The 56,934-nt window shown below is 70.4% G+C and carries 53 protein-coding genes and 1 pseudogene; 26 read left to right on the top strand and 28 right to left on the bottom strand.

The genetic code is table 11. The features are described from left to right. The first annotated feature begins 4 nt into the window (after window positions 1-4). The 3 genes from AB0H88_RS32715 to AB0H88_RS32705 all read left to right on the top strand — a co-directional run bounded on the left by AB0H88_RS32715 (window position 5) and on the right by AB0H88_RS32705 (window position 2,741). Window positions 5-1,162 (top strand): Ig-like domain-containing protein, encoded by a 1,158-nt coding sequence (locus AB0H88_RS32715; protein ID WP_357651272.1) that lies wholly within the window; start codon window positions 5-7, stop codon window positions 1,160-1,162. Between the two features lie 71 nt (window positions 1,163-1,233). Next, window positions 1,234-1,665, top strand: a complete 432-nt coding sequence (locus AB0H88_RS32710) for an NfeD family protein (RefSeq protein ID WP_357651270.1) — start codon at window positions 1,234-1,236, stop codon at window positions 1,663-1,665. A gap of 2 nt (window positions 1,666-1,667) precedes the next feature. Further along, a complete protein-coding gene (locus tag AB0H88_RS32705; protein WP_357651268.1) occupies window positions 1,668-2,741 on the top strand; it encodes an SPFH domain-containing protein in 1,074 nt (357 codons plus the stop codon). Window positions 2,742-2,892: 151 nt separating this feature from the next. Here AB0H88_RS32705 and AB0H88_RS32700 read toward each other — a convergent pair whose 3' ends face one another. After that, window positions 2,893-3,537, bottom strand: a complete 645-nt coding sequence (locus AB0H88_RS32700; RefSeq protein ID WP_357651266.1) for a hypothetical protein — start codon at window positions 3,535-3,537, stop codon at window positions 2,893-2,895. Window positions 3,538-3,677: 140 nt separating this feature from the next. Between AB0H88_RS32700 and AB0H88_RS32695 the strand changes: the two are divergent. After that, a pseudogene (locus AB0H88_RS32695) lies at window positions 3,678-4,031 on the top strand (helix-turn-helix transcriptional regulator); the annotation flags it as partial. 182 nt (window positions 4,032-4,213) lie between these two features. Here the strand turns inward: AB0H88_RS32695 and AB0H88_RS32690 are convergent. The 3 genes from AB0H88_RS32690 to AB0H88_RS32680 are packed head-to-tail and all read right to left on the bottom strand — an operon-like array spanning window position 4,214 to window position 6,585. After that, complete coding sequence (locus AB0H88_RS32690) at window positions 4,214-4,777, bottom strand: hypothetical protein (protein WP_357651644.1); 564 nt, start codon at window positions 4,775-4,777, stop codon at window positions 4,214-4,216. Then, window positions 4,774-5,361 carry an RNA polymerase sigma factor gene (locus tag AB0H88_RS32685; protein ID WP_357651264.1) on the bottom strand — a complete coding sequence of 196 codons (588 nt, stop codon included), beginning with the start codon at window positions 5,359-5,361 and terminating at the stop codon, window positions 4,774-4,776. The genes AB0H88_RS32690 and AB0H88_RS32685 overlap by 4 nt, the downstream gene beginning before the upstream one ends. A 30-nt stretch (window positions 5,362-5,391) precedes the next feature. Continuing rightward, window positions 5,392-6,585, bottom strand: a complete 1,194-nt coding sequence (locus AB0H88_RS32680) for a Gfo/Idh/MocA family oxidoreductase (protein WP_357651262.1) — start codon at window positions 6,583-6,585, stop codon at window positions 5,392-5,394. Window positions 6,586-6,809: 224 nt separating this feature from the next. On the opposite strand from AB0H88_RS32680, the gene tdh reads away from it, so the two are divergent. From tdh to AB0H88_RS32660, 4 genes are read left to right on the top strand one after another with little or no spacing between them, the layout of a single operon-like run. Next, window positions 6,810-7,838: an L-threonine 3-dehydrogenase gene (gene tdh, locus AB0H88_RS32675; RefSeq protein ID WP_357651260.1), complete on the top strand. Its 1,029-nt coding sequence runs from the start codon at window positions 6,810-6,812 to the stop codon at window positions 7,836-7,838. After that, the gene (locus AB0H88_RS32670; RefSeq protein ID WP_357651258.1) at window positions 7,838-9,013 is read left to right on the top strand and encodes a glycine C-acetyltransferase; all 1,176 of its coding nucleotides are present in this window, start codon (window positions 7,838-7,840) and stop codon (window positions 9,011-9,013) included. The genes tdh and AB0H88_RS32670 overlap by 1 nt, the downstream gene beginning before the upstream one ends. A 35-nt stretch (window positions 9,014-9,048) precedes the next feature. Continuing rightward, window positions 9,049-9,963 carry a LysR family transcriptional regulator gene (locus AB0H88_RS32665; RefSeq protein ID WP_357651256.1) on the top strand — a complete coding sequence of 305 codons (915 nt, stop codon included), beginning with the start codon at window positions 9,049-9,051 and terminating at the stop codon, window positions 9,961-9,963. Window positions 9,964-10,017: 54 nt separating this feature from the next. Continuing rightward, entirely contained in the window at window positions 10,018-11,145 is a 1,128-nt protein-coding gene (locus tag AB0H88_RS32660; protein WP_357651254.1) for an MFS transporter, read from the top strand. Window positions 11,146-11,171: 26 nt separating this feature from the next. On the opposite strand, the gene AB0H88_RS32655 is transcribed toward AB0H88_RS32660, so the two are convergent. The 9 genes from AB0H88_RS32655 to AB0H88_RS32615 form a co-directional block, all read right to left on the bottom strand. Further along, complete coding sequence (locus AB0H88_RS32655; protein WP_357651252.1) at window positions 11,172-12,947, bottom strand: GTPase; 1,776 nt, start codon at window positions 12,945-12,947, stop codon at window positions 11,172-11,174. After that, the gene (locus tag AB0H88_RS32650; protein WP_357651250.1) at window positions 12,944-14,803 is read right to left on the bottom strand and encodes a GTPase domain-containing protein; all 1,860 of its coding nucleotides are present in this window, start codon (window positions 14,801-14,803) and stop codon (window positions 12,944-12,946) included. The genes AB0H88_RS32655 and AB0H88_RS32650 overlap by 4 nt, the downstream gene beginning before the upstream one ends. 9 nt (window positions 14,804-14,812) lie before the next feature. Further along, window positions 14,813-15,469, bottom strand: a complete 657-nt coding sequence (locus AB0H88_RS32645) for a response regulator transcription factor (RefSeq protein WP_357651638.1) — start codon at window positions 15,467-15,469, stop codon at window positions 14,813-14,815. A 65-nt stretch (window positions 15,470-15,534) separates the two neighbouring features. Further along, the gene (locus AB0H88_RS32640) at window positions 15,535-16,956 is read right to left on the bottom strand and encodes a HAMP domain-containing sensor histidine kinase (RefSeq protein WP_357651248.1); all 1,422 of its coding nucleotides are present in this window, start codon (window positions 16,954-16,956) and stop codon (window positions 15,535-15,537) included. Then, window positions 16,956-17,651, bottom strand: a complete 696-nt coding sequence (locus tag AB0H88_RS32635; RefSeq protein ID WP_357651246.1) for a response regulator transcription factor — start codon at window positions 17,649-17,651, stop codon at window positions 16,956-16,958. Before AB0H88_RS32635 ends, AB0H88_RS32640 begins: the two co-directional genes overlap by 1 nt. Before the next feature lie 14 nt (window positions 17,652-17,665). Beyond that, on the bottom strand, window positions 17,666-18,856 hold the full coding sequence (gene lhgO / locus AB0H88_RS32630) for an L-2-hydroxyglutarate oxidase (protein ID WP_357651244.1): 1,191 nt from the start codon (window positions 18,854-18,856) through the stop codon (window positions 17,666-17,668). Next, window positions 18,853-19,842: an NAD-dependent epimerase/dehydratase family protein gene (locus AB0H88_RS32625; protein WP_357651242.1), complete on the bottom strand. Its 990-nt coding sequence runs from the start codon at window positions 19,840-19,842 to the stop codon at window positions 18,853-18,855. The genes lhgO and AB0H88_RS32625 overlap by 4 nt, the downstream gene beginning before the upstream one ends. A 38-nt stretch (window positions 19,843-19,880) precedes the next feature. After that, window positions 19,881-20,318: a VOC family protein gene (locus tag AB0H88_RS32620; protein ID WP_357651636.1), complete on the bottom strand. Its 438-nt coding sequence runs from the start codon at window positions 20,316-20,318 to the stop codon at window positions 19,881-19,883. Between the two features lie 214 nt (window positions 20,319-20,532). Then, window positions 20,533-21,438, bottom strand: coding sequence for an NmrA family NAD(P)-binding protein (locus AB0H88_RS32615; protein ID WP_357651240.1), 906 nt, complete (start codon window positions 21,436-21,438; stop codon window positions 20,533-20,535). Window positions 21,439-21,521: 83 nt separating this feature from the next. Between AB0H88_RS32615 and AB0H88_RS32610 the strand changes: the two genes are divergently transcribed. Then, window positions 21,522-21,896: a hypothetical protein gene (locus AB0H88_RS32610; RefSeq protein ID WP_357651238.1), complete on the top strand. Its 375-nt coding sequence runs from the start codon at window positions 21,522-21,524 to the stop codon at window positions 21,894-21,896. Window positions 21,897-21,935: 39 nt separating this feature from the next. On the opposite strand, the gene AB0H88_RS32605 is transcribed toward AB0H88_RS32610, so the two are convergent. Further along, window positions 21,936-22,823 (bottom strand): LysR family transcriptional regulator, encoded by an 888-nt coding sequence (locus AB0H88_RS32605; protein ID WP_357651236.1) that lies wholly within the window; start codon window positions 22,821-22,823, stop codon window positions 21,936-21,938. 130 nt (window positions 22,824-22,953) lie between these two features. Between AB0H88_RS32605 and AB0H88_RS32600 the strand changes: the two genes are divergently transcribed. From AB0H88_RS32600 to AB0H88_RS32585, 4 genes are read left to right on the top strand one after another with little or no spacing between them, the layout of a single operon-like run. After that, window positions 22,954-23,883: a DMT family transporter gene (locus tag AB0H88_RS32600; RefSeq protein WP_357651234.1), complete on the top strand. Its 930-nt coding sequence runs from the start codon at window positions 22,954-22,956 to the stop codon at window positions 23,881-23,883. Then, on the top strand, window positions 23,880-25,394 hold the full coding sequence (locus AB0H88_RS32595; protein ID WP_357651232.1) for a leucyl aminopeptidase: 1,515 nt from the start codon (window positions 23,880-23,882) through the stop codon (window positions 25,392-25,394). The genes AB0H88_RS32600 and AB0H88_RS32595 overlap by 4 nt, the downstream gene beginning before the upstream one ends. Window positions 25,395-25,404: 10 nt before the next feature. Further along, on the top strand, window positions 25,405-25,791 hold the full coding sequence (locus AB0H88_RS32590) for a RidA family protein (protein ID WP_357651230.1): 387 nt from the start codon (window positions 25,405-25,407) through the stop codon (window positions 25,789-25,791). Between the two features lie 28 nt (window positions 25,792-25,819). Further along, the gene (locus tag AB0H88_RS32585) at window positions 25,820-26,752 is read left to right on the top strand and encodes a PhzF family phenazine biosynthesis isomerase (RefSeq protein WP_357651228.1); all 933 of its coding nucleotides are present in this window, start codon (window positions 25,820-25,822) and stop codon (window positions 26,750-26,752) included. A 96-nt stretch (window positions 26,753-26,848) separates the two neighbouring features. Here AB0H88_RS32585 and AB0H88_RS32580 read toward each other — a convergent pair whose 3' ends face one another. Then, the gene (locus AB0H88_RS32580) at window positions 26,849-27,859 is read right to left on the bottom strand and encodes a hypothetical protein (RefSeq protein WP_357651226.1); all 1,011 of its coding nucleotides are present in this window, start codon (window positions 27,857-27,859) and stop codon (window positions 26,849-26,851) included. A gap of 7 nt (window positions 27,860-27,866) precedes the next feature. Next, on the bottom strand, window positions 27,867-29,141 hold the full coding sequence (locus AB0H88_RS32575; RefSeq protein ID WP_357651224.1) for an MATE family efflux transporter: 1,275 nt from the start codon (window positions 29,139-29,141) through the stop codon (window positions 27,867-27,869). Window positions 29,142-29,265: 124 nt separating this feature from the next. On the opposite strand from AB0H88_RS32575, the gene AB0H88_RS32570 reads away from it, so the two are divergent. Beyond that, window positions 29,266-30,234 (top strand): aldo/keto reductase, encoded by a 969-nt coding sequence (locus tag AB0H88_RS32570; protein WP_357651222.1) that lies wholly within the window; start codon window positions 29,266-29,268, stop codon window positions 30,232-30,234. 95 nt (window positions 30,235-30,329) lie between these two features. Here AB0H88_RS32570 and thpR read toward each other — a convergent pair whose 3' ends face one another. The 4 genes from thpR to AB0H88_RS32550 all read right to left on the bottom strand — a co-directional run bounded on the left by thpR (window position 30,330) and on the right by AB0H88_RS32550 (window position 34,170). After that, complete coding sequence (gene thpR / locus AB0H88_RS32565) at window positions 30,330-30,887, bottom strand: RNA 2',3'-cyclic phosphodiesterase (RefSeq protein ID WP_357651220.1); 558 nt, start codon at window positions 30,885-30,887, stop codon at window positions 30,330-30,332. Between the two features lie 22 nt (window positions 30,888-30,909). Continuing rightward, entirely contained in the window at window positions 30,910-32,136 is a 1,227-nt protein-coding gene (locus tag AB0H88_RS32560) for an MFS transporter (protein WP_357651218.1), read from the bottom strand. Between the two features lie 23 nt (window positions 32,137-32,159). Continuing rightward, window positions 32,160-32,612, bottom strand: a complete 453-nt coding sequence (locus AB0H88_RS32555) for a MarR family transcriptional regulator (RefSeq protein ID WP_225300773.1) — start codon at window positions 32,610-32,612, stop codon at window positions 32,160-32,162. 115 nt (window positions 32,613-32,727) lie between these two features. Further along, entirely contained in the window at window positions 32,728-34,170 is a 1,443-nt protein-coding gene (locus tag AB0H88_RS32550; protein ID WP_357651216.1) for an NCS2 family permease, read from the bottom strand. Between the two features lie 82 nt (window positions 34,171-34,252). Here AB0H88_RS32550 and AB0H88_RS32545 point away from each other — a divergent pair, with 82 nt between their 5' ends. Beyond that, a complete protein-coding gene (locus AB0H88_RS32545; RefSeq protein WP_357651214.1) occupies window positions 34,253-34,468 on the top strand; it encodes a DUF2530 domain-containing protein in 216 nt (71 codons plus the stop codon). 91 nt (window positions 34,469-34,559) lie between these two features. Continuing rightward, entirely contained in the window at window positions 34,560-36,071 is a 1,512-nt protein-coding gene (locus AB0H88_RS32540) for an alpha/beta hydrolase (protein ID WP_357651212.1), read from the top strand. 133 nt (window positions 36,072-36,204) lie between these two features. Here AB0H88_RS32540 and AB0H88_RS32535 read toward each other — a convergent pair whose 3' ends face one another. After that, complete coding sequence (locus AB0H88_RS32535; RefSeq protein WP_357651210.1) at window positions 36,205-39,261, bottom strand: hypothetical protein; 3,057 nt, start codon at window positions 39,259-39,261, stop codon at window positions 36,205-36,207. Between the two features lie 101 nt (window positions 39,262-39,362). Beyond that, the gene (locus AB0H88_RS32530) at window positions 39,363-40,163 is read right to left on the bottom strand and encodes a DUF3027 domain-containing protein (protein WP_357651208.1); all 801 of its coding nucleotides are present in this window, start codon (window positions 40,161-40,163) and stop codon (window positions 39,363-39,365) included. Window positions 40,164-40,560: 397 nt separating this feature from the next. Here AB0H88_RS32530 and AB0H88_RS32525 point away from each other — a divergent pair, with 397 nt between their 5' ends. After that, complete coding sequence (locus AB0H88_RS32525; RefSeq protein WP_357651206.1) at window positions 40,561-42,135, top strand: MFS transporter; 1,575 nt, start codon at window positions 40,561-40,563, stop codon at window positions 42,133-42,135. On the opposite strand, the gene AB0H88_RS32520 is transcribed toward AB0H88_RS32525, so the two are convergent. Together AB0H88_RS32520 and AB0H88_RS32515 are read right to left on the bottom strand one after the other, a co-directional pair. Next, on the bottom strand, window positions 42,132-42,527 hold the full coding sequence (locus AB0H88_RS32520; RefSeq protein ID WP_225300766.1) for a cold-shock protein: 396 nt from the start codon (window positions 42,525-42,527) through the stop codon (window positions 42,132-42,134). The two genes, AB0H88_RS32525 and AB0H88_RS32520, sit on opposite strands and share 4 nt — an antisense overlap. A gap of 91 nt (window positions 42,528-42,618) precedes the next feature. After that, the gene (locus tag AB0H88_RS32515) at window positions 42,619-43,239 is read right to left on the bottom strand and encodes an HAD family hydrolase (protein ID WP_357651204.1); all 621 of its coding nucleotides are present in this window, start codon (window positions 43,237-43,239) and stop codon (window positions 42,619-42,621) included. A gap of 100 nt (window positions 43,240-43,339) precedes the next feature. Between AB0H88_RS32515 and AB0H88_RS32510 the strand changes: the two genes are divergently transcribed. After that, window positions 43,340-43,786 carry a hypothetical protein gene (locus tag AB0H88_RS32510; protein ID WP_357651202.1) on the top strand — a complete coding sequence of 149 codons (447 nt, stop codon included), beginning with the start codon at window positions 43,340-43,342 and terminating at the stop codon, window positions 43,784-43,786. Window positions 43,787-43,820: 34 nt separating this feature from the next. Next, entirely contained in the window at window positions 43,821-44,438 is a 618-nt protein-coding gene (locus tag AB0H88_RS32505) for a helix-turn-helix domain-containing protein (protein ID WP_357651200.1), read from the top strand. On the opposite strand, the gene AB0H88_RS32500 is transcribed toward AB0H88_RS32505, so the two are convergent. Further along, a complete protein-coding gene (locus tag AB0H88_RS32500) occupies window positions 44,431-45,345 on the bottom strand; it encodes a hypothetical protein (RefSeq protein WP_357651198.1) in 915 nt (304 codons plus the stop codon). The two genes, AB0H88_RS32505 and AB0H88_RS32500, sit on opposite strands and share 8 nt — an antisense overlap. 44 nt (window positions 45,346-45,389) lie before the next feature. Here AB0H88_RS32500 and AB0H88_RS32495 point away from each other — a divergent pair, with 44 nt between their 5' ends. After that, entirely contained in the window at window positions 45,390-47,786 is a 2,397-nt protein-coding gene (locus AB0H88_RS32495; RefSeq protein ID WP_357651196.1) for a helicase-associated domain-containing protein, read from the top strand. 31 nt (window positions 47,787-47,817) lie between these two features. Continuing rightward, on the top strand, window positions 47,818-49,296 hold the full coding sequence (locus AB0H88_RS32490) for an AMP-binding protein (protein ID WP_357651194.1): 1,479 nt from the start codon (window positions 47,818-47,820) through the stop codon (window positions 49,294-49,296). 3 nt (window positions 49,297-49,299) lie between these two features. Here the strand turns inward: AB0H88_RS32490 and AB0H88_RS32485 are convergent, their stop codons facing one another. Then, window positions 49,300-50,256 carry a hypothetical protein gene (locus AB0H88_RS32485; protein ID WP_357651192.1) on the bottom strand — a complete coding sequence of 319 codons (957 nt, stop codon included), beginning with the start codon at window positions 50,254-50,256 and terminating at the stop codon, window positions 49,300-49,302. A 1-nt stretch (window position 50,257) separates the two neighbouring features. Then, window positions 50,258-50,758 carry a SigE family RNA polymerase sigma factor gene (locus AB0H88_RS32480; protein ID WP_357651190.1) on the bottom strand — a complete coding sequence of 167 codons (501 nt, stop codon included), beginning with the start codon at window positions 50,756-50,758 and terminating at the stop codon, window positions 50,258-50,260. Window positions 50,759-50,884: 126 nt separating this feature from the next. On the opposite strand from AB0H88_RS32480, the gene AB0H88_RS32475 reads away from it, so the two are divergent. Both AB0H88_RS32475 and AB0H88_RS32470 read left to right on the top strand, forming a co-directional pair. Next, on the top strand, window positions 50,885-51,253 hold the full coding sequence (locus tag AB0H88_RS32475; protein ID WP_357651188.1) for a hypothetical protein: 369 nt from the start codon (window positions 50,885-50,887) through the stop codon (window positions 51,251-51,253). Window positions 51,254-51,315: 62 nt separating this feature from the next. Further along, complete coding sequence (locus AB0H88_RS32470) at window positions 51,316-52,968, top strand: DNA repair helicase XPB (protein WP_357651187.1); 1,653 nt, start codon at window positions 51,316-51,318, stop codon at window positions 52,966-52,968. A gap of 218 nt (window positions 52,969-53,186) precedes the next feature. On the opposite strand, the gene AB0H88_RS32465 is transcribed toward AB0H88_RS32470, so the two are convergent. Further along, window positions 53,187-53,480 carry a hypothetical protein gene (locus AB0H88_RS32465; RefSeq protein WP_357651185.1) on the bottom strand — a complete coding sequence of 98 codons (294 nt, stop codon included), beginning with the start codon at window positions 53,478-53,480 and terminating at the stop codon, window positions 53,187-53,189. Between the two features lie 154 nt (window positions 53,481-53,634). Here AB0H88_RS32465 and AB0H88_RS32460 point away from each other — a divergent pair, with 154 nt between their 5' ends. From AB0H88_RS32460 to AB0H88_RS32450, 3 genes are all read left to right on the top strand, one after another. Next, window positions 53,635-55,647, top strand: coding sequence for an AAA family ATPase (locus AB0H88_RS32460; protein WP_357651183.1), 2,013 nt, complete (start codon window positions 53,635-53,637; stop codon window positions 55,645-55,647). 129 nt (window positions 55,648-55,776) lie between these two features. Next, window positions 55,777-56,307 carry a YbhB/YbcL family Raf kinase inhibitor-like protein gene (locus AB0H88_RS32455; protein WP_357651181.1) on the top strand — a complete coding sequence of 177 codons (531 nt, stop codon included), beginning with the start codon at window positions 55,777-55,779 and terminating at the stop codon, window positions 56,305-56,307. Window positions 56,308-56,327: 20 nt separating this feature from the next. Further along, window positions 56,328-56,741 (top strand): GNAT family N-acetyltransferase, encoded by a 414-nt coding sequence (locus tag AB0H88_RS32450; protein WP_357651179.1) that lies wholly within the window; start codon window positions 56,328-56,330, stop codon window positions 56,739-56,741. Window positions 56,742-56,934: the final 193 nt, after the last annotated feature.

Below are 56,934 nucleotides of genomic sequence, written 5' to 3'. Positions count from 1 at the left end.
TGAGATGCGACGCGCCGCGGCCATCTTTCTCGTTGCCCTACTCCTGACCGCCGGCTGCTGCCCGGTGACCGCCGACCGCCCGGCGCCCACGCCACCCGTCGTTCAGGTCTCCCCCGCCTTCGACACCCGGCGCGCCCGGACGGACCAGGGCCTGGTCGTCCAGGCGCGGGGCGGCAGGCTCAACCAGGTGATCGCCTACGTGGCGGGCGCGCTGGTGCCGGGCAAGCTGGACGCGTCGCGTACGACCTGGCGCTCCTCCTGGACGCTGGCCCCCGGGGCCGAATACACGGTGACCGCCACCGCGGCGGGCGCGGCCGGCCCGGCGACGGTGGCCATGGGCCGCTTCCGCACCCGCGCCGCCAACCGTTCCTTCCAGATCGCCGCCATCACCCCGCTGCCCGGCGAGACCGTCGGGGTCGGCATGCCGATCATCATGGACTTCGACACCCCGGTGCGGGACAAGGCGGCCGTGGAGCGGGCGCTGGAGATCGAGCCGGCCGTCGAGGGCGCGTGGCGCTGGGTGAGCGACACCCGGGCGATCTACCGCACCCGCGCGTTCTGGACGCCGAAGCAGCAGGTCACGGTCACGGCCCACCTGACCGGCGTACGCATGGCGCCGGGCGTCTACGGCCTGACCGACCGCACGTTCGCCTTCAAGGTGGGCCGCGAGCAGACGACCTCGATCGACACCCGGACCCACCAGATGGTCGTCAGGCGCGGCGACCGCGTCGCGCAGCGCATGGCCATCAGCGCGGGCATGGCCACCACCCGCGAATACACCACGACCAGCGGCGTCCACCTGACCATGGACAAGGGCGACCCGGTCCGCATGATCTCGCCCGGCCGCAAGAAGGGCGAGCCCGGCTTCTACGACGTGATGATCGACCACGCCGTGCGCATCTCCAACAGCGGCGAATACGTCCACGCCAAGAACAACCTCTGGGCCCAGGGCCACGCGAACGTCAGCCACGGCTGCGTCAACGCCCGCCCCGACCAGGCGGCCTGGTTCTTCGACACCTCGCTGCGCGGCGACCCGGTGACGATCACCGGCACCTCCCGCGAGCTCGCGTGGGACAACGGCTGGGGGTTCTGGCAACTGCCGTGGGACAAGTGGCGCCAGGGCAGTGCCTTGTACGACCCCGCGGCCCTGCCACAGCAATGATTCCGGCATTACGGTAGAAGGGGGAACCAGGCGAGTACACAGGCCCGTTATTCCAATAGGAGGGCCGGAGCATGGATGAATGGATCATCTGGATAATCCTGGCAGTCGTCCTCGGCGTGGCGGAGATCTTCACCGTCACCGCGGCGCTCGGGCTGCTCGGCGCGGCCGCTCTCCTCAGCGCGGCGACCGCCGCCATCGGGCTGCCCGTCCCCCTGCAACTGCTGGTCTTCGCCCTGTCTTCCACGGCCGGTCTGATCGTGATCCGGCCGATCGCCATGCGCCACATCCGGCAGCCACAGCTGCAGCGCTTCGGCGTGGAAGCACTGGTCGGCAGGCAGGCATACGTATTGTCGGAGGTCACCGGCAGGGACGGCAGAGTACGCATCGGCGGCGAGGAGTGGTCCGCGCGCGCCTATGACGAGACCCTGGTGATCCCCACGGGGGCGACCGTCGATGTCATCGAGATCGAGGGCGCCACAGCCCTCGTCTATCCCCGGGAGTGACCATGGATCCGCTGTTGGTGGTCGGACTGCTCGTCATACTCTTCGCGGTGTTCACGGTGCTCAAGGCCGTGCGGATCGTGCCCCAGGCACGCGCCCGCAACGTCGAGCGCCTCGGCCGCTACAACCGTACGCTCAAGCCCGGACTCAACTTCGTCATCCCGTACATCGACCGCGTCTACCCGATGATCGACCTGCGCGAGCAGGTCGTGACCTTCCGCCCGCAACCGGTCATCACCGAGGACAACCTGGTCGTCGAGATCGACAACGTCATCTACTTCCAGGTCACCGATCCCCGGGCGGCGGCCTACGAGATCGCCAACTATCTCCAGGCGATAGAGCAGCTCACCGTCACCACCATGCGTAACGTCATCGGCGCCATGGACCTGGAGAAGACGCTCACCTCCCGCGACCACATCAACAGCCAGTTGCGCGGCGTGCTCGACGAGGCCACCGGCAAGTGGGGCATCCGCGTCAACCGCGTGGAGGTCAAGGCGATCGACCCGCCGAAGACCATCAAGGACGCGATGGAGAAGCAGATGCGGGCCGAGCGGGACAAGCGGGCGGCCGTCCTCAACGCGGAGGGCCAGCGCCAGTCGCAGATCCTCACCGCCGAGGGCGACAAGCAGAGCGCCATCCTGCGCGCCGAAGGCCAGCGCACCGCCGCCATCCTGGAGGCCGAGGGCCAGTCGCGGGCCATCGACCAGGTCTTCCAGGCGGTCCACCGCAACGACCCCGACCCCCAACTGCTCGCCTACCAGTATCTGCAGATGCTGCCGCAGCTCGCGCAGAGTCCCGGCAACACGTTCTGGGTGATTCCCAGCGAGGTCACCTCGGCGCTGCAGGGCGTGTCCAAGGCGTTCACCGAAGCGCTGCCCCGGTCGGCTGCGACGCGCGAGGAGGCGCCGGGCAGCTCGGCGGCGGACGAGGAGGTCGCCAGGGCCTCGGAAGCGGCGGCCGAAGCCGTGGCAAACGCCCAGGAAGCCGAGAGCCCCAACGGGCCGCGCCAGCTCACGCAAGGGGTTGAGGACCCGTCGGTCGCGTTCGCCGACCTGGAGAAGAAGCACCAGGAACGCTGACCGACCAAGACGCCCGCCTGGCCGGAGTGACCGGTCAAAGGTGCCCGCCCGGCCAGTACGACCGGCCAGAGGTGCCCGCCACGCTCACCCCGGCGGGCACCGGCCAGGCGGCCCTGGTCTCGGACTTGTCGCCCACCCCGCCGGGCACCGGTCAGGCAACTCTGGCCCCGGATTTGGCGCCGGACTTGGCCCCGGAGCTGGGTTCGGGCTTGGCCCCGGAGCTGGGTTCGGGCTTCGGTTCGGACTTGGGTTCGTTCGGGAGGGGACGGCAGGCCATTTCCAGCAGGTCCCGCACCTGAGACTCCCGGTGCAGAGCACCTGCTCGGCAGGCCAACTTGACCGTAGCGTCAGCCAGTGCGATTTCCCGGTTGCCCGGCGGAATGTCATCGCCCAACTCGATACGCAGCCATTCGGAGATCTCCGCCCACGAGTAGAGGCTGATGTTGTCGGCCTCGATGAGTGGCTCGGGAAAGCCGCCGGGCCCGCGCTGTCCGCTGGCGAGTTGGCGCAGGCTGGCCTGTGTGCGCCCCCCGTGACGCCGGGCAGCGTCACCGAGCGTCACCGCATCGCCTTGCCCCACGCCGACGGCCCACAACTCGTTGACCTTACTGACCTGGATGAGCACAGACGTGATCGTCTCCAAGAGACTCTCCCCCTCGCGCTCGCACATGAGGTAGACGGTGCCATCCGGCCCCCCGGCCACAGCGCAGTCATCCAGACCTGCTTCGTAGAGAGCGTCCGTCTCTTCGTCGTTGGGCGCCCGGTTCAGCATGATGCGGAAGCTCCAGGTCTTCATGAGTCCTCCTCGGTCGTGCCGCATTCAGCATGCTCGTAAGCCCATTCGAGAATGCCTTTCGCATGGTTTCCGGCATTGCGTGGGGTCGACCACACTTTGTAGGGCATAGCGCCACATGAGCACTCGACCCAGCCCCAGCGATGCCCGTTGTGGTCTTCGACCACGGTCAATGTCTGGATCTTGCGCAGCCTCCTGAAGACCGCGTTGATCTCGTTGTGTTGATGTCTTCCTCGCCCAACCATGTTCTAACTGTGCAACAGTGTTGCACAGTTAGAACGGCTTTTCCAAGCCAGGAACCCCAACTCCGCACGGCGCAGCCTGGGAGTGGCAGGCCCACCCGGTTGCGCAGGGTCGTGCATAACCTCGAAGACATCGCGATGCTCGCTGGCGTCAGCACGGACTACTACATCCGCCTGGAGCAGGGCCGGGACAGGCATCCGTCGGCGCAGGTGCTCGAGGCGCTGGCGGTCGCGCTGACCCTGGAGGAGGACGCCGTCGCGCACCTGCACGAGCTGGCCCGCCCACGGCCGCGGCGCAGGCGGCGGGCCGGGCGGGTCAGCCCTTCATCAGCGGATGCTTCCTCAGCACCGCATGACCGCCTATCTGGAATGACCGCGTACGGCCGACGCCCCCGTCAAAGCCGCCGGCCGTTCCGCGGCCTCCGTTCCGCGTGCGCTCAGTGCGACAGTGGCGCGTCCGTGGTGTCGACCAGCGTGCAGTCGGCGACCGGGCCCTCGGCGACGCGCGCCCAGATGCCCGCCACGACGCCACCGTTGACCTCACTGACGCTGAACTCCAGCACCCCCGTCTGTCCCTCCTTGATGACGCTCGGATCGATGGTGAAGCCCTCCTCCTTCGGGGGCCAGACCACGAGCTGCACGTCCTTCGGCAGGAAGTGCGCGGCGCGGGGCTGCGGACTGCACTTCTTGCCCCGGGGGATGTAGGTCACCACCACGTCGATCCCCTTGGCGCGCAGGTCCGCCTGGAGCTTGTCGGCGTCCTTCACTTCGTTGATCTTGACGTTGACGGTGCCGTCGGGGTTGTCGGCGATGGCGTACGCGGGGGTGCCGCCGAACAGCAGCGGGATCGCCACGGCCGCCGCGGCGGCCAGGCCCAGCGCGGGCGCCAGGACGATGGGCCGCAGCAGGCGCCGCTTCGGCTTGTCTATCTCGGTCATCACGAACTCCTTGAGCAGTCGGTGACGGCCCTCGGGAAGATCGCGGTCGTATGGCCAGCTCATCGGATCTCCTCCTTTGCGGGGCCTTGGTCACCTACTACCTGTCGGGGCGCGGGCGGCGGTTCCGCGAGTTGGCCGAGTTTCTGACGCGCTCGTGACAACCGGGACCGTACCGTGCCCACGGGGACGCCGAGCGCCTCGGCCGCCTCCGCGTAGCCGAGCCCGGACCAGACGCAGAGCGCGAACACGTCCTGCTCCTGGCGGCGCAGCGAGTCGTAGGCCGCGCGGACGGCGGCCAGCCGCCCGGCGTCGTCGATCCGGCCCACGATCTCGTCGGCGAAGTCCGGCACGCTCTCGCCTCTGGGCATCCTGGCCAGCGCGTCGTCGTGCCTGCGGGCGGCCCGGCGGGCGTTGCGGGCCACGTTCGTGGCGATGCCGAGCAGCCATGGCCGCAGCGAGCCGCCCTCGGCGTCGATCCGGCCGCGTAACCTCCACGCTTCGAGGAAGGTCAGCGCCATCACGTCCTCGGCCGCGGACCAGTTCGCGGTCAGGCGGAAGGCATGGTTGTACACGGCCTTCGCGTAGTCGTCGAAGAGCTGCGCGAAGGCCGCCTTGTCCCCGGCGCGTATCAGGGCACGTATCGACATATCCACATAGAGGGACTGTCCGCCCGCGCGTCAGAGTTCCAGCTGTCCCCGGTCGAAGTACGCCGCCAGGTCCGGGTCGAGCGGCGGGACGTCGTACGGCATGCCGCCGTCGCGCAGCGACATCGTGGCCATGTAACCGGCGGCGACGCTCATCCGGGCGGCCACCGGGGAGGTGTCGGTGACCCCGCCGTTCCGGACGAATCCGCAGAACTCCCGCATGATGTCCGCGTCGGCACCACCGTGCGAGCCGGTGGCGTCGGGCACCCGGTACGCGATGTCACCGTCCCCCCGGTAGCCCGACGGCCCGGTGTTCCAGACCTTGACCGTGTCGCCGGGGCCGTCGCCGAAGTTCTCCAGCCGGCCCTCCGTGCCGATGACCGTGTAGTTGCGCACGTAGTCGGGGGTGAAGTGGCACTGCTGGTAGGCGGCGATGACGCCGTTGTCGAGGCGCATGTTCATCACCGACACGTCCTCGACGTCGACGACGTGGTTGAGGTCGGCGCGGCTGGTGGGCGGCCACTCGTACTCGCTCAGCCAGCCCGCCGGCCGGGGCGAGCCCGGCTCGCGGCGCGGCAGGTCGCCGTAGAGCATGAGGTCGCCGAGGGCGTTCACCCTGGTCGTGTAGCCGCCGGCCAGCCAGTGGATCACGTCGAGGTCGTGCGCGGCCTTCTGCAGGAGCAGGCCCGTGGTCCGGGTGCGGTCGGCGTGCCAGTCCTTGAAGTAGTAGTCGCCGCCGTAGGACACGAAGTGGCGCACCCAGACCGTCTTCGGCTCGCCGATGACGCCCTGCTGGATGATGTCGCGCATCAGCCGGACCACGCCCATGTGGCGCATGTTGTGCCCCACGTACAGCCGGGTCCCGGTACGCCGCGCCGCGCGCAAGATGTTGTCGCAGCCCTCCACGGTGATGGCCAGCGGCTTCTCCAGGTAGACGGCCTTGCCGGCCTCCAGGCAGTCGATCGCGACGCGCTCGTGCGTGTCGTCGGGCGTCAGCACGATGACCGCGTCGAGGTCGTCGCGGTCGAGCAGCCGGCGGTAGTCCTCGGTCAGGAACTCCGCGTCGAAGTGCCCGGCCTGGCTCTTGAGTACCGCGGGGTCGGAGTCGCAGAGCGCGGTCACGACCGAGCCCTGACCTGGCCGATGGGCGTAGCGGGCCAGGTTCGCGCGCAGGCCGAGGCCGATGACTCCGATGCGCAGGTCTTCCACTCCAGTGACGATGTCCACGTCTTGAGAGGCTAGCGCTCGTTTATGCAAAAAACCACCGCGAATAGTGCGACATCGGGCACGCCCTCCGTGGGCGAACGGCGCGAGATCGGGCATGCCCCCTGAGGGCGTGCAGGCGGGCGTGAAGGGGAGCTGTGGGGGCACTTAAGAATCCCTCGATGGACACCTCCCTCAGAGAGCGGGCACAGTGCGTTAGGTTCGGGGACACAGGGGAGAGTGGAGTCATGAAAGCGCTGGTCAAGGATCGAGCCGAGCCCGGATTGCGGCTGGCCGACGTGCCGGAGCCCACACCGGGTCCGGGCGAGGTGCTGATCCGAGTGCTACGTACCGGCATCTGCGGCACCGACCTCCACATCCGGAAATATGACGATTGGGCGCGGCAAACTCTGAAGCTTCCGCTGATCGTGGGGCATGAGTTCTCCGGGCACGTGGTCGAGGTCGCGCACGGCGTCGAGGACATCTCCGTCGGCGACCTGGTGAGCGGCGAGGGGCACATCGTCTGCGGAAAGTGCCGCAACTGCATGGCCGGGCGCCGCCATCTGTGCCGCAACACCATCGGACTCGGCGTCAACAGGGACGGCGCCTTCGCCGAATACGTCACGCTGCCCGCCTCCAACGTGTGGGTGCACCGGGTGCCGGTTCATCCCGACGTGGCGGCCATCTTCGATCCGTTCGGCAACGCCGTACACACCGCGCTGTCGTTCCCGCTGGTCGGCGAGGACGTGCTGGTCACGGGCGCGGGCCCGATCGGGCTGATGGCGGCGGCGGTGGCCACGCACGTGGGCGCGCGCAACGTGGTGATCACCGACGTCAGCGAGGAACGGCTGAACCTGGCCGGCAAGGTCGGCGTCTCACTGGCCCTGAACGTCGCGCGGACCTCGATCGCCGACGGCATCACGCGGCTCGGCATGCGCGAGGGCTTCGACGTCGGGCTGGAGATGTCCGGGAACCCACGGGCCGTCCGCGACATGATCGCGAACATGACGCACGGCGGGAAGATCGCGATGCTCGGGCTGCCCGCCGAGGAGTTCGCCATCGACTGGGCCACGGTGGTGACCTCGATGCTCACCATCAAGGGCATCTACGGCCGCGAGATGTTCGAGACCTGGTACAACATGTCGGTGCTGCTGGAGAAGGGCCTCGACCTGTCTCCGGTGATCACCGACCGCTACCCGTACGGCGAGTTCGACGCCGCCTTCGACACGGCCGCCAGCGGCCGCACGGGCAAGGTCATCCTGGATTGGAGCGCTTGATGTTCACGAACGTACGCGATCAGCTGCGTGCGACGCTCGACGAGATCACCGAGGCGGGGCTGCACAAGCCCGAGCGGGTGATCACCACGCCGCAGAGCTCGCAGGTGGGCGTGGCCGGGCGACAGGTGCTGAACTTCTGCGCCAACAACTACCTCGGCCTGGCCGACCACCCCGCGGTGATCGCGGCCGCCAAGGAGGCGCTCGACCGCTGGGGCTTCGGGATGGCCTCGGTACGGTTCATCTGCGGCACCCAGGAAGTGCACAAGGAGCTCGAAGGCCGCCTTTCACACTTCCTCGGCCAGGAGGACTCCGTCCTCTACAGCTCGTGCTTCGACGCGAACGGCGGCGTCTTCGAGACGCTGCTCGACGCGCAGGACGCGGTGATCTCCGACGCCCTGAACCACGCGAGCATCATCGACGGCATCCGGCTGTCGAAGGCCCGGCGCTACCGCTACGCCAACCGCGACATGGCCGAGCTGGAGGCCAGGCTGAAGGAGGCGTCCGACGCGCGGCGGCGGCTGATCGTGACCGACGGCGTGTTCTCCATGGACGGTTATCTGGCGCCGCTGGCCGACATCTGCGACCTGGCCGAACGCTACGACGCGATGGTCATGGTCGACGACTCCCACGCCGTGGGCTTCGTCGGGCCGACCGGACGCGGCACGCCCGAGTTGCACGGCGTCACCGACCGGGTGGACATCATCACCGGCACCCTGGGCAAGGCGCTCGGCGGGGCCAGCGGCGGCTACGTCGCGGCGCGCAAGGAGATCTGCGAGCTGCTGCGCCAGCGCTCCCGCCCGTACCTGTTCTCCAACTCGCTCGCCCCGGTCATCGCCTCGGCCTCGCTGCGCATTCTCGACCTGCTGGAGACCTCCAGCGAGGCGCGCGAGCAACTGCGCGCCAACACCGCCCGCTTCCGCGCCAAGATGGCCGAGGCCGGGTTCGACATCCTGCCCGGCGACCATCCGATCACCCCGGTGATGATCGGCGACGCCGCCGAGGCCGGGGCCATGGCCGAGCGGCTGCTGGAGCTCGGGGTGTACGTGATCGGCTTCTCCTACCCGGTCGTACCCCACGGCCAGGCCCGGATCCGGGTCCAGCTGTCGGCGGCCCACTCCGCCGAGGACGTGGACCGCGCGGTCGACGCCTTCATCAAGGCCCGCCCGCCCCGCTGACCCCGCCCGGTGCGGACGCTGAGTATTCTCGCTGCGTGATAGACACGCGGCGGTTGCGTACGCTGCGCGCGGTGGCCGACCACGGCACGGTCACCGCCGCGGCCGCCGCCTTGCACCTCACCCCGTCGGCCGTGTCCCAGCAGCTCCTGGCGCTGGAACACGAGGTGGGACACCGGCTGTTCACCCGCGACGCGCGCGGCGTGCGCCTGACCGCCGTCGGCCAGATCATGCTGACCCACGCCAACGAGGTGCTCGCCCAGCTCGAACGCGCCGAGGCCGAGGTCGCCGCCTACACCACGGGCGCCGCGGGCGAGGTGACCGTCGCCTGCTTCGCCACCGCGATCAGCGCCGTGCTCTCCCCCGCCATCACGTCCCTCCGCACCGACTCGCCAGGGCTGCGGGTACGGGTGCTCGACGCCGAGGGCGACCACAGCCTGTCCATGCTGCTCGACGACCGGGCCGACCTGGCCATCGCGGTCGAATACCGAGGCGCCCCCGACGCGGCCGACCCTCGCCTGCACCGGTCCGCCCTGTACGCGGAGCCGTTCGACCTGGTCCTCCCGCAGGACCACCCCCTGACTAGCTCCGGCGCCCCCTCGGTCGGGCTCGGCGATCTCGCCGGCGAGACGTGGATCGGCCCCTATCCCGGCAATCCCGTCCACGACGTGATCACGTTCGCCTGCGAGCAGGCCGGCTTCTCGCCGGACTTCGCACACTGCTCCGACGACTTCCGCGCCGTGGTGGCGCTGGTCGGCGCCGGTGCGGGCGTGGCGCTCGTGCCCAGACTGGCGCTTCGTGACATGGTGCTGCCCGGGGTGGCGGTACGCCGCACGCCGGGTCCCGAGCGACGCGTCTTCGCGGCCGTACGCCGTGGCGCCGAGACCCACCCTCTTCTCCGCCCCTTGCTCGACACCCTGCACACGATCGCGGGCTCCCTCGGAAACGGGTGACACTGACATATGAGGCCAGGCATGCCGTACCAGAAGTTATTCGGCCTGCCTGGGGTGACTGCGCAGGCTGTGCTCGGGTTCCTGGCCCAGCTCACCCAGCAGGTCGCGCCGGTGGGGATCGTGCTGGTGGTGCAGGCGTCGAGCGGCTCGCTCGTGCTGGCGGGGCTGGCCGCGGCGGCGTTAGGCGTCGGCGCGGGGATGGCCCGGCCGGTCCAGGGGCGCCTCATCGACCGTCGGGGGCCGCGCGGGGTGCTGGCCGTCAGCGCGTCAGCGCACGTCACGGCCCTGATAGCGCTGGTGGTCGGCGCCGGGTCCGGCTGGCCGGGGTGGACGATCGTGGCGCTGGCCTGGACGGCGGGGGCCGGGTTGCCGCCGATCTCGGTGACGATGCGCATCGAGTGGGGCGGCCGGATGGCCGCGGAGGGACGTACCGCCGCCTACAGCCTGGTGTATCTGGTGCAGGAGCTGGCCATCCTCACCGGTCCGCTGCTGTTCGGGCTGCTGATCGCGCTGGTGTCGGCGTCAGTGGGGCTGGGCGTGGTGGCCGCCGCCGCGGGGGCAGGCACGCTGGCCTTCTCGCGGGCGCTGCGGATCACCGCTCCCTCGCTGTCGGCGGGCCGGGGCCGGGTGTTCCGGCATGTCGGCATGCGACTGCTGCTCGGCGTGGTCGTCCTGCTCGGCGGGGCCATAGGGGCGCTGGACGTCGGGGTGCCCGCTCTCGCGGTGGCCCAGGGCATTCCGGCCGCGACGGGCCTGCTGGTGGCGGCGCTGGCGCTGGGCGGCGTCGCCGGCGCGGCCGTCTACGGCGCCCGCCAGTGGACCGCCGCGCCCGCCCGCAGGCTGAGCGGGCTGGTCCTGGTCTTCGGTCTCGCGTTGGCGCCGCTGGTGCTGGTGTCCTCGCTGCCGCTGTTCTGGGTGGTGCTCTTCGTCGGGGGCCTCATGCTGAACCCCGCGCTGACGACCACGTCCCTGCTGGTGGACGAGTTCGCGCCACGGGCGCAGGCGGAGGCGTTCGGGTGGGTGTCGACGGCGGCGAGCATGGGGGCCGCAGTGGGGTCGGGAGTGGCGGGGGTGGTGGGGCAGCAGTTCGGGCCGTCGTTGCCGTTTCTGGTGGCCGCCGGTTTCGCCTGCCTGGCCGCGGTCCTGTCGAGCCTCCTCCTCGGGCCCGTCGGCCGCCCCTGACCGGTTCTGAGCACGTAGGGGGCCCGTCAGGCGCGGGCGCGGGTGATCGCCTCGGTGAAGCGGGCGTGCCTGGCCAGTTCGCCCTCCACCGGATCGAGTACGTAGTCGGCGCCCACCTGCGCGATGGCCGCCCGCAGCGCCTTCGCCACGCGCCGCGCCCGGCGGTGCCCACCCGCCCAGGCCGCCAGCCGGGACAGCAGCGCGATCGCCACCCCGGCCAGCGCACCCCCGCCCAGCAGCACTGTGGGCCACGGCACCACACCCACCGTCGGCAGGGGCGGCTGGGGCAGGCGCAGGTAGTCCATGCCGAACAGCGCTCCCAGCCAGAGCCCACCGGCCACCATGACGGCGAACACCAGCCACTGCAGCACCCCCACCGCCCGCCACCACCTCGGCCGCCGGGTCGCCCCGAGCGAGGTGGTCGCCACCGCCCGGTCCACGGCGTCGGCCAGGTCCCCGGCCCGCGACCGCGCCGCCTGCCGCACCGCCGCCGCCCACACCCCCGCCAGGTCACTCGCCGCCGCCTCACCGACGTCCCTGAGAGCGGTCTCGACCTGAGCCTTCTGTACGGCCGAAGCAGCCGGTACGGACGTGCGGCCGACGATCTCCCGGTCGGCCGGCTTGACCGCGCTGCTCGCACCGATGCGCAGCCTGCGCAACGGGTCGGGCCGGAAGCGCCGGACCCACTTGGTGACGGGCCAGCCGGTGGCGACCACGGCCCGATGCCGGTGCCCCTTGCTGACGGCCGCCACGACCAGCGGCACCCCGGCGGCCTCGGACAACGCGTCGGTGAGCGGCGTCCCCAGGCCCGCCAGCGCGCCACCCGGCGTACCGGAGCCACCTGCCACCGCGCCACCCGGCGTACCGGAGCCGGGGGACGGGTCGGCCAGCCGGTCGGCGGCGGCGGAGACGTCGGCGGACAGGCGGGCGGACCAGGAGCGGCGCTCGGCCACCCGCTTGGCCAGCAGCTCGCGCAGGTCGGCCAGGCCCGCGCCGGTGCGCGCGGAGACGCCGAGGATGGGCACCCCGGTCAGCCCGTCGTCGTCCAGGAGGCGGCGCAGGTCGCCCAGGCACCGGTCCACCGCGTGGGGCGGCAGGCGGTCGATCTGGTTGAGCACCACCACCATCACCTCCCGGTGCCCGGACAGCGGGCGCAGGTAGCGCTCGTGCACCGCCGCGTCGGCGTACTTCTGCGGGTCCAGCACCCACACCAGCAGATCCACGAGCTCCACCAGCCGGTCGACCTCCAGGCGGTGCGCCAGCCTGATGGAGTCATGATCGGGGAGGTCTAGCAGGATAAGTCCGGAAAAATCAGCATCAGCGACCGGAGTCGCCCGGCCGGGCGGGGCAGGCACAGCGGACCCAGCGGGCGCGACGGACCCAGCGGGCGCGACGGACCCAGCGGGCGCGACGGACCCAGCGGGCGCGGCGGGCTCGACTGCGGCCTGTGGGGTGTGCCGTCGGGGAATCTCCAGCCAGTCGAGCAGCGGACCCGCGCCCGTCCCGTCCCACAGCGCCGCCTGCGCGGTCGAGGTGGTCGGCCGGGTGACGCCCACGGCCGCCAGCTCATCTCCGGCCAGCGCGTTGAACAGCGACGACTTCCCGCTCCCCGTGGCCCCGGCCAGTGCCGCCACGGTGTGGTCGACCGACAGGCTCCGGCGCGTCCCGGCCCGCTCCGCCACCGCCCGCGCGTCGGACACCACGTCGGCCGGCAGCCGCCCCTCGGCCAGCTCGGCCGCCTCCAGCAGCGCGGCCAGCCGGGAGTCCAGCGAAGGCCCCTCCTTGCGGCGCAGCAGCTTCACGACCCCTCACCTTCGGCGATACCTTCGATGGCACCGTCACCGACGCCTTCACCAGCGCCTTCACCAACTCCTTCACCGACGCCTTCACCGACGTCGATCGGCGCCGGGCCCGACGGCAGCTCGGCGCGATGGGTACGGACCGATTGAGCGGCCTCCCGCAGGGCGTCCGCCGCCCCGGCCGGTGGCTCGACCTCCGCCAGCAGCGCGGTGAACCGCCCCGCCTCCTCCTCCAGCAGCACCCGCACCCGCTCCCGCAGATCGTCCCGCGCCTGAATGGTCAGCGTCCGCACCGCCTGATCGCCGAACACCGCCTCCAGCAGCTTCTGTGACAGCACGCTCGTGCCGCCCGCGATCCCCACCTCGATGCCCGTCAGCCCACCTGTGGAGGCGAAAACGGCCAGCATCAGCAGCAGCCCGGCCCCGTTCACGCCGAAGGAGGCGATCCTGGCCGTGGTCCGCTTCTCGGCGCCCTCGTGGCGTACGAGGTCGAGAACGTATTCCTGCCACCCCCGCACCGCCGCCGAGGCCCGCTTGCCCAGGTCGGGGGAGGTCCGGCCGAGCCGGGCCGCGTCCACCGCGCCGACGCGGGCGATGATCCCGGGCCCGCCGGGAGCGGCCGACCAGCCCTCCAGGCTGCGCTCGGCGGCCCCGTCGGCGGCGCCTCTGATCAGCGTCTCGACGCCGCTCTCCAGCGCGTCACGCAGCGACGCGGCGGGCGCCTGCCCGGTGAAGAACCCGGCGATGCGGTCACGCAGCCAGCCGACCCGGCTCTCCAGCGATCGCATCAGGTCGCCGGTGCCGATGAAGTCCTGCCAGCGGGCCAGCACCTCGCCGCGCAGCAGCGACCCGTCGCGCATGCCCTCGTCGAAGTCGGCCAGCCCGCCCGCGTAGGCCCCCGACACGATGGACCGCAGCCCGTCGAACCCGGCCTGCTGCCGCGTGACGGCGTCGGCCAGCAGCGGCACCCGCGTGACCAGGCTGTCGAGCGCCCCGGACAGCGTCTGCCGGACGACCCGGGACCGTTCGGCCGCGTCGGCGGCCAGCTCGGACAGCCAGGCGGAGATCGGCGAGACCAGCTCGGCGGGCAGCCGCGCCTTCTCCGACGGCAGCGCCGCCTCGGGCACGGTGAACAGCCGGGTGCCGTCGAGACCGTTCTCAACCAGCAGGCGTTCGAGGTCGCGGGTGACGGGCTCGACGGCCTCGGCGGGCACGCGGTCGAGCACGAGGGCCAGCGCCGTGCTGCGTTCGCGCGCGGAGCGCAGGAAGCTCCACGGCACCTCGTCGGCGTAGCGGGCGGCGGTGGTGACGAACAGCCACAGGTCGGCGGCGGCCAGCAGTTGGGCGGCCAGCTCGCGGTTCGCGGTCACCACCGAGTCGATGTCGGGCGCGTCCAGCAGCGCCAGCCCGGCGCCGAGCGACGCGGAGGTGACCACCCGCAGCGCCCCGACTGCGGATCCGGCAGTGGAACCGGCAGCGGAACCGGCAGCGGAACCGGTGGCGGAACCGGTGGCGCGGGACAGGCCCGGGAGCACGTTCTGGCCCATGAACCACTCGCGGTCGGCCGGGCTCACCACCAGCGTCGGCACCAGCGTGGTGGGCCGCAGCACGCCCGGCTCGGCGACGTCGGCCCCGACCAGCGAGTTGACCAGGGTCGACTTGCCCGCGCCGGTGGAGCCGCCGACCACGGCCAGCAGCGGCGCGTCGATGGCCCGCAGCCTGGGCAGCAGGTAGTCGTCGAGCTGGCCGGTCAGCTCCTTGAGCGCGCGGCGGTCGTCGGCGGCCGGGCCGATCTCGAGCGGGAACAGCTCGCGATCGAGCCGGTGGCGCAACCCCTCCAACGCGCCCAGCAGATCCATAGGACCACGCTAGCCCGCCGGGGGCTCCCGCAGCACATATCCGACGCTGCGCAGCGTGTGGATGAGCCTGGGCTCGACGTCGTCGACCTTGCGCCGCAGGTAGGAGACGTACGACTCGACCACGCCGGCGTCGCCGCCGAAGTCGTAGTTCCACACGTGGTCGAGGATCTGCGCCTTGGACAGCACTCGGCCGGCGTTGGACATGAAGTAGTGCAGCAGCTTGAACTCGGTCGGCGACAGCCGTACCTGCCGCCCGTTACGCCAGACCTCGCGGGCCTCCTCGTCCAGCTCCAGGTCGGCGACCTGGAGGCGGCTCGCGGGGGTGTTCTCCCCTCGGGTACGGCGGAGCACCGCGCGGATCCTGGCCTGGACCTCCTCCAGACTGAACGGCTTGGTCACGTAGTCGTCGCCCACGCCCAGCCCGACGATCTTGTCCTCGGTGTTGTCGCGGGCGGTCAGGAAGAGCACCGGTACGCCGATCCGCCTGGCCACCTCGAACCCGTCGAGATCGGGCAGCATGACGTCGAGCACGACCAGGTCCGGATTGGTCCGCTCGGCCACCTCCACGGCCTCGTAGCCGTCGGCGGCGGTCAGCACCTCGAAGCCGGAGAAGCGCAGACTCGCGGACAGCAGGTCTCGGATGCTGGGCTCGTCGTCCACCACCATGATCAGCGCCTCGGGTCTAGTCACCTACTCAGAGTGACTCAGGAGGCTGAGGAATAGCTGAACGCTCACTCCAAGGCGAGTGGGAGTTCGACCCGGAAGGTGGAGCCCGAGCCCGGCGCGCTGTCCAGCAGCACCGTGCCGCCGTGCGCCCGTACCAGCGCCTGCACGATGGCCAGGCCGAGCCCGCTGCCCCGGTCCTCGCCCGAACGGTGCCGCGATCTGGCCGAGTCGGCCCGGTAGAACCGCTCGAACACCCGCTCGACCTGCTCGGGCGTGAGGCCGGGCCCCTTGTCGCCCACTTCCAGGAACGCCTTGTCGGCCCCTGCTCCCACTCGCACCGTCACCGGAGTGCCCGGCTCGGTGTGGGTCAGGGCGTTGGTCATGAGGTTGGTGACCACCTGGCGCAGGCGTACCTCGTCGCCGGAGACGATCAGGGCCGCGCCGCCGACGACGTCCAGGCTGATCACCCGGTCGGGCGCCAGGATGCGCGCGTCGTGCACCGCGTCGGCGGCCAGCGCCAGCATGTCGACCGGCCGCATGCGCAGCGGCCGCTGCTGGTCGACGCGGGCGAGCAGCAGCAGGTCGTCCACGAGCAGGCTCATCCTGCCCGCGGCCTTCTCCACGCGCTGCATCAGCTCGACGGCGTCGGCCTTCTGGTTCTGCCTGGCGTACTCGGCGAAGCCGCGGATCGAGGTGAGCGGGGTGCGCAGCTCGTGCGAGGCGTCGCCGATGAACTGGCGCATCCGGTCCTCGGAGCGGCGGGCCGCCGCCTCGGACGCGGATCGGGCGGTGAACGCGGCCTCGATCTGCGCGAGCATCCCGTTGAGCGACAGGGCCAGGCGGCCCACCTCCGTACGCGGGTCGCCGGCCGGCACCCGGCGGCCGAGCTCGCCCCCAGCGATGGCCTCGGCCGTACTCTCGATCTCGGCCAGCGGACGCATGCTCCGCCGGACCATCGCGACGCCCACGACGGCGAGGATGAGCAGGATGCCGCCGCCGCCCAGCAGTTCGATGAGGCCGAGCCGCCGGGTGATGTCCCTGACCTCCTCCAGGTCCGCGGCGATCACGTAATCGCCCACCACCGTCGAGGTCTGCAGCACCCGCCACTCGCCGTCGCCGCTGACCGCCCGCGTCGTGTAGAGGTTGGCTCCCGGCGTGGGCGACAGCAGCGGCCTCGGCCGCGCGTCGACGTCGCGGTCGCCGAACACCGGCGCGAGCTCCCCGCCCGGCGGCTTCACCAGCACAATCGTGTCGGACTCGATCAACGCCATCTTGTCGTTGATCTCTTTGCCCCGATCGCGCTTCTCCTGGTCGTGCTTGAGCTTGTTCTCCACGCGTATGGCCAGGAGCTGGATCTGGCTGTCGACCCGGTTCATCAGGTAGCCGTGCAGCACGGAGACGCTCACCACGCCGATGAAGGTCAGCCCGACGCCGAGCAGCGCCAGCATCGCGGCGATGAGCTTGATCCTGAGCGGCAGGCCGCGCATCACGGACTCGGCGGCAGCCGCAGGACGTATCCGACACCGCGCAGCGTGTGAATGAGCCGCGGGTTGCGGTTGTCGATCTTTCGGCGGAGCACCGACACGTAGGACTCAACGATCCCGACCTCACCCCTGAAGTCGTAGTCCCAGACGTGGTCGAGGATCTGCGGCTTCGACAGCACCCGGCCCGCGTTCGTCATGAAGTAGCGCAGCAGCTTGAACTCGGTCGGCGACAGCGATACGGCGTTGCCGCCGCGCCACACCTCGTGGCTCTCCTCGTCCAGCTCGATGTCGGCGAACGTCAGCCTGGGCGGCGGCGCCGGCGACTCCCCGCTGGTACGGCGGAGCACCGCGTGGATCCTGGCGACCACCTCTTCGAGGCTGAACGGCTTGGTGACGTAGTCGTCGCCGCCGATCGTCAGCCCGCGGATCTTGTCCTCGGTCTCGTCGCGCGCGGTCAGGAAGACCACGGGCACGTGCACACCCCCGCCGCGCAGCCGCCGGACGATCTCGAAACCGTCGAGGTCGGGCAGCATGACGTCAAGGACGACCAGGTCAGGACGGTGCCGTTGGACGGCGGTGACGGCGTCGAGGCCGCTCTTGGCCGTACACACGTCGAAACCCGCGAACCTCAGGCTCGCGGCGAGGAGTTCGAGGATGTTGGGGTCGTCCTCGACGATCAGCAGTCGCGCTTCCATCATCTCCAAGGATGCCCTCACCGAACGAGTGCTGGGACAATTCCGGAGATGTGCCGAGCAATCGCCAGACTGGAGGTCGCCGCGGGGGACGGCGCGTTGCGCACCAGAACGACCCTGCCGTCCACGTCCACGGCGAAGTCGTCGACCAGCCGGCCGTCCTTGGCCACGGCCTGGGCACGTACCCCACCCTCGGTTCGCCGCAGGTCGGAGGCGGTGAGCTCGGGCACGTAGCGGCGCGCGGCCCGGACGAAGGCCCCCTTGACCAGCGAGCCGTGAACCTCCTTGAGACCGGTACGCCAGTGCTGCCGGGCCATGCGCAGCGTGCCCGGCCAGCGCAGAATCTGCCAGGAATTACGAAGGTTGTATCCCCGATAGCCCTCATAGGCGAGCGCGAGCACCGCGTTCGGCCCGACCAGCACCTCTCCGTCGATGTGCCTGGTCAGGTGGACGCCGAGGAACGGGTACCGGGGGTCGGGCACCGGGTAGATCAGGCCGCGCACCAGGTCCCTGGCCGCTCCGTCGAGCGCGTAGTACTCGCCTCTGAACGGCACGATCCTGATGTCGCCCGGCCGGCCCGCCATCCGGGCCACCGCGTCGGTGCCCAGCCCGGCGCAGATCACCAGCCGGTCGAAGGCGAACCGCCGCCCCGCGGCCAGCACCTCGACGCTCCCGGCGCTCTCCCTGATCGCTTTGACCGGGTGTGCCAGCCGTACCGAACCGCCCAGCTCGGCCACGTCGAGCGCCAACCGGCGTGCGACGGCGGGGAAGTCGGCGATCGCGGTGTGCGGCGAGTGGACCGCGCCGACGCCGACGGTGTGCGGCTCGATCTCGCGCAGGCCGAGCGCGTCCAACTCGGTGATGCCGGGTACGCCGTTCGCCCTGGCCCGCTCCGCCAGCGCCGCGAGCCGCGGCCGCTCCGCGCTGGTACAGGCCACGACCAGCTTCCCGACCTCCTCGTACGGCAGGTGGTGCTGGGCGCAGTACTCCTTGAGCAGCGCCACGCCCTCACGGCAGAGCCTGGCCTTGAGCGAGCCCGGCGGGTAGTAGATGCCCGCGTGGACGACGCCGCTGTTGTGTCCGGTTTGATGCGCGCCGACGCGGTCCTCCTTTTCGAGGACCGTCACCTCGGCACCTCTCGTGGTGGCGAGCTCGCGGGCGACCGCCAGGCCGACGATGCCGGCCCCGATGACACCGATCTTCTCTGTCACAGCGCCAGTTTGCCGATTCTGCCGGGATCCAGGTGGCCTTCAGCGGTCAACCACCGCAATGTATCCGAAACGGTGTCTTCGACCGGGCGCAGGGCGAGGCCGAGGTCCTTGAGCGCGGGGCCGTCGTCGGTGGGGACCAGGGTGAGCATGAAGTCGGCCGCGTCACGGGTGAGGGGGTAGTCGATGGGCGCCAGCCGCTTGAGCCCGTCGAGTGTCGCGGCCATCCCGCGCAGCAGGCCACCGGGCATCCGGTAGGTCCGGCCCGCCCGTCCCGTCACCTCCGCGCATATGTCGGCCAACTGCCTCCAGGTCAGGAAATGTCCCCCAAGCAGGTAGCGGCGGTCCCGGCGGCCGGGCGTGAAACAGCGGGCCAGCGCGACGGCCAGATCCCGGACGTCCAGCACGCCCACCCCGCCCGGCACGATCGGCCAGCCCCACCGCAGGCCCGCGCGGAGCCCCTCGTTGAGCGCGTCGAGTGTCGGCTGGCCCGGCCCGATGATGCCGCCCGGATAGACGATGGTCACGCCGCCGAGCTCCCTGGCGTACCGCTCGCCCTCGACCTTGGACCGGCCGTAGGCGTTCCTGGGGCTGGCCAGCGGGCTGCCGGCGGTGATGAGCGGCTCGGCGGGCGGCACGAACACCGCGATCGTGCAGACATGCACGATCGGATCCAGCCCCAGCTCGGCGGCCTGCCCGAGCACGTTGCGCAGCCCGACGACATTGGAGCCGCGCAGGTCCGCCCCGTGGCCGGTGACGCCCATGTCGGCGGCGGCGTGCAGCACCGCGTCACACCCCTCAAGAGCGGCCCGTACGGCCGGCGCGTCACGGATGTCCCCCTGGCGGATCACCCAGTCCCCGGCCCCCAGCACCCGACGCACTTTTTCCGGATTTCTCGCCAAAAGGCATGGCTCATGACCGGCCGCGATCAGGGCTGTGACCGCGTGCGAGCCGACGAACCCCGAGGCACCGCTGACCAGGACGCGCATGCCAAGGAAGCTAGCGCTTACTTGGGCGATCCAGCACGTCAGCGGCCTGGAAGGCGAGTGGTGACCTCCTGGAGTATCCAACCGTTGCCGTCAGGGTCGCTGAAGGAGGCGAACGAGCCGTAGCTCTGGCGGTCCGGTTCCGGGCCGGCCACCCGCCCCTCGGTCCCGGCGCGGTGGAACACCCCGCCCGCGTCGTGGAACACCTCACCCACGTCGACCCCGCGCTCGGCGAGCTCGGACCGGGCCGCCTCGATGTCGTCGACGATCAGGTGCAGGCCCTGCGTCGAGCCCGGCGCGGCGGAGCTGACCCCGCTGCCGAAGATGATCGAGCACGGCGAGCCGGGCGGGGTCAGCTGCACCACCCGGAAGTCCGCGCCGACGGCGACGTCGGCGTCCTCCCGCCACCCGAGCGCCTTGTAGAAGTCCTTGGTCCGGTCGACATCGGCGACCGGCACCACCACGACCTCAAGCTTCATGTCCACGGCGGCGGATCCTCCCCGTTCGATCCCCGGTGGCCGGTGCCTGCCCCCGGAGCTGCTGTCATGGCATGGGGGGTCGTTCTCTCCACATTCGCGCACGTCAGCGGCGAAGTCCAGGAGCGGCGGCTTCAACGATCGGCAGGCGGTCGTCCAGCTTTCAGTCAGGTTCGCGTAGCGGCCCGGTGGTTGCCTCTGACCCTGCCGGAGCGGCTCAGCCCAGGTAGAAGTCCCTGCGCGCCGCCACGAACGCCTCGATCGTCTGGGCGGGTACGCCCGTGAGGCGTTCGACGTCGTCGGACGCGCGGTCGTAGCGGTTCTCGCGGTGCAGCCGGGCCATGGTGGCGATGTGCCCCTCGGTGTGCGGCGGCAGGCCCGCCATCGCGAGCACCTCGGCCCGCCATCGGTCCAGGGGCACGTCCACATAGGCCACCGGACGCCCCAACGCCCGTGAGAACTCCTCCGCCAGCTCCGTCATGTCGACCGTACGTGGCCCGGTCAGCTCGTAGACGTGCCCGACATGCGGAGCCGGATCGCGGAGCACGGTGGCGACCACCCGGGCGACGTCGTCCACGGCGATCGGCGACGTGCGCCCGGTGCCGAACGGCAGCTCGATCGTGCCGTTCTCCCGGATCGAACGCGCCGCCAGCGTGGTGAAGAGCGGATTGTCCAGGAACGCCGTGGGCCGGATGTGCACCACCGGCAGACCCGACCAGTTCAGCACCTGCTCCGCCAGCCAGTGCAGCCGCTGCTGGTGCGACTGGGAGGTGCTGATGGCGGTCATCTGCGACACCGTCATCTGTGACATGTCGACCAGTCCGGTCAGATCCCCGTACTCCCGCGCCACGGTGGCCACCACGGTCGCCGCCAGCAGGTGGTCCGGCGACACGGGCATCCCGAAGTACATCGGTCCGACGCCCTCCAGCGCGGGCGCGACGCTCTCGGGCCGGGTCAGATCGCCGAGGACCACCTCCGCGCCGAGCGCACGCAACTCAGCCGCCCGATCATCGTCGTGGCGCACCATCGCCCGCACCGGTACGTCCTGCGCGCGCAGCTGCTCGAGGACCGTGCGGCCCACTCCACCGACCCCGGCGATGAGAACAAGATTGCTGGCGACCATCGACCGGCCTCCTTCCTATTTCAGCATTACCCCAGGTAAAGCTACCTCTTCGCCAACAAATCGAACGTGAGTACGATGGTGTCATGTATCTGCCGCCAGAGTGGCCGCCCGAGGTCCGGCCACCCAGCGTCCCCGACTGGGAGACCTCGGCAGTGGCCTGGCTGCTCGACGCCGTTCCCCCGGACTACAGGGCCTACGAAGTCTTGAAACGACATCCGATCGCCCTGGCGAGGATGGCTGTCCACCACGTGAATGCATCTGTCGAAGCGGCAAGGGCGGGGTACCGAAGCGCAGCTGTAGATCTCAAAGGTCATCTCCCTCCTCATGCCGTCGAGGCGGTGCTCGACGTCTATCGCGAGGAGGGGCCGCGTCTGGTCCGCCTGGCCCGCTCCGTCACCGTCGTCGAGCAAGCCTTGCGCGGCGATATGTTCACCGCGACCATGCGCAACTTCCGATGACGTAGCGACGTGCCCATCTCGGGGCACCGGGTCTTCCCGCTATGCCTCGCGGTGACTCCCCGTGGACTTCTGTGCGATGTCTCGCATACGTGTGACGTGGGGATTCCAAGGCCGGTCCGTGGGGCCAGTGAGCACGAGCCGACGGCCGAGTCTCGGTTCGAGCTCGACCATGATGAGGGTGTCGGGGAGCATGGTAGCGGCAAGCGAAGGCATGATCGCGACGCCGAGGTGTGCTTCGACCATGGCGAGGAGGGTGCTGACGTCGTGGACCCTCTGCGCGGGGGCGTAGCCGGCGCCGGTCATGAGGTGCAGTTGCTTGATCTGGGGCTCGCAGCCGCTGGAGGTCACCAGGAGCGGATCCGCCAGAAGGTCCTCGAGTTCGATGCGCCCGCTGGCCGCCAGCGGGTGATCCCGTCGGAGCACAGCCCGGAAGTCGTCGCTGGCCAGCAGCAGACCGCCCGCTGGGAACGGGTCGGGATCGATGAGCACGGCGGCGTCGACGGCCCCGGTCGCCAGCCATTCCTCGAGCTCGGCATCGCCGCCTTCGAAGAGCCGGATGTCGACCCCGGGGATCTCCGTACGCCATAGGGCGAACAGTTCGGGAATGAGCCGGTGGGAGACGGTCGGCGGTGCCGCCACCCGGACGAAGCCGGTGGCGTCCTTTTCGTTGTGGGTCTCGATGGCGGCTTCCATGGCGCGTGCCGCCGCGAGCACGCTGCGAGCGTGGGGGAGGACGACCTCGCCGAACATGGTCGCGGTGATGGCGGGGGAACGGCGCACCAGCGGGGCTCCGCTGGCGCGTTCGAACGCGGCGAGTGTGTGGGAGACGGCTGACTGGCTCATCCGGAGGTGGTCGGCTGCCGCACCGAAGCCACCGTGGTCGATCACGGCCGTGAACACCTCCAGCTGGCGCAGGGTGATGCCCATGTACCTACCTCATGAGTAGATGAAGTCGATTTATTTGCTTCATCTCGGGAGCTTACCGAGACTGAGCGGGTGAGGGCACGATCAGCGGCGGCATGCGTTCACAAGACGACTCGAAACGAGGAGAACTAGCGTGAACGGCATCGCCGGCGGAACCTGGGCATGGGCCCGTCTGGGCGTACTCGCCCTGCTGTGGGGATCGACATTCCTCTGGATCAAACTGGCCCTGACCGCGCTGTCTCCTGCCCAGCTCACCTTCGCCCGCTGCGTACTCGGGGCGCTCACCTTGTTGGCGTTGTGCCTTGGGGCGCGTCAGCGCCTCCCCCATGGGCGCAAGATCTGGGGACACCTTTTCGTTGCCGCCTTCTTCTGCAACGCCTTGCCCTTCTTCCTCTTCAGTATCGGTGAGCAGAGCGTTGACTCCGGGGTGGCCGGCGTGCTGAACGCGACGACTCCGCTGTGGTCGCTGCTGATCGGGATCGTCATCGGCACCGAACGCGGAGTCCATCCGGTCCGCCTGGGCGGGCTGCTTCTCGGGTTCGCGGGAGTCGTGGTGATCTTCGCTCCATGGCAGCACGCCGGCCCTGTCGGCTGGGGAGCGTTCGCCATCGTCGTCGCGGCGGCCAGCTATGCCATCGGCTTCGTCTACATGGGACGCAACCTCGTGGGGAAGGGTGCCGCCACGATCTCCCTCTCCACGGCTCAGCTCTTCGCGGCGACGGCGCTGACGGCGCTGACCTTGCCGGCCGATGGCCTGGCGCCGATCCAGGCCGACCAGCGAGGCTTGATCGCCGTCGTCATCCTGGGGGTCCTCGCCACCGGAATCACCTTCCACCTCACGTTCCGGATCATCGCGGACGAAGGCGCGACCAATGCCGCGACAGTCGGCTACCTGCTGCCGGTGGTCTCGGTGGTGCTGGGGGCCATTGTGCTGGACGAGGGTTTCAGTGTCCGGGTCGCGGCCGGAATGGTCGTCGTACTCATCGGTGTCGGCATGACGCGTCGACGGAATCCGGCCGTCGAAACCTCGCGGACTACGAAAGAAGAGGACGTCCTTCAGTGACGACAGTGACAGTGAGCACCTCCCCGGCGGTGTCGCTGCGAGCGGACGCCATCGTGATCGGTGTCGCCAAAGGCCCTCAGGGGCCGGTGCTCGCACCCGGAGCCGAGACAGTGGCCAAGGTTTTCGACGGTGCGTGGCCCGAGATCCTCGGCATGCTCGGCATGACCGGTGCTGAAGGCGAGGTGGTCAAGCTGCCGTCCCCCGACGGCGTCGAGGCCGACATGGTCCTCGCGGTCGGCCTCGGCGACGCCGTCAACAGCGGCGCGTACGATACCGAGAAACTGCGCGAGGCCGCAGGTGCGGCCGCCCGAAGCTTGGCCGGCGCCGGGAAAGCCGCCCTGGCCCTTCCTGTCGAGACCGCAGAAGCCGCGGAGGCGATAGCCCTGGGCGGTCTGCTCGGCGCGTACGCCTTCACCGCGTACCGCACACCCGGCAACGCCAAGGCCCCTGTCGGTGAGCTGACAATCCTCACCGATCACCGGGGTTACCCGAGCGCGGAGGTCGCGGCACAGCGCGCCACTGTGATCGGCCGGGAGCTGAACCGTTGCCGGGACCTCATCAACATGCCGGCGAACGACCTGTCCCCGGAGAGTTTCGCCGCCATCGTGCGGGCAGTCGGTGAGGAGTACCGGCTTGAGGTCGAGGTCCTCGACGACAAGGCGCTCACGCAAAGCTCGTTCGGCGGCATCCTAGGTGTCGGTCAGGGGTCAGCCAACCCACCGCGCCTGGTGAAGATCGCCTACAACCACCCGGAAGCGAAGACCAACCTGGCCTTCGTGGGCAAGGGCATCACCTACGACTCGGGCGGCATCTCGTTGAAGCCGGTCGGCTCCAACGAGATCATGAAACGCGACATGTCCGGCGCCGCCGCCGTGTTCGCAGCCGTGGCGGCCGTATCCCGGCTCAGCCTGCGGATCAACATCACCGGCTGGCTGGCGCTGGCCGAGAACATGCCGTCAGGGTCCGCCACCCGCCCCGGCGACGTGCTGCGGATGTACGGCGGCAAGACCGTCGAGGTGCTCAACACCGACGCCGAGGGACGGGTGGTGCTCGCCGACGCCCTGGTACGCGCGGGCGAGGACAAGCCTGACGCCATCGTGGACGTGGCCACCCTGACCGCGGCCATGAGAATGGCGCTGGGCAACCGCATCTTCGGCGTGATGTCCAACAACGACATTTTCCGCGACCGAATCCTCAACGCCGCCAGGCGGGCCGGCGAGCAGGCCTGGCCGCTGCCGCTGCCTGCCCAGCTGCGCAAGAGTTTGGACTCCCGTGTGGCCGACATCGCCAACACCGGCGAGCGGATGGGAGGCGGCCTGGTGGCCGGCCTGTTCCTCAGGGAGTTCGTGCCGGACGGCACCGCATGGGCTCACCTGGACATCGCCGGACCGGCCTTCCACGAGGGCGCCCCCTACGGCTACACCCCCGAGGGCGGTACCGGATCCGCAGTGCGAACCCTGGTTCAGCTGGCGGAGGACATCGCGGGCGATCGCAAGCCGGCCGGCAGATGACAATCCACGAATGGGGACCGAAGACCGTATGACCCTTCTCGACTCCACCGCACCCTTCGGCCACTACTCACTGGCCACGGTCACGCCGGACGGCACCATCTGGGTATCCGCGCAGCTTCCAGTGGGCAGCGGCATCTCTTCCCATTCCCCCGTTTCACGGCAGGCACGACAGGCATTGTCGAATGTCTTGTCGATCGTCGAATCCTTCGGAGGCAGGATCGAGTCCGTTGCCAAGGTCAACCTCTACCTGACGGACATCTCTGACTGGGACGCGGTCGACGCCGTCTTCGCTGAGGTGTTCGGCGAACATCGCCCAGCGCGGACCGTGCTCCAAGTCGGCGGGTTGCACCATGGCTTTCGCGTAGCGGCAGACGCTGTCTCCTGGCGAACACCATGATGACTCCCGATCGAATGGGCGGCCGGCTATGAGGATTCTCTACCAGATCGATGCCTTCACTCTCACCCCGTTCACCGGCAATGCGGCCGGTGTGGTGCTGACGGCACAGGGCATGACGGACGCCGAAATGCTTGCGATCGCGCGCGAGCTCAACAACTCCGAGACGGCGTTCGTGTTGCCCCCGGATGGTTCTGACCATGATGTACGAGTCCGCTTCTTCACCCCGACGACAGAGGTTCCGACTTGTGGGCACGCCACCGTGGGGGCACACTTCGCCCGAGCCGTAGAGTACGACTTGCCGTCGTGCTCATTGGTGCAGAAGACGGGCACTGGGCTGCTCCAGCGGGTGGAAGTCCATCGGGACGGCGACCGGGTGCGGATCGGGATGCACCAAGGTGCGGCCAGCTTCGGCCCCGAGCTGGACCGCCACCAGGTGGACAGGCTCCTGCGAGGTCTGGGCGCCGGTGCCGGCGACCTCGCCGGCAACGGTCCGGTCCAGGTCGTTTCGACCGGGCACTCCAAAGTGTTGATGGAACTGCGTGACCGCGCCGCGGTGGACGCCTTGAGGCCGGATCCCGCCGCGTTGACGGAGCTCAGCCATGAAGTGGGCAGCAACGGCTTCTTCGTTTTCTCCCGTGCCACCGGCGACGCCGGTCTGCTCACCTGGTCGAGGATGTTCGCACCCGCGATCGGCATCATCGAGGACCCGGTAACCGGCAATGGGCACGGCCCGCTCGGCGCGTATCTGGTGCGGCACGGCATCGTCCCGGCGCCCGGCGGACGACTCACCTTCACCGGGAGACAGGGAGCAGCGATGGGACGGCCCGGCGATGTACGCGTTCATGTCAAAACCCAGTCCGACGACAGTCTCCTGGTATCCATCACAGGCGATGCGGCAACGGCATTCAGGGCCGAGCTGCACAGTCCCCTGCCGGACGGGGCCCAGCGGACACCGCGTTGAACCGCTGCCTGCACCGGGGATGCGGGAACGGCGTTAGAAGCGGCGCGTTTACTCCATGACCCGGATGGCGCCGGACACCTCCGGTGGCCGCCGTACCTACCGGGTGCGGCGGGCGATCGCCGCGATGATGCCGCTGGCGCCCGCGGCGGCGGCCAGCCAGATCAGGACGTCCCGCGCGCTGAGCCCCTCGGCCGCCGCCACCGGCCGGGCGGACGGCGACGCGGTCGTCTTCGGTCGGTGGGTCGGCGAGCTGGACGGGCCGGCGGCCGGTAGCGCGGCCGCGGGCAGCGCCACCTGGTAGACCGGGCTGCGAACACCTTCCGAGCCGGTCAGCAGGCCCTTGCCATCGCGCGTGTAGGCGATGGACTCGGCCTGTTTCAGCTCCGGCATCGACACCCTGGCGATCGACTCCCCCGAGGGCCGGAAGACCGTGGCCGAGAAGTACGTACGGATCACGTACGAGCTGCCGTCGGGCGCGTACGCGGCGTCCGTCGCCATGATCGGGGCCGTGCCCACCTTGCGGAGCACGTTGACCCGGTCGGTCCTGAGCTTCTTGGGCGCCTGGTACACCGACCCGGAGAACTCCTTCGACACCACGAAGAGCCGCCCGGTCACCGGGTTGACCATGATGCCCTCGGCGTTCCTGGCGCCGTCCGCGTAGCGGAACCGGTAGCGGACCGCCGGCAGGGTGGCGTCCCGCAGGCTCTCCGGCTCCATGACCTTGTAGACGGAGACATTCGGCCAAGCCCCGTCCAAGTTGTCGCCGATATCGGCGAACCACAGCACCCCACGCCCCGTGGCGGGATCCTTGCTCGCGGCCATCGCCTCCCAGTCACGAGCCTGCGCCCCCTGAACCCGGTACGTCGCCCGGGTCCGCCCATCCGAACCCACCGCGTAGAACGTCGGCGCCGCCGAGCTGTCATTGTGCGTGTAGAAGACGCCTTCCTTCGTCGGCGACACGGCAAGCCCGCTCGACTCGGTGATCCGCGCGTCCTTGAACGTGAACAGTTTCTTCTCGCCGTCATCGGCGAAGGCCGCATTGGCCGGAACGAATACGACGAAGACCGCGATAACCCCGGCGGCCGTACGAATCACAACATCCCCCACCCCGCCATCATGCCCCAACGGACGCCGCGCCCACGGTAGCGCTGTGCCGGTGAAATCCGGAGCCCTGCAGCACGACCAGCACTCCGTTGGTCACCGCCATGAGCCACCACAACCCGACGAGCCCCCAGGCCGCGGCCACGGGTGCGGCCACGGCCACCATCACCCCGTAACCGACGGCGAAGTAGATCAGGCTGGCGCCCGACCGCTTGAGCGCGGTGAGCCCGATGCCCTGAACCGCCTGCGCCCCGTCGGCCGTCGAGGCCAGCAGCATCAGCGGCAGCAGCGCCGCGACCCGCTCTCGTACGCTCGCGTCATCGCTGAACAGCACCAGCGCCGAGTCGCCGAACCCGAGCAGCACGGCCGCGGCGACGGCCGTCCCCGCCAGGGCGAGCAGGGCCGCGGCCCGGTTGGCCCGGCGCGCCTCCGTCGCGTCCCGGGCCCTGGCCACCTCGGGCACCGACGCCTGCGCCACGGAGATCGAGGCCAGCATGATGAACCCGGTGAGCGTGCTCAGCACCGCATGCGCGGCCACGTCACGGATGCCGGTCGTGCTCGCGGCGAAGGTGACGACCCCGAGGCCGCCGAACTTGATCAGGACCGTCCCGGCCAGCGGGATGCTCACCCGGCCCAGCCGGACGATCTCCCTGATCCGCGGCCGGCCCTGGCCGACGCGCGTCCCGAGGGCGCGGCGCAGGCAGAGGTTCGAGACGAGCACACCCGCGACCCCCGACAGCAGCCAGGCGACGCCCACGCCGGTCAGGCCGAGCGGCGGCACCAGAGCGACCGTGCCGCCGATCATCGCGGCACTGGCCGCCAGGCTGGACCAGAGGACCTGGCGGCTGCGGCCGAGCGCCACGAGCACGGTGTTGGCCCCACCACCCGAGGCGAACACCAGCAGGTAGAGCGCCAGAAGCCAGGACAGCGGCCCCAGCTCGGCCACGACCTCGGCGGGTACCCCGGTGGCGCGAGCGAGCAGGGGCACGCACAGCACCGCGAGCGCGCCGACCGTACCCACCAGCAGGGTGAGCCAGCGCGCGTCACGCAGGATCGGCACGGCCGCCGCGGGCGAGTCCTTGTACGGCGCGACGAAGGGCGCGAGCCCGCGAAGAGCGCCCACGACAGCGGCGGAGGCGGGGTTCAGGACGGCCGACATGACCGCGAAGGCGGCCAGCGTGACGGTGGCGTGCCTGCCGAGCACGGAAGTGACCACCAGTGTGCCGACCGTAGTGGCGATCATGGAGAGGAACAGGGGCACCGCCGCGCGAAGGAGGCCCGAGTTCACCCGGCCGACCCTACTAGCCCGGAGCGCACCCCAGGCATTCCGGCGGACCCCAACCTGGAGCACACTCCAGGCATTCCCACCCCCTACTAGCCTGGAGTGCGCTCCAGGTATTTAGGGTGGAGTCATGGATTATGTGAACCTCGGACGCAGTGGCCTCCGGGTCAGTCCACTCTGCCTCGGCACCATGAACTTCGGCCCGCTGACCACGGAGGAAGACTCCTTCGCGATCATGGACAGGGCTCATGAGCTGGGCATCAACTTCTTCGACACGGCCAACGTGTACGGCTGGAAGCAGGGCGAGGGGATCACCGAGCAGATCGTCGGCCGTTGGTTCGCCAAGGGCGGAGGTCGCCGGGAGAAGACGGTCATCGCGACCAAGCTCTACGGCGCGATGGGCGACTGGCCCAACGAGAACCTGCTGTCCGCGCTGAACATCCGCCGGGCCTGCGACGCCTCGCTCAAGCGCATGCAGACCGACTACATCGACATCTACCAGGCCCACCACGTCGACCGGAACACGCCGTTCGACGAGTTCTGGGAGGCCATGGACGTCCTGAAGCAGCAGGGCAAGATCCTGTACGTGGGCTCGTCCAACTTCGCGGGCTGGCACATCGCCAAGGCCCAGGAGTCCGCGGCCCGGCGCAACTCGATCGGGCTGGTGAGCGAGCAGAGCCACTACAACCTGCTCACCCGTGCGGTCGAGCTGGAGGTGCTGCCCGCCAGCCAGGAGTACGGCCTCGGCGTGATCCCGTGGAGCCCGCTGGCCGGCGGCCTGCTCGGCGGCGTGCTGCGCAAGATCGACAAGGGCCGGTCGGCCGCCGACCGCATGGTCACGGAGCTCGAGAAGCACCGCGACAAGATCGAGCAGTACGAGAAGTTCTGCGACGAACTCGGCGAGGACCCCGCGTACGTGGCGCTGGCCTGGCTCCTGAAGCAGCCCGCGGTCACCGCGCCGATCATCGGCCCGCGCACGCAGGAGCAGCTCGACGGCAGCCTGCGCACGCTGGAGATCGAACTGGACGAGCAGGCGCTGGCCCGTCTCGACGAGATCTTCCCCGGACACCGTCCGGCGCCGGAGGACTACGCCTGGTAACTCAGGCCAGCAGGGCGCCGAGCACGACGATCAGCAGCAGGAGGCCGAGCACGACGGGCAGCAGCCAAGGGCGAGGACGGTCCACGTTCTGGAGCCTAATCGCGCCCGATGGGTGCCAGATCCCATTGTGCGAGTGACTCGTACCTCATCTGCGCTCCCTGATGGCTGCGTACGAGATGGACGGCTTTCGCCCGCCATGTCGAGCCGCTGAATTCCGACAGCGACTCGACGAGCGGGCGGAGGTCCATCTCCGTCTTCGCCCGCGCGAGCGTCAGATGCGGGTGGAAGCGTTTCTCGTCGGTCTGTACGGCCCCCGCCCGGCGGGCGCCCGCTCTGACCGACTCCGACAGCCGGATCATCGAGTCACCGGAGAGCCCGGCCCAGAACACCCTGGCCCGGTGGGCGGACGAGAACGCCCCGAACCCGGAGAAGGCCAGGTCCAGGCAGGCATGCCGACCCACGGCACGGGCCAGCCGCACCTGCAGCTCCGGCAGGACGTGCTCGGGCACCTCGCCGAAGAAGCCCAGCGTGATGTGCCAGGTGGCGCGGTCCGGCCAGCGCAGGCCCGGCACCTGCCCGACGTGCGGCGCGATGGCGCGCTCGATCTCGTCGAGCACCTCTTCGGGCGGCATCAGTGCCGCGAATAACCTCATGCCACCCGATTCTGCAACGTGCTCAGGCGATCGCCAGCACCGGCTCGCCCACAACACGGGCGCTGATCAGCCTCGTCAGCATCACCGCGACGCCGGTGCCGACCAGCACCAGCAGCCCGGAGAGCAGGACGCCCGTCCTGGGTCCGCCCAGCTCCGACAGCCAGCCGACCAGCGGGGCGCCGATGGGCGCGCCACCGGTGAAGACGAGCATGTAGATGCCCATGACGCGGCCGCGCATGTCCGGCGCGGTGGCGAGCTGGACGCTCGCGTTCGCGGCCGTGTTGATCGTGATCAGCGCGATGCCGGTGGGGATCAGCAGCAGCAGGTACACCGGGTAGACCGGGGCCAGCCCGGTGGCCATCTGGAACAGCCCGAACCCGATGGCCCCGGCGATCAGCATCCGGCGGGACGGACGGGCCCGGCGGGCGGCGAGCAGCGCCCCGCCCAGCGCGCCGACGGCGAACATGCTGGAGGCCAGGCCGAACGACGAGGCGCCGGCCTTGAAGACCTCGCGGGCCATGAGCGCGATCGACATCGAGAACGACTGGGAGAACATCGACACGAACCCGATCAGCAGCACCGGCATCAGCAGCTCTTCGCGATGCAGCACGTAGCGCAGCCCTTCGCGGAGCTGGCCCTTGGCTCTCGGCACCGGAACGGAGAGGTTCAGCTCCGACTTCCGCATGAAGATCAGGCTGGAGATCACGCCGGCGAACGTCACCGCGTTGATCAGGAAGAGCGGTCCCGTGCCCCCGAACAGGAAGATCAGCACACCGGCGATCGCCGGTCCCACGACGCGGGCCAGGTTGAAGATGGAGCTGTTGAGCGCGATCGCGTTGGACAGATCCCGGCGGCCCACCATCTCGACCACGAACGCCTGCCTGGTCGGCACCTCGACGCAGGAGATCACACCCAGCGTGAACGCCATCACGTAGACGTGCCACACCTGGGCACTGCCCGTCATCGTCAGTACGCCGATGACCAGGGCGAGCACGGCCATGAGCGACTGCGCCACGATGAGGATCGGCCGCTTGGGATAGCGGTCGGCCAGCACGCCGCCGAAGAGCCCGAACAGCAGCATCGGCAGGAACTGCAGCGCGGTCGCCGTGCCGAGGGCCGCCGCGCTGCCATGGGTCAGATCGAGCACCAGCCAGTCCTGGGCGGTGCGTTGCAGCCAGCCGCCGACGTTGGACACCGCGCCACCGGCTGCGAACATGCGGTAGTTACGTACCTGGAGTGACCGGAACATCCCGGTCTTGGGTTCTTCAGGCTCTAGATCCTGCTGAGTTTCTCCAGAATCGGCGCCGCCTGCCTGAGGATCGACCGCTCCTCCGCGGTCAGCTCCCTCAAGCGCTGGCTCAGCCAGGCTTCCTTGAGACGTCGTTCCTCCTTCAGCAGTTTCTGCGCGGCCTCGGTCACGGTCACGGTCACCTGTCGCCGGTCGGTCGGGTGCGGTGTACGGGACACCAGACCGCGTTCCTCTAGCGCGGCGATCACGCGAGTCATCGAGGGGGGTTGCACCTTCTCGAGCTCGGCCAATTCGCCGGGGGTTATCGCGGAATGCCGTTCCACCGCGGCGAGCGTCGCGAACTGCGTGGGAGTCAGCGAGTGCGCCGCCGCTTGTCGTCGTAGCCGCCTGGTCAGCCGCGCCAGCGACACGCGCAGGGCTGTGGCCAGGCCTGCGTCGCTGCGCAGGTTTATCTGGGACTGGTTCTTGGTTAGCATGAGTCATTACCTTTGCTAACTATAGGGCATTCCACGATATTTCCCTACCTCATTTCTTGTCTCACTCCTTGATACCCCGAGGCCGCCTCCCATGCGAAGACGGCCTCACCAGGCATCAGACCCCGAAAAGTACCCTGATCGGGCCGAGCGCGAAGTAGATCACGAACAGGCCCATGACCACCCACAGCAGCGGGTGGATCTCCCGTACCTTGCCACGGGCGATCTTGATCAGCACGTAGCTGATGAAGCCGGCGCCGATGCCGTTCGAGATCGAGTAGGTGAACGGCATGACCACGATGGTGAGGAACGCCGGGATGGCGATCTCGTAGTCGGTGAAGTCGATCTCACGGATCGAGGTCATCATCAGGAAGCCCACCACGATCAGCGCGGGCGCGGCCGCCTCGTACGGCACGACCGTGACCAGCGGCGCGAAGAAGATCGCCACCAGGAAGAGCAGGCCGGTGACCACGCTGGCCAGGCCGGTCCGCGCGCCCTCTCCGACCCCCGCGGCCGACTCGATGTAGGTGGTGTTCGACGAGACCGAGCCCGCGCCGCCGGCCGCCGCGCCGAGCGAGTCGACGAGCAGGATCTCCCGGGTACGCGGCAGCATCCCGTTGGCGTCGACCAGACCGGCCTGGCGGCCGACCCCGACGATGGTGCCCATCGTGTCGAAGAAGTCGGTGATGAGCAGCGTGAAGACGAACAGCACGGCCAGGATCACCGAGACCCGGCTGAACGCGCCGAACGGGTCGAACTCCTTGAACAGCACCAGCGGGTTGTGGAAGCCGATGATCTGGTCCGGCAGGGTGGGCACGTTCAGCATCCAGCCGCCGGGGTTCTTGTCGGAGACCTGGCCGGCCTTCGCGATCGCCTCCACGATGATCGCCAGCACGGTGGTGCCGACGATGCCGATCAGGATCGCGCCCTTGACCTTGCGGGCCACCAGTGCCGCCGTCACGAGCAGTCCGACGACGAAGACGAAGATCGGCCAGGAGGTCAGGGTGTTGTGGATGCCCATCTCCAGCGGCGGCCCCGCGGGCACCCGGCGTACGAAGCCGGCGTCCACGAAGCCGATCAGCGCGATGAACAACCCGATGCCGACGCTGATGGCGGTCTTGAGCTGGGCCGGGATGGCGTTGAACACCGCCACCCGGAAACCGGTCAACACCAGGATGCCGATGATGACGCCTTCCAGGAAGACCAGCCCCATGGCCTCCTCCCAGCTCATCACCGAGGCGATGTTGAAGGTCACGAAGGCGTTGAGCCCCAGCCCGGCCGCCATGGCGAAGGGCACCCGGCCGATCACCCCCATGAGGATGGTCAGCACGCCCGCCACGAACGCCGTGCCCGCCGCCACGAGGGGCAGGTTGGGCGAGGAGCCGTCGCCGATGAACTGCTCCTGGACATCCTTGCCGTTGGCGATGATGATCGGATTCAGCACGACGATGTAGGCCATCGTGAAGAACGTGGCCAGCCCGCCGCGGATCTCACGGGAGATCGTCGAGCCTCGTGCGGAGATTGCGAAGAACCTGTCGATACCACTACTTGTGTCACTCACGGGCGAACAGTGACAGTTTGCGTCATCTGCGAAAAGTGGCGGTGATCGGATCGAGACCCGATTGGAAGCTAGGCTGGATCCTGTGAAGCAGGAATGGCGTCCCGACCCGGAGCCGATCGAGACCAACGACGTCGCGGCGGTCGCCGTGGGCACGCTCGCATGGGCGCTCGCGCTGGTCGCGCTACTGATCTTCCGCCCGGCCGCCGAGCAGTCCTGGTGGATCTGGACCTGCGTCGCCGGGGTCGGGCTCGGGCTGCTCGGCCTCTGGTACGTGCACAGGCGGGCGTCCCAGAGCTGACATTCGTCACCTCCAGCCGATCCCCGAAGTCACTGGAAAGTGCTGTTTTACCCCACTACCTGGGAAAAGGGCGGCTGATCATGCTGGAGGCATGAAGAAGACGTCATTCCCCTCGCTCTTGTGCGCGGTGACCCTCGCGAGCGCCGCCCTCGCGGGCTGCGGGTCGGCGGAGCAGCCCGCCAAGCCGACGGCGAGTACCGCGGCATCGAAGCCCGCCCAGACGGCGAAGGACTCCGGCATCGTCGCCTGGAGCCCGTGCACCGGCCTGACCGGCCCCGACGGCAAGCCCGTCGCGTCCGACCCGGGCGTCGAATGCGGCAAGCTCGCGGTGCCGCTCGACTACGCCAAACGGGACGGCGAGCAGATCGACCTGGCGTTGATCCGCGTCAAAGCCTCCGGCGACAGGCTCGGCTCGCTGGTGTTCAACTTCGGCGGCCCCGGCGGCTCGGGGGTCGACCTGCTGTCCATGACCGCCAAGATGTTCGCCGGCGTGGGCGCCGGCTATGACCTGGTCAGCTTCGACCCGCGCGGCGTCGAGCGCAGCGCACCCGTCAAGTGCGGCAGCGTCGAGAAGTGGATCTCCCTGGACCCCGCGAGCGACGAGATGGACCAGGCCGCCAAGGAGTTCGGGGCCTCCTGCGCCAAGGACTCCGGCAAGCTCCTGCCCCACGTCGGCACCGTGAACGCCGCGCGCGACCTCGACCGCATCCGCGCCGCGCTGGGCGACGAGCGGCTCAACTACTTCGGCATGTCGTACGGCACCCACCTCGGCGCCGTGTACGCCACCCAGTACCCCAAGAACGTCGGCCGGTTCGTCCTCGACGGCGCCCTCGACCCGACCGTCACCTTCGCCGAGCGCGCGACGACGCAGGCGGCCGGCTTCAAGCAGGCCTTCGAGGCGTTCGCCGCCGACTGCGTGAAGCAGGGCTGCGACCTCGGCGCCGACCCCGCCGCCGTACGGAAGAGCATCGAGACGCTGCTGTACGGCCTGCGGGACAAGCCCCTCAAGGTGGCCGACCGGGAGCTCACGAAGGGCCTGGCGGACACCGGCGTCATGGCCGCCCTCTACTCCAAGCTCAGCTGGCCGATGCTGGAGCAGGCAGCCGCCGCCGCGACCAAGGGGGACGGCACGCGGTTGCTCGCCCTGGCCGACTCCTACAACGGCCGCAAGCCCGACGGGACGTACTCGACGCTGATGACCAGCGTCCTGGCGATCGACTGCGTGGACAGCGCCGAACGACCGGGCCCCGCCGAGATCGACCAGGTCGAACGGGAGACCGCCAAGATCTTCCCGCTCATGCGCAACGGAGGGCTCGGCTCGATCTGCGCGCACTGGCCGGCGCCCGGCAGCGACGAGTCCAAGAAGATCGACGCCACCGGCTCCGCCCCCATCCTCGTGATCGGCGGCAAGGGCGATCCCGCCACGCCGTACGCGTGGGCGCCCAAGCTCGCCGCGCAGCTCAAGACCGGAGTCCTGGTGACGTACGAGGGCGAGGGGCACGGCGCCTACATGAGCGGCAGCAGCTGCGTCAGCCGCCTGGTCGACGCCTACTTCCTCACCGGCAAGACCCCGGGCCAGAACGCCACCTGCCCGGCGGCGTGAACCCACACGACGCTACGGGCAGGTCAGCGCTACCGGACAGGTCAGCGCTACAGGACAGGCCAGCGCTACGGGCCGCTCAGCGCTACCGGACAGGTCAGCGCTACAGCAGGTCGGCGGTACAGGCAGGTCGGCGCTACGACAGGTCGGCCTCGGCCAGCAGGAGCGGCACGGCCGTGGGGTCGTGCAGCAGCGCGGCCACCGCGAGCCGGTCGTTCCACTGGCCCGTCGCCCAGGCCAGGCCGCGCGCCAGGCCGTCGAGCCCCGTGCAGTGCACCGAGCCCTCGAAGAAGCGCCACGTGCAGGCGACGCCGTCGACCAGCAGCTTCTCGTGCTCGACGTAGGTATCGGGAGCCGTCGGGAGCAGGGAGCGCACCTCTGGCGGCACGGGGCGGGTCTCACCCTCGGACGTGACCTCGCCCTGGGCCAGCTCGCCGGCCAGCGGCAGGTCGAGCAGCTCGGACAGCGACTCGGCCAGGTCGTAGGGGGCCAGCACCAGAGGCCGGTCGGTGACGAGCTGGAGCAGGTCGGGGGCCTCCACCACGACGGCGTCGTCGGCCGCGGCCACCACGATGTCGCCACCGAGCACGGCGCGCACCCGGGCGGGCGGCGCCACCCGCGCGGGCTCGACGGCCGCCAGCGCGATCCACAGGGCCCGCAACTGGGCCCGGTCGACCTCGATGGACTCGTCGGCCATCAGGTCGAGGAGTTCTTCGGGCCCGCCGTGGCCGGCGAGCAGCTCGGCCAGCGTGGTGCGTACGCCGAGCATCCCCAGCGCCACCGGGTCGAGCCCGCCGGGCGCGTCACCATAGAGGCCCTGGAGCAGCGGGTCGGCACCGGGCAGCCGCAGCTCCCGGGGCCGTCGCCCGTCCAGCACGGCGTGGTTGGCCAGCCACCATGCCGTGTAGGACGGCACCTCGACGCCCTCGACCCGCAGCGGGTGCAGCGCGGCACGCAGCGGCGGCCTGGTCAGCAGCGCCAGCGCGGCGGGCCAGTCGGCGACCAGCTCCAGGTCGCGCACCGCGACGAACTCCGGCACCACGGGCGGCACGTCCAGCTCAGGCAGCAGGTCGAGCACGTGGTCGAGCCAGTCGTCCTCGCCGTCGAGGTCGTGGTCGCAGTCGTCGTGGTCGAGCAGCACATCGGAGTCGTGCGCCACGGCGAACCCGTCGAGCACGCCCGCGGCTTCGAGCACCCGGGAGCCGTAGGTCTCCACCAGCTCCGGCGCGACCACGCCGAGGTGCGTGTCGGGCTCCAGCAGCCCGGCCAGCGCGCCGTCGGCCAGCATCAGCTCGCCCGCCGCGTAGAGCTCGCCGTCGCTGCCGCGCAGCGCCAGCTCGGCCAGCCACGGCGCCTCGCCCGGCACCAGCGAGGCGGCCTCCACCAGGGAGAGCACGGCTCGCGCCACGGGCTCGGAGTCCGCGCTGTCGAGGGACTGGGCCACGGCGGCCTTGGTGATGGGGTCTTCGAGGATCGTCCGCGGCGTGGCCTCGGCGGCGCCCAGGCGCAGCAGCGCCGCGTGCGCCGCTTCCGGGTGCACGATCCGCAGCCCCAGAGGCGTCAGGTCGAGCCCGTCGCGGGCCGAGGCCAGGCGGGTGCCGCCCAGGTCGAGGATGAGGGTGCCGCGCGGGCCACGGACCAGACGGCCGTCGGCCAGCGGCACCGGCAGCGCGCCCAGCGACTCGGGGTCGTCGGCCGGCAGCACCTCGTAGAGCGAGCGCCACCACGACGGCTCCCGCGCCTCGACCGCCTCACCGGACAGCAGGTCGACGACCTCGGCCAGCTCGACCCGGCGCACACCCAGCGAGCCCATCGCCGGGTGCCGGGCGGGCCACCCGGCGGGCAGCAGGCCAGGGACGAAGTCGGCGATCGCGGCCAGCAGGTCACCCGACCCGGCGACCACGGCCGCCTCCTGGCCGGCGACGATCCAACCGTCCTCATGCGGCTCCCTGGCCGGGTGCTCGACCTGCCACTCGGCGTCGGGCTCGTAGACCTCGGCCTCGGCGAACGACGGCGTCTGCACGGCCGGAGCGGGCGCGGACAGGGCCGGGAGCAGCGGGGTGGCGGGCAGGCGCCGCAGGATGGCCCGCCGGATCCGGGCGTCGAGCTCGCCCTTGCCCATCAGGGATGGGACGAGGTCGAGGAGCTTGGGTGTGCGCGGCAGCTCGCCGAGCAGCCTGACGTAGGCGTCGGCGGCCCGCTCGACCAGGAAGTCGGTCAGCGGCCCCTTGGCCACGTGCCGCCGGTCGGTGGCCATCGGGAACGAGGCGATGAGCAGGGCCGGCAGATCGAGCGGCTCGTCACTGGGCGTCGGCGCGTGCACCACCGGCGGCACCCCGGCGGGCAGCGGGCCGGGCTCCGGGAGCTCCGGGCCGGCGACGGGCACGGCCCAGCGCAGCGACCAGTAGGGCCGGGCGCGCTCTTCGGTGGGCCGGTCGGCGAACAGGGCCGCCACCTCGTCGGGCGCGAACTCGCCCGACTCCGAAACCAGGTGCCACCCGTCGGCCGACACCTGGCGCTCCGAGCCGTCGAGGTCGATCTCGATGCTCGTCAGCGCGGGCATGCCGAGCAGCAGCGCCGGGCTGGTCTCGGCCAGCATGCGCCGGACCGCCGTGACCGACGCGGCGTCGCGCAGCGGCAGGCGTACGAGCGTGTCGAAGCCCTGCGGGACGTCGAGCGGCTCGGCCTCGAACGGCAGGCGCAGCAGCGGGACATGGCCGCCGCGCGAACCGAGCTCGGCGGCGAGCTCCGGCACCGAGGCCACCACGGCGGCCGTCTCCGCGCGCGACCAGCGGACGGCGCCCGTCTCGCGCGAGCAGATCGACGGCTCATCGCAGACCGACACGACCGCTGCGAACCCGACGCCGAACCGGCCGGCGGCGCCCGCTTCGTCCCGCTTGCCGGAGACGCGCAGCGTCGACAGCCCCTCGACGCCGGTCGCGTCGAGCGGGGCGCCCGTGTTGGCGGCGGTCAGGACGTCGTCGCGCAACGTCAGCCGGAGCACCCCTGGCACGCCCGCGCCCAACGCCGCGTCAGCGGCGTTCTGGGCGAGCTCCACGATGAGCCGGTCGCGGTAGCCGCCGAGGGCGAAGTCCTCCTCGGCGTTGGCGTCCTCACGGAATCGGGCGGTCGAGGCCGTCCACGCGGCGAGCACGGCGGCCCGCGTCCGGTCGGTGCCAAAGGTGTCGGTCATCTGTCACGATCCTGGTCGCTGGTGGGGCGGGCTCCGGCACATGTCCGGGGTCCGCCGATGGGGGGCCACCGTAGGCTAGCGGCCCTCACCGACATTCGCGGTCAGGAGTGGCCGAGCTCCTCGGTGGCCGATCCGTCGACGGATCCGGCCTCCTCTTCCATCAGGTCGAAGCCCATGTCGTCGAGGATGGGCATGGCCTGCTCGACGGACGGCGGCATGACCGCGGCCTCCGAGTGGGCCCCGCAGCCGTGGTCGGCGGCGACCACCTTGCCGTCGTCTGGGGCGTACTCATTGGCGCAGACCCCGAACACCTGCCGGAGCCCACCCGCGAGTGGCCAGTAGAAACCACAGGTGGAGCACTGCGCGGGAGCGGCGTGTGCGATCGGCGTATGCGGCCCGTGCTCGCCCGAGTGCCAGCGTCTGGCAGCGCGGTCCTTGCCGATGGCCGAGAGCACACGGGCCCGGCCCAGGCCGTACTCGAAAATCGTCTGATGGTCGGTCTCGTCGTCGGTCTTGACGAAACCTGGCTCCAGCCGGTCGTCGTCCTCCGAGGTCGGCAGCAGGTCGCCGACGCCCAGGTCACCGGGGCGCAGGCGCTCGCTCCAGGGCAGCCACTCGGGCGCGAGCAACGCCCCCGAGCCGGGCAGCAGGACGGCTTCGCTCACCGTGACGTTCTTCGCCCGTGAGGCGCGGGTCACGGTGATGGCCCAGCGCCAGCCGCGGTAGGCCCGGTCGAGACAGGCGAAGTAATGGGTGACGATGCGGTCGCCCTCGCCCTCGTAACCGAGGTGCTCGCCCGGCTCGCCCGGCCGCGCGAGCTCCTCCGCGGCGGCGCGCGCCAGGTCCACCGCGGCGACGCACGCCTGGTCGGGCGGGGAGACGCGGGTCCGGGTGCGGGTCATCTGTCCGCCTCCGCCGCAAGGTGCTGTTCGCTCACACTTTCATTCTCACCCATGACCGGACCTGAAGGTGCCCACACCGCCCATCCCGGACCCACTGACAGCACATCAACAGTCCCGACCCCGAACGATCCGCCGCCGTCGGCGAACGACGATCGAGGAGCACGGGCACCAGACCTGAAGGTGCCCACACCGCCCATCCCGGACCCACTGACAGCACATCAACAGCCCCGACCCCGAACGATCCGCCGCCGTCGGCGAACGACGATCGAGGAGGACGGGCACCAGACCTGAAGGTGCCCACACCGCCCATCCCGGACCCACAGGCGACACATCGGTGGGCCCGTTCACGGGCGATCCGTCGCCGTTCGCGAGCGACGATCGGGTAAGACTGGTAAGCGTGCAAGGAGGCTGGGACACGGCTCGCGAGGTCACGCGGCGCGTGGGGCGAGGCGTCGCCGACGCGGGCCGTGCCACCGCGCGCGCCGGCCGGGCCACCCTGCGGGCGGGAAAGGCGACCGCCGGTGGCACCGCGCGGGCGGGCAAGGCCACGGCCAGAGGGGCGCAGAAGGTCGGCAGGGGCGCACGGAAGGTCGGGAAGGCGACCCGCCGTCTCACCCACGCCGACGGCGCCGACCGCACCGGGCTGGGCCGCCTGATCGAGCTCACCGCCGGCCACAGCGGCGGCGACGCGCTGGTCACGGTCGCGCTGGCGAGCACCGTCTTCTTCGGTGTGCCCGTCGGCGAGGCCCGCGGGCCCGTGGCGCTCTACCTGGTCATCACGATGCTGCCGTTCGCGCTGCTGGCGCCGTTCGTGGGGCCGATCCTCGACCGGTTCAGGTCGGGCCGCCGCTATGTCATGGCGGGCACGCTGTTCGGCCGCGGCCTGCTGTGCTTCGCGATGGCCGCCGCCGTGGGGCCCGGCGACCTGCCGACGCTGTTCGTCGGGGCGTTGGGCGTGCTGGTGCTGTCGAAGGCGTACAACGTGTCACGCGCGGCGATCATGCCGAGCGTGCTGCCCGCCGACATCACGCTGGTCTCGGCCAACGCGCGGGTGGCGCTGTTCTCGCTGATCTCGGCGGGCGTGATGGTGCCGGTCGCCGCGGGCCTGACCGCGTGGCTGGGCAGCGCCGCGGTCCTGCGTACGGCCATGGTCGCCTTCCTCCTGATCGGCGTCCTCGCCGTACGGCTGCCGCGACACGTCGACTCGCCCGAGCTGGAAGAGGAGGAAGGCAGGCCGCTCCGCTGGCGGACCCTCCTGAACGTGGGCCCGGCGGTGGCCGAGGCGGTCTGGGCGAACGTGGCCATCCGCCTGTTCTCCGGCTTCCTGCTGTTCTTCCTGCTGTTCCTGGTGCAGGACAAGGGCGTGCCGTGGCTGGCCACGCCCGACCCGTTCTTCGACATCCCGAAGACGATCGCGCTGCTCGCGGCCGCGGCCGGGCTGGGCGGCCTGATCGGCGCGGTGGTCGCGAACTGGACCCGCAACCACTCACCGCACCTCATCACGCTGCTGACGCTGGCCGTGACCGGCGCGACCACGATCGCCACCGCGGTGTTCTTCGGCCTCTGGACCGCGGTCGCGATCTCGCTCGTCACGGCGTTCGCGCAGGAGCTCGGCAAGCTCGCGCTCGACGCGATCGTGCAGCGGGAGATCGGCGAGGAGGTGCGCTCGTCCACGTTCGGGGTGGTCGAGGCGGTGTTGCAGCTCGCCTGGGTGTTCGGCGGGCTGATCGGGCTGCTGCTGTCGCTGGCCGAGAGCAGCGCGGCGGGGCTGGTCACGCTGGCCGTGGCGCTGACCGGCACGTTCGGCTGGCTGATCGTGCGCCGCCGCAAGCGGATCCGCGCCGCCACACGCGAACCCAAGACCGCCGAGGATCAAGGTGCGTGGGACACCGAGGATCGACACGCCGACCGGCGGGATCAGCGCGTCGACACCCTCGACTCGACCAAGCCGCTGACGAACCCCAACGGCTAGGCGTCGAGGTCGTCCGCCACCGCTCTGAGCACCTGCGCGATCTTCTTCGCGTGCGCCGCGTCAGGGTGCTTGCCCCGCTGGTAGGAGGTCGAGACGTCGTCGAGGAGCTTGATCAGATCCTCCACGATGACGACCAGTTCGTCCGGCTTCTTGCGCTTGGCCTTGGGCTTGGGCTTGGCCAGCGTCGGCGGCTGCTCGAGGATCCGCACCGACAGGGCCTGCTGGCCGCGCCGTCCCTCGGCCACGCCGAACTCGACCTTCTGGCCGGGCTTGAGCGGGCCGGCACCTGTGGGTAGCGCGGAGGAATGCACGAAGACCTCACCACCGTCGTCGCGGGTGAGGAAACCGAAACCCTTGTCGGCGTCGTACCACTTGACCTTGCCACTCGGCACAGGAGGAACCTCGTTCAAACAGTCGTAAAAAGGCGAATGGATGTAGGTTATGCCCCGCGAGGCTCCGGGGCGACCAGGAAAATTCCGGCATTTACCGGAGTTGCCCACTCGAACGCCATCCAGCGAACCAGTCGGCGAATTCCGTCAGGTCGCCAAGCGCCACATCGGCTCCGTGATCACGTAGTTCGCCCAGCGTGTAAGGGCCGGTCGCGACTCCCACGCTGACGGCTCCCCCGGCCCGCGCGGCCTCGATGTCCGCCACATGGTCACCAACATAGGCTCCGGCGCCGAAGCGCGTAAGGGCCGTACCCTTGGCCGCCCCGAAGACCGACCCGACCACCTCGTCCACGGCGAGCCCGAGCGCCTTCACGGTGCTGGCCGCGTCGCGCGGGTTCTTGCCGGTCACGACGATGATCCTGCCCCCCTGCGCGCGTACGGCCTCGACGGCCTCCACCGCTCCGGCCATGGCCGTGTGCACGGGGACGCCCAACTCCGGATAGATCTCCCTGAACAGGATCACGGCTTCCGGGATCGCCTCCAGCGGCAGCCAGTTCGCCAACTCCTGTTCGAGTGGCGGGCCGAGCCTCGTGATGATCGCCTTGCTGTCGATGACCACGCCGAGGCGCGCCGAAAGCTCGTCGTAGACGGCCGCGATGCCCGACCGTGTGTCCGCCAATGTCATGTCCAGGTCGAAACCCACCGATGTCCGCACAAGGTGAAGGATGCCAAACGCGTCCGCATTACGGGTAACAGCCCTTGTTGTGGGACCGTGAGAGTGGGAAGAAAGGAATTACTTATCGGGAGGAGTGGCCGTGACCGAGCCCCCCAAACCGCCGGAAGCGGGAGATCGGCTGGTCGCCGCCGCCAACCGGCCCAGCCCGCCCGAACCGCCCGCCCGGAACCTCTCCCTCAGTCAGCCCCGGCCGCACCGGCCGGCGCTGCCCCGGCAGGTGACCGGGCCGGTCAGGGTGTGGCGGGGCGTGGTGGTGTTCCTGGCCGCCGCCGTCCGGCTGGCGTCCAGGCTGGCCGCGCTGATCCTGGTGCTGTACGCGATCTTCACGGTGTTCCGGGCCAACCCGGCCAACATCTGGTACCAGTTCGTCGAATCGCTCGCCTCGCCGCTGTCGGTGGGCCTGGCCAACCTGTTCCAGCTCGCCGACGTACGGTGGACGACGCTGGTCAACTACGGGCTCGCGGCGCTGGTGTGGCTGATCGTCGGCTCGGTCGTCGCGGGGTTGATCCGGCGCGCCGCGCCGTGACGGCTACGCTCCATCACGGAGGTATCAGGACAGAATGACCAGATCGACGCGTGAGCGGATCATCGACGAAGCCCTGCGGCTCTTCGCGGAGCGGGGCTACTCCGCCACCTCGGTGGCCGAGATCGAGGCCGCCTCAGGGCTCTCCCCGGGCGCCGGAGGGCTCTACCGGCACTTCAAGTCGAAGTACGAGGTGCTCGCCGCGGCGATCAACGAGCATGCCGCCCGTACCCGCACGCAGGTGGCCGAGAGCCTGGCCCAGCTGGGCGACATGGAGACCTCGGCCGACCTGGAGATGCGGCTGTCGCACCTGTGCCGCGCCGGGCTGGCCAAGGTACGCGAGGAGTCGGAGCTGACCCGGGTGTTCTTCCGGGACCTGAGCCAGTTCCCCGAGCTGGTGGCGGTGGTGCGCGAAGGACTGCTGCAGCCCATGTTCGACGCCATCACGACCTGGTTCCGCGCCCAGCCCGAATACGAGGACGCCAAGGTCGACTGGAACGGCATCGCGGCGGTGCTCGGCGGCTCCGTGGTGCACTACCGGCTGTTCCAGGAGACGGTCGGCGAGGTGCCGGGACACGCGGAGAAGGACCAGTTCGTCACCGCCTGGGTACGCCTGGCCATGGGCCTCCTGCCGAGCCCCGCCCCGGTCAGTTGATCTCCACCAGCCGGTAAGCCAGCCAGACCACGCCCAGAGCCGTGCCGATCATGAACGTCACACCGCTGACGTCGAAGAACTGCACCACGAACGCCTGCACCCCCGGCTCCGCGCCCACCCGCAGGCCACCGACGAGCGCGCCACCGATCGTGTAGCCGGCCAGGGGCGCGCCGATCCCGATCAGCCGATCGCGCAGCGCCCAGCCCTCCGAGAACGCCACCAGCAGCGCCCCCAACGCCCACACCAGCACCGGCACCCGGAAGATCGCGACGGCCGGCAGGTCGAACGGGACCAGCAGCGCGGCCACCACCAGGATCACCATCGCCGCGATCTCGCGCGGGTATTCCTTGACGATGGTGGTGGCGTCCCGTCCGCGGGTGGCCATCGGGTTCGCCCCGGACATGGCCGCCTGCCGCAGCCGCGCGAACGGCAGACCGCGCAGGGGCCGGGGGGCCAGCCGGTCCTCCGCGAGGCGCCGGCCCAGCTGGACTCCCGCGGACGGCGCCACGTCGTCGACGATCTTGGGGAAGAACGGCGTCGCCCCACCAGCCCCCGCGACCCGTTCCGCCTTGGCCACGGCACCCGGCGTCACGGTTCCCCGTGCGGCCCCGGGCGCGGCCGTGGGCGCCGTTCCCGGCCGGGTTCCGGACGGGGCACCGGGCGCGCCGCCCGGCTCCGCCTCGGCCAGCCTGCGGGCCTCGCGTTCGACCAGCGCCACCGGGTCGCCGAACCGGGCGAGCACCTTGACCACCTGGCGTGGGTTCTGGCTGCCCTGCCGTTCGACCTCGATCCTGGCCCGTAACCGCTTGGCGAAGTCGAGCCGCTGGTCGGATCTGAGCACGCCATGAGCCGCGTCGGCGGCTGCGCTGACGTAGTTGAGTATGAGCTGGTCCGCTCGCTCAATCACGTGAGCCATGCTGCCCCAATCGGGGTGGACATACCATGGCAACGATGGAGTTCACGGAGTGGATCAGGGGGCGCACCGACGAACAGCTGCGGGCGCTCGTCTCCGCGCGCCCCGAGTTGATCACTCCGGTGCCCGCACATCTGGAGGGCCTCGCCGTACGCGCGGGCAGCCCCTCGGCGATCGGCCGCGCGCTCGACCGGCTCGACCGCTTCACACTCGCCGTGCTCGAAACGCTGACGGTCGTCGAAACGCCGGCCGTCGTCGAGACACCGGCCACCGGAGCGCGGGCCGAGGCGCCGGACGTACCACCGAAGTCCGTCACGAAGGCGGCCCTGCGCGCGCTCGTCGGCGGGGCGCTCGCGGCGGGCAAGCCGGAGCCCGCGCTGTCGGCGGCGATCGAGCACCTGCGCGACCTGGCCCTCGTCTACGGCCCCGACTCCGCCCTCGCCCTGGCCCCCGGCGTGCGGAAGGTGCTCGACGATCCGGCGGGGCTCGGCCCCCCTGCGGTGGAGGCGTTCCGGCACCACGCGCCCGAGCAGCTGGCGGAGATGGCCGACGACATCGCGCCGGGCACCACGGGCTCGGGCAAGGAACGCCTGGCCGCCGCCCTGGCCCGGCCCGGCAAACTGATCGAGGAGGTCTCGCCCGAGGCCAGGGCGGCGCTCGACCAGCTCACCTGGGGGCCGCCGACGGGCCGGGTGCCCAACGCCAGACGTGAGGTGCGGGTCGCCTCCGCCCGCTCGCCCATCGACCAGCTGCTCGCCCGCGGGCTGCTGGCGGCGACGGGTGAGGAGAGCGTGGCCCTGCCTCGGGAGGTCGGCCTCCATCTGCGTAACGGCCTGGTACACCGGGACCTGTACGCCGTACCTCCCGCGCTGGAAGGCGCCGCGCGGGACCAGAAGCTGGCCGACCGGACGGCGGCGGGGCAGGCGTTCACGTTCGTGCGGACGGTCGAGGACCTGTGCGAGCGGTGGAGCGCCGAACCACCGGGCGTGCTGCGTACCGGCGGGCTGGGCGTACGGGATCTGAAGCGCACCGCGACCGAGCTGGACGTGCCGGAGTGGGCCGCCGCGCTGATCGTGGAGGTCGCGCACGCGGCCGGGCTGATCGCGGCGGGCGGCAACGTCGACGGCGAGTGGCTGCCGACCACCGGCTACGACCTGTGGCGGGTCCGGCCGACCGCCGACCGGTGGGCCGCGCTGGCGATCACCTGGCTGCACACCGACCGCGTCCCCGGCCTGGTCGGCGAGCGCGACGACCGGGATCGGCCGCTCAACGCGCTGCACACCGAGCTACGCCGCTCCTCCGCGCCGGGTGTGCGGTCGGCGGCGCTGGGCGTGCTCGCGTCGGCGCCCGGCCTGGCGCCGACGCGCGCGTCCGTGTTCGACCGGCTGGCGTGGGAGCAGCCGCGCCGCCGCGGGCCGCTGCGCGAGCAGCTGACGGAGTTCGCGCTGCGGGAGGCCGAGCAGGTCGGCGTCACCGGGCTCGGCGTGCTGTCGGGACACGGCCGGGCGCTGCTGTCCGGCGAGGACACCGCCTCGGTGCTGGCCCCGCTGCTGCCCGAGCCGGTCGATCATGTGCTGCTCCAGGCCGACCTGACCGCCGTCGCGCCCGGACCGCTCACCAGCGAGCTGAACCGCTGGATGACGCTGGCCGCCGACGTCGAGTCCAAGGGGGGCGCGACCGTCTACCGGTTCGGCGAGGGCTCGGTCCGCCGCGCGCTCGACGCGGGTCAGGGGGCCGAGGAGCTGCTGGCCATGCTGGAGCGCCACTCGGCGACGCCGGTCCCGCAGGCGCTGTCCTACCTGATCGCCGACGTGGCCCGCCGGCACGGGCGCATCAGGGTCGGCACCGCCAGCGCCTACATCCGCTGCGACGACCCGGCTCTGCTCGACCAGATCACCGCCGACCGGCGCTCGGCCGCGCTGCGCCTGCGCAGGCTGGCTCCCACGGTCATCGCCTCCCGCTCCTCACGGGCCGCGCTGGTCGACGCGCTGCGTGCGATGGGGTACGCCCCGGTGGCCGAGTCGCTCGACGGCGACGTGATCATCTCCGAGCTCGACAGGAAGCGCACCGAGGGCCTGCCGCCGGCCCGGTCCGTACCCTCGCCCAACGGTCTCGACGCCGAGGTCACGGCCGCCGCCGTACGCGCGCTGCGGGCGGGCGACGCCGCCCACCTGACCCGGCGCGAGCCTGCCGACGCCCCCAGCGGGCAGATCCCGCGCGGCCCGGCGACCGCCACGATCTCCGCGCTGCAGGAGGCCATCAGGCAGGGCGTACGCGTGTGGATCGGCTACCTCGACTCCCAGGGCAACGCCACCTCGCGCATCCTGGAGCCGGCCCGGATGGAGGGCGGCTACCTCACGGCGTACGACGAGACCAGGGCCGCCGTCCACCGCTTCGCGCTCCATCGCATCACCGGGGTCGCCGACCTGTCTTGACGTCAAGTGTTGATCAGGCGAGGTTGGGACCGTGAGCGAGCTGACGTTGGGCCGGTTGGCCGAGGAGTCTTGGAACAGGTTCGACGACTTCGACGCGGTCTACTACGAAGGGGTCTGGCACCGGAGCCACGCGCTGGCCGAGCGGGCCCGCAAGGTCTGCGGCGGGCTGGTCGAGGCGGGGGTACGCCCCGGCGACCGGGTGGTGGTGATGATGGCGAACTCACCCGAGGTCGGCCTGATCTACGAGGCGATCTGGGCGGCCGGAGCGGTGGTGACGCCCGTGGTGTTCCTGGTGGGACCGGCGGAGCTGCGGCACATCCTGGACGACAGCGGCGCCACCGCCCTCGTCACCTCGCCCGAGCTGGTGGAGACGGTCCAGGCCACCGACCCCCAGATCCCGATATTTGTGGACACGGGGGAGCTGGAGCGGGCGGCCGAGCGGGGGCCCGTCGAGCGGGACGCCACCGATCTGGCGGCTCTCATGTACACCGGAGGCACCACCGGCATGGCCAAGGGCGTCATGCTGAGCCATCGCGGCCTCTGGCAGGTGGCCAAGGACGCCTACGACATGTCCCACCAAGAGGGGAAAAATCGCGCAATAGTGCCGGTGCCCCTCTCCCACTCGTACGGGCTGATCATCACGGTCGCCGGGATGCACGCCACAGAGCCGCAGCAGGCGGTGCTGATGCGCTGGTTCGACCCGAAGGCCTTCCTTGAGCTGGCCGCCGCGCGGCGCGCCCAGTACGGAGCGGTGGTGCCCGCCATGCTGCAGATGCTCCTGGCCGAGCCGCTGGAGTCTCATCCCCTGCCCGACCTGGCCTTCCTCACCTGCGGCGCGGCGCCGCTCGGCCGGGAGACGCTGACGGAGTTCGAGCGCCGGATGCCCGGCGTGCAGGTCCTCGAAGGCTACGGGATGACCGAGACCAGCGCCGTGACCACGTTCAACCCGCCGGGGCGGCGCCGGATCGGCAGCGTCGGCCTGCCGCTGCCCGGCTACACGATCACGATCCGCGACTCCTCCGGCGACCAGGCCGAGCCGGGGGACGTCGGGGAGATCTGCGTCAGCGGCGACTCGCTGATGCTCGGCTACTGGGGCGAGCACCCCGCGGACCCCACCGGCACCGCGCTGGTCGAAGGTGAGCTGCGTACCGGCGACATCGGCTGCGTGGACGACGACGGCTACCTGTACATCGTCGACCGGAAGAAGGACCTCATCATCCGCGGCGGGTTCAACGTCTTCCCGCGCGACGTCGAGGACGCGCTCAACGAGCACCCCGACGTGGTGATGTCCGGCGTCGTGGGCCGCCCGGACCCGCGCGTGGGCGAGGAGGTCGTGGCCTTCGTCCAGCTCAGGCCGGGCGGCACGGCCACCGCCGAGGAGCTGATGACCTGGGCTCGTGACCGGGTCGGCCGGGTGAAGTATCCCCGGGAGGTGCTGTTCGTCGACTCGATCCCGGTCACGAGCGTGCTCAAGCTCGACCGCAAGGCGCTGCGGTCGAGGCTCGGCTAGTTGCTAGTCGTTCTCGTCGATGGCGCCCATGGACCCCGACTTGATGTTCTTGAGCTCGCCCAGCGCCTGCCCACCGGAGTCATAGGCGGTCACCTTGCTCAGCACGGCCGGGCGGATGAAATGCCGCTTGTCGGCGTACACCCGCGATCGGCCGATGTAGAAGCCGTTCCGTACGTTGGCCGTCATCTTCCGCCCGTCCGCCCATTCGACCTCCACCCGGGTCGCCTGGGGAGCGACCCGACCGGCCACCACCAGGAAGGACGGGTCGCCGTCCCGGCCCGGGTTGATCTCCGACTGCATCTGGATGCTGTAGGTGTCGACGCTGAGTGCCCCGCGCAGGGCCAGCTTGCCGGGCGGATCGACGCCCCAGTAGGAGAAGATCGGGTCCGTCGGGTAGCTGACCAGCCGGATGGCCGGCGTGCACAGCACGAACCCCTTGCGGCTGCCGACCAGCCGCGTCACCCCCAGTTTGTCCTTGGCCTCCACGAGCCAGCGGTAGTCCTTGACGGTCCCGTACTGGGGCAGCCGCCGGTCACCGTCCATGTTGTACACCGGGCTGCCCTTGGGCATGCAGTCCTCCACGGTCGCGAACTGCGCGATCGTGTTGCGTGGCAGGCCGGGGATGTCCCGGACGTACGCGGTGGCGGGCGGGTCCGTCGCGGACCTCGTCGCACGCGCCGTGGGTTCTGTGCTCGCGGTGGGTTCTGGGTTCGCGGTGGGCTCCGTGCTCGCCGTCGGCGGGCTCGCGGGGGAGACCGCCAGCTGCTCATGCGCCCGTAGCGCCACCACCCCGATGGCCACCACACAGGCCGCCGCCGCCAGGGCCAGCCCCCATCTCGGCCCCCGCAACCGTGCCCGCCTCCGTAGGGCACGTGACAGAAGCAGCTCGGGATCCACGGGCCGTGCCCGGTCGGCCAGCCTGCTCAGGGCCTCCGTGACCGCGCGTTCATCGACTGTCATCTCAGGCCTCCAGACGGACGGTCTCGCCCACCAGCTCGCGCAGCCGCTTCACGGCCTGGTGGGTCTGGCTGCGTACGGTGCCGATCGAGCACCCCATGATCCTGGCGACGTCGGACTCCGGCAGATCCTCGAAGTAACGCAGGACCAGCACGGCCCGCTTCTTCGCGGGCAGCCGGCGCAGGGCCTGTTCGAGCGTGAGCCGGTCGTCGACCCGCGCGGTGCCGTCGCCCGCGATCCGCTCGGGCAGCGTCTCGACCACCCGCTCGCGCCCCCAGCGCGGGCTACGCCACCGCCCGACCTGCTCGTGGTACATGACCCGGCGAACGTACGCCTCCGGATCGCCCCTGATGCTCCGCCATCGGTCCGCGGTTCTGGCCAGCGCGCTCTGGAGTAGATCCTCCGCGGCGTGCTGGTCGCCGGTGAGCACGTACGCCAGGCGAATGAGGCTGTCCGATCGCGTCGTGACGAACGCCGTGAAGACTCGTAGGTCGTCCGGGTGCAACTCGCCTCCCTGCTCTGGGTCTCGATCTCTAAAGACGTGTGAGAGGGTCCAGATCTATGGCGAGACAGCAGACCCGGCAGGGCGCGTGGCCATTCCGTGATAAATGTTGACCTGTCAGGAGGTGGCATGAGCCAAGAAGGTCCATCGGGCGAATATCCGTACCAGCCCTACGGCGCACCCTACGGCCAGCAGCCGCCGCCACAGCACGGTTACGGCTATGGCTACGGCTATCCCCCGCCACCTCGGCCGTCCGAGGGGCCGAGGGCCACCGCCATCGTCGCGCTGGTGCTCAATCTGCTCTCGATCGTCAGCTGTTGCAACATCCTGGCGATCCCCGGCGCCATTCTCGCGGGCATGGCGCTCGGCCGGTCGAGCACCCAGCCGGCCGGCGCCAAGAACCTGCTCGTATGGAGCTGGACACTGCTCGGCGTAGGCTTCGCGCTGACGTTCGGCACCTTCCTCTTCCTCGGCCTCAACGGCTACCTCGACGACTGATTACCTGTTCGGGGACTGTTCTTGCCGTCTGATGTGTTGGATAGGCGTCAACCGTAGAAGGGATGTCCGTGAACGACGGCCCGCTCATCGTCCAGTCGGACAAGACGCTGCTCCTCGAGGTCGATCATGAGAAGGCAGGCGAGTGCCGCAAGGCCATCGCGCCGTTCGCCGAGCTCGAGCGCGCCCCCGAACACGTGCACACCTACCGCGTCACCCCGCTGGCGCTGTGGAACGCGCGCGCGGCCGGGCACGACGCCGAGCAGGTCATCGACGCGCTGATCGGTTTCAGCCGCTATCCGGTGCCCCACGCGCTGCTCGTGGACATCGCCGAGACCATGGCCAGATACGGCCGGCTCAAGCTGGAGAAGGACCCGGCCAACGGGCTGATCCTGACCTCCACCGACCGGGCCGTGCTCGAAGAGGTGCTGCGGTCCAAGAAGATCCAGCCCATGCTGGGCGAACGGCTCAGCGGCGACTCCGTGGCCGTGCACCCGAGTGACCGCGGCAACGTCAAGCAGGCGCTGCTCAAGCTGGGCTGGCCCGCCGAGGACCTCGCGGGCTACGTCGACGGCGAGCACCACAAGATCGAGCTGCTCCAGGACGGCTGGAGCCTGCGGCCCTACCAGCAGGACGCGGCCGACGCCTTCTGGCACGGCGGCTCCGGCGTGGTCGTGCTGCCCTGCGGGGCGGGCAAGACCATCGTCGGCGCGGCCGCGATGGCACACGCCCAGGCCACCACGCTGATCCTGGTCACCAACACGGTGAGCGCGCACCAGTGGAAGCAGGAGCTGCTCAAGCGCACCACGCTGACCGAGGACGAGATCGGCGAATACTCCGGCAGCAAGAAGGAGATCCGCCCGGTCACCATCGCCACCTACCAGGTGATGACGACCCGGCGGAAGGGTGTCTACAGCCACCTGGAGCTGTTCGACGCGCGCGACTGGGGTCTGGTCGTCTACGACGAGGTGCACCTGCTGCCCGCGCCGATCTTCCGGATGACCGCCGACCTGCAGGCCCGCAGGCGCGTCGGGCTGACCGCGACGCTGGTGCGCGAGGACGGCCGCGAGGGCGACGTGTTCTCGCTGATCGGCCCCAAGCGTTACGACGCGCCCTGGAAGGAGATGGAGAACCAGGGCTGGATCGCCCCCGCCGACTGCGTGGAGGTCCGGGTCACGCTGACGGACGAGGAGCGGCTGGCGTACGCGATGGCCGAGTCGGAGGAGCGCTACCGCTTCTGCGCCACCACGCCGTCCAAGACCCACGTGACCGAGGCGCTGGTCCGCCGGCACCTGGGCGAGCAGGTGCTGGTCATCGGCCAGTACATCGACCAGCTGGACGAGCTGGGCGAGCACCTGAACGCTCCGGTGATCAAGGGCGAGACCAGGATCAAGGAGCGCGAGCGGCTCTACCAGGCCTTCCGCGACAAGGAGATCCAGGTCCTGGTCGTGTCCAAGGTGGCGAACTTCTCCATCGACCTGCCCGAGGCGGCCGTGGCCATCCAGGTGTCCGGCACGTTCGGGTCGCGTCAGGAGGAGGCGCAGCGGCTCGGCCGGGTGCTGCGGCCCAAGGCCGACGGCGGCGGCGCCCGCTTCTACACGGTGGTCAGCAGGGACACGGTCGACCAGGAGTTCGCGGCGCACCGCCAGCGGTTCCTGGCCGAGCAGGGTTACGCGTACCAGATCATCGACGCCGACGACGTGCACGGCGGCGTCTAGCACCAAGGTCATACAGAGCGAGGCCCGGCCGCTCACCCTCCGAGCGGCCAGGCTTCGACGTCGTCACGTCCACGAGACTCCGCGGGTTGTCGACAATCGAACCACCCCCCTCACCAGCGTGCTACGCCGCTGCGCGCCTCAATCAGCCAGCGACATACCCCCATGATCCGGCAAATGCACCTGAAATGCCCGAATTCTCGGCTATTGGCAGGTTGTCGTTATCTGGCTAGCAGGCCGCCCAGGAAGAGCACTCCTTCGGCGGCGATCCAGGCGGCTACACCCACGCCCATGAACCGGCTGAACACGCGTGGATCGCTCCTGGCGGAGGGGACCAGCCAGGCACCGGCCGTACAGCAGGCGGCGGCCACGGCGAACAGCGCCGACATCGCCGAGACCGAGTCGAGCCGCTGCGAGCAGCCCACCGCGGACTCGTCCCCCGCGCAGAACGCCTCCAGCCCCCACCCCGCGAACACCGACAATGCCCACAACGCCGCCAGCAGGAAACTCGCCACTGTCGGGATGATCGGGGAGAAACCAAACCGTACGCGTGCCACGGTCCCTCTCTACCCCGGCTAAATACTTTGGAAGCCTGCCAGACGCACCACTAAACTGGTCGATTCGCTGCCTTGACCACCTCCGTTACTTCGACCAGGGAGGCACTTTCGCATGCCCGCACACCAGCTGGCCCCCGACATACCCGCCGACGTACTCGCGGCCGAGCAGTCCCATCTGGCCGAGTCGAGAGCCGCGCTCCAGGCCATGCGACTGCACGCCCAGTCGCTGTCGGCCGACGCGGCCGGCGACTGGGTGTCTCAGCAGATCCTGCAGTCGCTGCTCGACAAGCGGGTGGCGGCGCTGGCCGACCACCCCGACACCCCGCTGTTCTTCGGCCGCCTCGACCGCTCGGCGGACGACGACCTGCCCCCCACGATCTACGTCGGCCGCCGCCACGTGCACGACGGCAACAGCCGCCCGCTGGTGATCGACTGGCGCGCGCCGGTGTCCCGGGCCTTCTATCAGGCCAGCCCCGCCGATCCGATGAGCATCGCGCGGCGGCGCCGGTTCGGCTATCACGGCGGCGCGCTGACCGCGTTCGAGGACGAGCCGCTCGGCGAGGGCGGCGACATCGGGTCGTCGAAGATCCTGACCGACGAGATCGAGCGCCCGCGCACCGGCCCGATGCGGGACATCGTCGCCACGATCCAGCCGGACCAGGACGAGATCGTCCGCGCCACGCTCACCCAGACCGTCTGCGTACAGGGCGCGCCGGGCACCGGTAAGACCGCCGTCGGCCTGCACCGGGCCGCCTACCTGCTCTTCACCCACCGCGAGCGGCTGGCCAGGTCGGGTGTCATGATCGTCGGCCCCAACCGCGCCTTCCTGTCCTACATCTCCTCCGTGCTCCCCGCGCTCGGCGAGGTCAAGGTCGACCAGACCACGGTGGCGGGCCTGCTCGGCGAGCACGCCACGCCGGAGGATCCGATGGTGTCGGCGCTGAAGGGCGACGCCCGCATGGCCGCCGTGCTGGAGCGGGCGCTGTGGCTGCACATCGTGAAGCCTGAAGAGGGCGTCGTCTACAGCAAGGGTGCCTACCGCTTCCGGGTGGCCGACTACGAGGTACGCGAGATCGTCGCCTCACTGCGCGGCACCACCCGCTACGGGCCCGGCCGGGCGGCGCTGGCGCAGCGGCTCGCGCACATGGTGCTGGTACGCATGGAGCAGCGCGGAGAGTCGCCCGACGACCGGGTGCAGGACGCCGTGGCCAGGTCCAAGCCGGTCAAGCAGCTCGTCGACGCGGTCTGGCCCAAACTGGTGCCGCAGCAGGTCCTCTTCAAGCTCCTCTCGGACTCCGAATTCCTGACAAAAGCCGCCAAAGACGATTTGTCGCCTGACGAGCAGCAAATGTTGCTATGGCAGAAACCGTACCGAGGCTGGAAGTCCGCGAAGTGGTCGGCGGCCGACGCCGCGCTGCTCGACGAGCTCGGCGACCTGATCGAACGCACGCCCTCGCTCGGCCACCTGGTCGTCGACGAGGCGCAGGACCTGTCGGAGATGCAGCTGCGCGCGCTCGGCCGGCGCTGCCGCAACGGCTCGGCCACCGTCCTCGGCGACCTCGCCCAGGGCACCACCCCGTGGTCCACCAGCTCGTGGGAGACCGTGCTCAAGCACCTGGGCCAGGACGAGGGCGAAGTCACCGAACTGACGCTGGGCTTCCGCGTGCCGCGCGAGGTGCTCGACTACGCCGCCCGCCTGCTGCCGTCGATCGCCCCGGCGCTGGCTCCGCCGCGGTCGTTGCGTCCCGGCGTGGGCTCGCTGACGGTCCGACCAGGCGGCGCGGTAGCCGACGCCGCGCTCGAGGCCATGGCCCGGGAGGGCTCGATCGGCGTGATCGTGCCCGACGCACTGGTGGCGGAGGTGTCGCGGCAGCTCGACGGGCTGGCCCACGCCGTGCTCGACTCCGACACGACCGAAGAGCACCGGCTGCTGATCGTCCCGGCGACGCTGGCCAAGGGCCTGGAGTACGACCACGTGATCGTCGTCGAGCCGGCCGACATCGTGGCGGCCGAGCCCCGCGGCCTGGCCAGGCTGTACGTGGTGCTCACCCGTGCGGTCACCTCGCTCACCGTCCTGCACGGAAAGGCACTGCCGGCCCAGTTGTCCGCCCAACCGGCCGTATGACCGCGCGACCGGCCGCAGTGACCGCTGGCTGACCCGCGAGCGGGCACGTCGCCTCCCAAGACGGACGCACTCCTGGACGCACTCCTAGGATGGCTGGAGTAGTGGAGGATCTCTACCAAGGAGGACGCCGTGCCCGCACCGCTGCCACACGAACACCTGCCCTCGGTCCCCGCACTCACGGTCCAGAGCGACGACATCGCGGACGGGGAGAGGCTGGGGGACCTCCACGTCTTCAACGGCTGGGGCATGACCGGACAGAACCTGTCGCCCCACCTCCAGTGGTCCGGCGCCCCGGCCGAGACGCAGAGCTACGCCGTGACCTGCTACGACCCCGACGCGCCCACGGGCAGCGGGTTCTGGCACTGGGTGCTCTTCGACCTGCCGGCCGCCGTCACCGAGCTGCCCACGGGCGCCGGCACCGCCCCCGAGTTCAAGGGCCTGCCCGCGGGGGCCACGCACGCGCGCAACGACTACAACAGCAAGGACTACGGCGGCGCCGCTCCCCCGCCCGGCGACCCGCACCGCTACGTCTTCACGGTGCACGCGCTGGGCGTGGCCGAGCTGGGCGTCGACAGTGACGCCAGCCCGGCGGTGGTCGGCTTCAACATCACCGCCAACACGCTCGCGCGCGGCCACATCGTCGCCCACTTCGGCGTCTGATGGGGGGAGCCGTCGCAGGGGTGAAGATACGGCACGGCGGGCTTGACGACGTGCCCGCCGTGCTCGACTTCTGGCTGCTGGCCGCCGAGGGCACCGACCGGCGCGACTCGCCCGACAAGGTGGTGGCGCTGATCGAGCGCGACCCGGAGGCCCTGCTCATCGCCGAGCTCGACGGGGAGCTGGTGGGCACGCTCATCGCGGGCTGGGACGGCTGGCGGGCGCACCTCTATCGCCTCGCCGTCCACCCGGCCCACCGCCGCAAGGGCATCGCCACGACGCTCCTGGCCGCGGCCGAGTCCCGCTTCGCCGCCTTCGGCGCCTTCCGCGCCGATGCCATGGTGCTGGACGACAACCTCTCCGCCCATGGGGTGTGGGCCGCCGCCGGCTACGCGCTCCAGCCCACGTGGTCGCGCTGGGTCAAGCCCCTTAAATGATCATACGTACGGCTCTTCACCCCAGAAAAACAGACCGGCCCGGACAACGTGCGTCCGAGCCGGTCTGGTGAGAAGAGACCTGGAAGTCTCTGGTGAGAGACCTAGAAGTCCATGTCTCCGCCGCCGGGCATGCCAGCGGGAGCGGCAGGGTTCTTCTCGGGCTTCTCGGCGATGACCGCCTCGGTGGTGAGGA

Source organism: Nonomuraea sp. NPDC050680, from assembly GCF_040654555.1.
Classification (GTDB): Bacteria; Actinomycetota; Actinomycetes; order Streptosporangiales; family Streptosporangiaceae; genus Nonomuraea.
This window is presented reverse-complemented; position numbering and strand designations above follow the sequence as displayed.

Coding starts and splice junctions, on each gene's coding strand:
- AB0H88_RS32635 (WP_357651246.1), bottom strand. CDS start 17,651: ATGATGGAAGCGCGACTGCTGATCGTCGAGGACGACCCCAACATCCTC.
- AB0H88_RS32700 (WP_357651266.1), bottom strand. CDS start 3,537: ATGAAGACCTGGAGCTTCCGCATCATGCTGAACCGGGCGCCCAACGAC.
- AB0H88_RS32475 (WP_357651188.1), top strand. CDS start 50,885: ATGAGCCAAGAAGGTCCATCGGGCGAATATCCGTACCAGCCCTACGGC.
- AB0H88_RS32535 (WP_357651210.1), bottom strand. CDS start 39,261: ATGACCGACACCTTTGGCACCGACCGGACGCGGGCCGCCGTGCTCGCC.
- AB0H88_RS32570 (WP_357651222.1), top strand. CDS start 29,266: ATGGATTATGTGAACCTCGGACGCAGTGGCCTCCGGGTCAGTCCACTC.
- tdh (WP_357651260.1), top strand. CDS start 6,810: ATGAAAGCGCTGGTCAAGGATCGAGCCGAGCCCGGATTGCGGCTGGCC.
- AB0H88_RS32485 (WP_357651192.1), bottom strand. CDS start 50,256: ATGACAGTCGATGAACGCGCGGTCACGGAGGCCCTGAGCAGGCTGGCC.
- AB0H88_RS32670 (WP_357651258.1), top strand. CDS start 7,838: ATGTTCACGAACGTACGCGATCAGCTGCGTGCGACGCTCGACGAGATC.
- AB0H88_RS32690 (WP_357651644.1), bottom strand. CDS start 4,777: ATGAGCTGGCCATACGACCGCGATCTTCCCGAGGGCCGTCACCGACTG.
- AB0H88_RS32505 (WP_357651200.1), top strand. CDS start 43,821: ATGACCAGATCGACGCGTGAGCGGATCATCGACGAAGCCCTGCGGCTC.
- AB0H88_RS32470 (WP_357651187.1), top strand. CDS start 51,316: ATGTCCGTGAACGACGGCCCGCTCATCGTCCAGTCGGACAAGACGCTG.
- AB0H88_RS32605 (WP_357651236.1), bottom strand. CDS start 22,823: ATGGGCATCACCCTGCGCCAGCTGGAGGTGTTCACGGCCGTGATCGAC.
- AB0H88_RS32530 (WP_357651208.1), bottom strand. CDS start 40,163: ATGACCCGCACCCGGACCCGCGTCTCCCCGCCCGACCAGGCGTGCGTC.
- AB0H88_RS32685 (WP_357651264.1), bottom strand. CDS start 5,361: ATGTCGATACGTGCCCTGATACGCGCCGGGGACAAGGCGGCCTTCGCG.
- AB0H88_RS32710 (WP_357651270.1), top strand. CDS start 1,234: ATGGATGAATGGATCATCTGGATAATCCTGGCAGTCGTCCTCGGCGTG.
- AB0H88_RS32555 (WP_225300773.1), bottom strand. CDS start 32,612: ATGCTAACCAAGAACCAGTCCCAGATAAACCTGCGCAGCGACGCAGGC.
- AB0H88_RS32625 (WP_357651242.1), bottom strand. CDS start 19,842: ATGCGCGTCCTGGTCAGCGGTGCCTCGGGGTTCGTCGGCTCGCACGCG.
- AB0H88_RS32585 (WP_357651228.1), top strand. CDS start 25,820: ATGAGGATTCTCTACCAGATCGATGCCTTCACTCTCACCCCGTTCACC.
- AB0H88_RS32590 (WP_357651230.1), top strand. CDS start 25,405: ATGGGGACCGAAGACCGTATGACCCTTCTCGACTCCACCGCACCCTTC.
- AB0H88_RS32645 (WP_357651638.1), bottom strand. CDS start 15,469: ATGGTGGTGGACGACGAGCCCAGCATCCGAGACCTGCTGTCCGCGAGT.
- AB0H88_RS32615 (WP_357651240.1), bottom strand. CDS start 21,438: ATGGTCGCCAGCAATCTTGTTCTCATCGCCGGGGTCGGTGGAGTGGGC.
- AB0H88_RS32460 (WP_357651183.1), top strand. CDS start 53,635: ATGCCCGCACACCAGCTGGCCCCCGACATACCCGCCGACGTACTCGCG.
- AB0H88_RS32610 (WP_357651238.1), top strand. CDS start 21,522: ATGTATCTGCCGCCAGAGTGGCCGCCCGAGGTCCGGCCACCCAGCGTC.
- AB0H88_RS32650 (WP_357651250.1), bottom strand. CDS start 14,803: ATGGATCTGCTGGGCGCGTTGGAGGGGTTGCGCCACCGGCTCGATCGC.
- AB0H88_RS32540 (WP_357651212.1), top strand. CDS start 34,560: ATGAAGAAGACGTCATTCCCCTCGCTCTTGTGCGCGGTGACCCTCGCG.
- AB0H88_RS32715 (WP_357651272.1), top strand. CDS start 5: ATGCGACGCGCCGCGGCCATCTTTCTCGTTGCCCTACTCCTGACCGCC.
- thpR (WP_357651220.1), bottom strand. CDS start 30,887: ATGAGGTTATTCGCGGCACTGATGCCGCCCGAAGAGGTGCTCGACGAG.
- AB0H88_RS32495 (WP_357651196.1), top strand. CDS start 45,390: ATGGAGTTCACGGAGTGGATCAGGGGGCGCACCGACGAACAGCTGCGG.
- AB0H88_RS32620 (WP_357651636.1), bottom strand. CDS start 20,318: ATGAAGCTTGAGGTCGTGGTGGTGCCGGTCGCCGATGTCGACCGGACC.
- AB0H88_RS32560 (WP_357651218.1), bottom strand. CDS start 32,136: ATGTTCCGGTCACTCCAGGTACGTAACTACCGCATGTTCGCAGCCGGT.
- AB0H88_RS32705 (WP_357651268.1), top strand. CDS start 1,668: ATGGATCCGCTGTTGGTGGTCGGACTGCTCGTCATACTCTTCGCGGTG.
- AB0H88_RS32640 (WP_357651248.1), bottom strand. CDS start 16,956: ATGCGCGGCCTGCCGCTCAGGATCAAGCTCATCGCCGCGATGCTGGCG.